Origin of the sequence: Streptomyces sp. NPDC021093, assembly GCF_044333135.1 — a bacterium.
Taxonomy (GTDB): Bacteria; Actinomycetota; Actinomycetes; order Streptomycetales; family Streptomycetaceae; genus Streptomyces.
On the sequence record NZ_JBIRQJ010000014.1, the window covers coordinates 140,642 to 197,395 of the forward strand.

Consider the following 56,754-nt stretch of genomic DNA (forward strand, 5'->3'; position numbering starts at 1 on the left):
ATCTCCGGCATCGCTCCGGCCGCGATGGCGAACTTCCGCACCGGGCCCGTCAGCAGATACGTCACCGCGGCCGTGACGCAGAGCGTCAACAGATATTCACGCACGGGCTGCCCCACAGTTGTCGCTGACCATCTCAGCCCCACACCCTAGCTTCGCGGCCGCGGGGTTGAAGACACACGGGTGCCCGTGGCTGGTTCCGCGACGCGGATTCATCCCGCGTAAGGGGGAAACCTCCGGGCCAGCTCCCGTACCTCCGTGGGCGCATTCCGCTCTCCCCTCAGCGCCAGCGCGAACACCGCGACGATGCGCGCCATCTCCGCCTCCCCCATGCCCTGGGTGGTCACCGCGGCCGTGCCCAGCCGCAGCCCGCGACCTTCTCCGCTGTGACATTCTGCGGCTCCGCCGCGGGGGAGGGCGCAGGTGTCCAGCACCACGCCCGCCGCCGCGAGCAGCGCCCGCGCCTCCCGTCCGTCCATCCCCAGCGGTGCCGGGTCGACGGTGATCAGATGGGTGTCCGTGCCGCCCGTCGTGACGGCGAAGCCCTCCGCGGCCAGCCCTTCCGCCAGTACGCGCGCGTTGGAAACCACCTGATGGGCGTACGTGGTGAAGGCCGGCCGCGCCGCCTCACCGAAGGCCACCGCCTTCGCCGCGATCGTGTGCATCTGAGCGCCGCCCTGGGTGAACGGGAACACCGCCCGGTCGATCCGCTCCGCCAGCTCCTCGCCGCACAGCAGCATCCCGCCGCGCGGCCCGCGCAGCACCTTGTGCGTGGTCGCGCAGACCACGTCGGCGTACGGAACGGGATTGGGCGCCGCTCCCCCGGCGACCAGACCGATCGGGTGCGCCGCGTCCGCCACCAGATAGGCGCCGACGTCGTCCGCGATCGCCCGGAAGGCCGCGTAGTCGGGGTGGCGCGGGTACGAGATCGAGCCGACGACGATCGCCCGGGGCCGGTGCGTTCGCGCCAGGGCGTGCACCTGGTCGTAGTCGATGAGCCCGCTCTCGGCGTCGACGCCGTACCCCACCACGTCGAACCAGCGCCCCGAGAAGTTCGCGGGCGAGCCGTGCGTGAGGTGCCCGCCGGACGGCAGCCCCATGGCCAGCAGGGTGTCCCCCGGCTGCAGCAGCGCCGCGTACGCCGCGAGCACCGCGGCCGACCCGGAGTGCGGCTGTACGTTCGCGTGCGCGGCGCCGAACAGGCCCTTCGCCCGGTCGATCGCGATCCGCTCGGCTCCGTCGACGAGCTCGCAGCCGCCGTGGTGCCGGGCGCCCGGATACCCCTCCGCGTACTTGTTCGCCAGCGACGAGCCGAGCGCGGCCAGGACGGCCGTCGAGGTGAAGTTCTCGGCGGCGATCAGCTGGAGCCCGTCCGCCTGCCGACGTGTCTCGTCCCGTACGAGCCCGGCGATCTCCGGGTCCTGCCGGGCGAGCGCGTCGAAGTCCGCGCCCGGGTGGACGGGGGCCGGCGCTGGTACGGGTGCGGGTGCAGTGATGGCGGGCATCTCTGGCTCCGGGCGGGGAGGGGACGTCGACGTGTCCCCCAATGTAGGCCCGCCCCGCCGACCCTGCCCGGCGTACGTACCGCTCAGTGCTTGGGCGGGACCCCGTCGGAGCCGGGGGTCAGTGCTTGGGCGGGGCCCCGTCAACGCCGTCACCACCGGGTCCCCTCCCGCACGCGCCCCTCGCACCGTTCGGCCCGAGGGGCCTCCCGGGCTTCGGGCCGCTGCGCCGGACTCCGTCCGCCGGCCCCACGTCGGCCGGGGGTCAGTGCTTGGGCGGGGCCCCCGTCAGAGCCGTCACCACCGGATCCAGTGCCGCGTTGATCTCCTCGCCGATCGAGCGGAAGAAGGTGATCGGAGCACCGTACGGGTCGTACACCTCGTCGGCCTCCTCACTGGGGGCCAGCAGCCAGCCGCGCAGCGCCGCAGCCGCACGGACCAGGGCGCGGGCGCGTTCGACCACGCCGTCCTCAAGAGGGTCAGGGAGGGTGAGCGGGTCTATGGCCCGTACGAGGCGGTTGAACTCCTTCAGGGTGAAGGTGCGCAGGCCCGCGGAGTGGCCCATGGAGATGACCTGGGCGCGGTGGTCGCGGGTCGCGGTGAGGACGAGGTCGGCGCGGATGACGTGCTCGTCGAGCAGTTCGCGGCCGGTGAAACCGGAGGCGTCGGCGCCGAAGTCGGCGAGGACGGCGGCGGCGTTGGCCTCCATGGGGGCGCCCTCGTGCCCCCAGGTGCCGGCGCTCTCCACGATCAGGCCGCCGAAGGAGGGATCGCCGAGGCGGTCCTCCAGGGCATGGCGGGTCAGCCGCTCGGTGATCGGCGAGCGGCAGACGTTGCCGGTGCTGACGTGGAGGATACGGAAGGTGGTCCCCGATATGCCTTCTGCTGTGCCACGCCCGTCAAGGGCGGTCAACTCGCCACCTCAAGATCGGGTACGACCTTGCGGAGCTCCTCCGCGCTGAGCACTCCGGCCCGCAGGAGCACCGGCACCTGGCCGGTGACGTCGACGATGGAGGACGGCAGGTTGCCGGGGGTGGGGCCGCCGTCCAGGTAGACCGAGACGGAGTCGCCCAGCATGTCGAGGGCCGCGTCGCAGTCCTCGGGGGCCGGGTGTCCGGTGAGGTTGCCGGAGGAGACGGCCATCGGGCCGACCTCGGTGAGCAGCTCGATGGCGACCGGGTGCAGCGGCATCCGGATGGCGACGGTGCCCCGGGTGTCGCCGAGGTCCCACTGGAGGGACGGCTGGTGCTTGGCGACCAGGGTGAGGCCGCCGGGCCAGAACGCGTCGACGAGCTCCCAGGCCTGCTCCGAGAAGTCGGTGACCAGGCCGTGCAGGGTGTTCGGGGAGCCGATGAGCACGGGGGTGGGCATGTTGCGGCCCCGGCCCTTGGCGTCGAGGAGGTCGGCGACCGCCTCGCTGCTGAACGCGTCCGCGCCGATCCCGTACACGGTGTCGGTGGGCAGCACGACCAGCTCGCCGCGGCGGACGGCCGAGGCGGCTTCGCGCAGACCGGTCTTGCGGTCGGTCGCGTCGTTGCAGTCGTATCGCCGTGCCATTTAACGGACCCCCTCGGGCAGGAACATCGGGCTGTACGAGATCAGGCTGCTCACGGCATCGCCTTGCGGGCGGTCGCGAAGCGCGGCCGGTTGTTGAGGTCCGGGTGGTCGGCGGCGTCCGCCCAGCCCCGCTCCTCTGTGAAGATCCACGGGACCTGGCCGCCCTGGGTGTCGGCGTGCTCGATGACGACGACGCCGCCGGGCCGCAGCAGCCGGTGCGCGGTGCGCTCGATGCCGCGGATCAGGTCGAGGCCGTCCTCACCGGAGAACAGCGCCATCTCGGGGTCGTGGTCGCGGGCCTCCGGAGCGACGTACTCCCACTCGGTGAGCGGGATGTACGGCGGGTTGGAGATCACCAGGTCGACCTGGCCGTCCAGCTCGGGGAGCGCGGTGAGCGCGTCCCCGTGGTGCAGGACGACGCGGGACCCGGCGACGTTCTTCCGGGTCCACTTCAGGGCGCCCTCGTCCAGCTCCACGGCGTGCACGCGCGAGCGCGGCACCTCCTGGGCCAGCGCGAGCGCGATGGCGCCCGAGCCGGTGCACAGGTCGGTGATCAGCGGTTCGACCACGTCCATGGCGCGCACGGCGTCTATGGCCCAGCTGACGACCGACTCGGTCTCCGGGCGGGGCACGAAGACGCCGGGCCCGACCTGGAGCTCCAGGTAGCGGAAGAAGGCGCGCCCGGTGATGTGCTGGAGCGGTTCGCGCGCCTCGCGGCGGGCGATGGCCTCCCAGTAGCGGGCGTCGAAGTCGCTGTCGGGGACCCGGTGCAGCTCTCCCCGCTTGACACCGTGCACGAACGAGGCGAGCTCCTCCGCGTCGAAGCGCGGTGAGGGCACGCCGGCGTCGGCCAGCCGCTGGGTGGCCTGCGCCACCTCGGCGAGCAGCAGATTCATCCGGATCCTCCGGCTTGCAGGGGTTGAGCTAGGGACTGTTACTGCGCGGCAGCGAGCTTCGCCGCGGAGTCCGCGTCGACGAGGGCCTGGATGACGGCGGCGAGGTCACCGTCGAGCACCTGGTCCAAGTTGTACGCCTTGAAGTTCACACGGTGGTCGGAGATCCGGTTTTCCGGGAAGTTGTACGTCCGGATCTTCTCGGAACGGTCGACCGTACGCACCTGGCTGCGACGCACGTCCGAGGCTTCGCGCTCGGCGGCCTCCTGGGCGGCGGCGAGCAGCCGGGAGCGCAGGATGCGCATGGCCTGCTCCTTGTTCTGGAGCTGGCTCTTCTCGTTCTGGCAGGAGGCGACGACACCGGTCGGCAGGTGCGTGATGCGCACCGCCGAGTCGGTGGTGTTGACGGACTGGCCGCCGGGGCCCGAGGACCGGTACACGTCGATACGGAGATCGTTGGCGTGGATCTCGACGTCGACCTCTTCGGCCTCGGGCGTGACGAGCACGCCGGCGGCGGAGGTGTGGATGCGGCCCTGCGACTCGGTGGAGGGCACGCGCTGCACGCGGTGCACGCCGCCCTCGTACTTGAGGCGGGCCCAGACGCCCTGGCCGGGCTCGGTCGCGCCGTTGCCGCCCTTGGTCTTCACGGCGACCTGGACGTCCTTGTAGCCGCCCAGCTCGGACTCGGTGGCGTCGATGATCTCGGTCTTCCAGCCGACGCGCTCCGCGTACCGCAGGTACATGCGCAGCAGGTCGCCGGCGAACAGGGCCGACTCGTCGCCGCCCGCGCCCGCCTTGACCTCAAGGATGACGTCCTTGTCGTCACTGGGGTCCCGGGGGACGAGGAGCAGCCGCAGCTTCTCGGTGATCTCCTCGCGCTGCTTCTCCAGGTCCTTGACCTCGGCCGCGAAGTCCGGGTCGTCCGCCATGAACTCGCGGGCGGTCTGGATGTCGTCACCGGTCTGCTTCCAGGACAGGTACGTCCGGATGATCGGGGTCAGCTCGGCATAGCGCTTGTTCAGCTTGCGCGCGTTCGCCTGGTCCGCGTGGACCGACGGGTCGGCCAGCTTCTTCTCAAGATCGGCGTGCTCGCCGATCAGGTCCTCGACCGCCTCGAACATCTCGGGCTCCTGGTTTCGCTAAGTTTAGGAAGGTGCGGTGCGTCACGACAAAGCGCCGGTCATCGCCGCCCCGGTACGGAGCGGTCGAGGACCGGCGCGATGACTCGCTACTTCGCGGCGGAGCCGGCAGCCTTGCCGAAGCGGGCCTCGAAGCGGGCCACACGGCCACCGGTGTCGAGGATCTTCTGCTTGCCCGTGTAGAACGGGTGGCACTCGGAGCAGACCTCGGCGCGGATGGCGCCGGCGGTCAGGGTGCTACGGGTGGTGAACGACGCGCCACAGGTGCAGCTGACCTGGGTCTCGACGTACTCGGGGTGAACATCGCGCTTCAAGGTGACTCCTAGAGTTTCGGGAGGGCGCCGGGTCGCATCCGCGGATTTGCGGGTACGTGAACCGGGGCCGACGGACCAGTCTGCCAGGGCTGGCCCGCGCTTCAAAATTCGAAGGTAATCGTCTCAACGGGGACGGGCCCCGAGGTATTCCGGACCGGGGCCGGCAGCGGGTTTCAGCCGCTCTTGACGATCTTGCCCGCGTCGCCCTTGTCGCCCGCCGAGCCCTCGGTGACGGACGCCGGAATGGGCTGCTCCGCCTTGAGCGCCTGCCAGAGCTGCTGGGACTGCTTCTCCAGCGGAAGGACCCGGTTCGGGTCCTGGGGGTCGTACTGGACGGGCAGCGTGACCATCTTCATGTCCTCGGCGCCGATCCCCTTGAGGCCGTTGGCGAAGGAGATGAGGCTGTTCACGGAGGCCAGGTCGCTGTCGGTGGTGATGGCCTTGGTGGCCGCGTCGGCGAGTCCGTACAGCTTCTTCGGGTTGGTGAAGACGCCGACGTCCTTGACCTGGCCGATGAGGGCCTTCATGAACGCCTGCTGGAGCTGGATGCGGCCGAGGTCGCTGCCGTCGCCGACGCTCTTTCGCGTCCGTACGAGGCCGAGGGACTGCTCGCCGTTCAACCGGTGGGTGCCGGGCGGGAGATCGAGGTGGCTCTTGGTGTCCTTGATCGCCTCGTTGGTGGTGACCGGGACGCCGCCGAGCTCGTCGATGAGCTTCTTGAAGCCGGTGAAGTCGACCTCGACGTAGTGGTCCATCCGGATGCCGGACATCTGCTCCACGGTCTTCACCGCGCAGGCGGGCCCGCCGACCTCGTACGCCGTGTTGAACATCTGGCGCCGGGCAGTGGGGATCGGCGTCCTGCCGTCCTTGTCCGAGACGCAGTCGGGGCGGGTGATCAGGGTGTCGCGCGGGATCGAGACGATGCTGGCCTTCTTGTGGCCGGGGTACACGTGCAGGATCATCGCGGTGTCGGAGCGGGCCCCGCCCTCGTCCGTGCCGTACTTCTCGTTGTCGCCGTGCCGGGAGTCGGAGCCGAGGACGAGGATGTCCTGCGAGCCGTTGTCGACCTCGTCGGGGCGGTTCGCGCCGAGGGCGCCGTTGATGTCGACGCCCTTGAGGTTGCCGTCGAGCTTGACGTACACGTAACCGAGACCGCCGCCGCCCACCAGGACCACTCCCGCGGCCACCCAGGCCAGCGTGGTGACGGTCCTGCGGCCCTTGGTGGGTCCCTTGCGGCGTTTGCCGGTGGCCCGTATTCGGCCGCTGCTCCTGCCCGTGTCGCTCATGCGCTCCTCAGTCCCTCGTGGATACCCGCGTACCCCCTGGCGTGGTGGATCAGGCACGGTTTGTCGTCACTTGTCAGACGGTGAATTACCCAGAAGGGTTGCACGGCCTCCTGTGCGGACCGCCGGGGACGGGGCTTGTCCGGCATGCTGCCGGACGCCTCTAAGAGCGCTTCTTATCTGCCCTGAGCTGCAGCTTTACGAGCACGAGCGACGCGCGGGACCATGATCACCGAATGTGATGGATGTGGCGCAGATCTCGAAAGGGTCACGGGATTCCGTCACGGGATTCCACAGCCCGTCCGGCGGACACTCAGCCCGTCCGGCGTTTGAGGACGCGCGGGCGCAGCCCGTGCAGGGGTCCGGGGCCTGCCCCGGCATGAACCGCCACCACGACCCGCCCCGCACGGGAACGACGCGAGCCCGGGGGCGGGTCACGATCTCTCGTGACCCGCCCCCGGGCTCGTACCGAAAACCGCTCAAACCCAGCGGAGCGCCTAGTCGTTGCCGCTTCCGTTGCCGGACGGCGTCGTCTTGGCGATCTGCATCAGGAACTCGGCGTTCGACTTCGTCTGCTTCATCTTGTCGAGCAGCAGCTCGATCGCCTGCTGCGAGTCGAGCGCGTGCAGCACCCGGCGCAGCTTCCAGACGATCGCCAGCTCCTCGGCGTTGAGCAGGATCTCCTCCTTGCGGGTGGAGGACGCGTCGACGTCCACCGCCGGGAAGATCCGCTTGTCCGAGAGCTTCCGGTCGAGCTTGAGCTCCATGTTGCCGGTGCCCTTGAACTCCTCGAAGATCACCTCGTCCATCCGCGAGCCGGTGTCGACCAGCGCGGTGGCCAGGATGGTCAGCGAGCCGCCGTCCTCGATGTTGCGCGCCGCACCGAAGAAGCGCTTCGGCGGGTAGAGGGCGGTCGAGTCGACACCACCGGAGAGGATGCGCCCGGAGGCCGGGGCCGCCAGGTTGTACGCACGGCCCAGGCGGGTGATCGAGTCGAGCAGCACGACGACGTCGTGGCCCAGCTCCACGAGGCGCTTGGCACGCTCGATGGCGAGCTCGGCGACCGTGGTGTGGTCCTCGGCGGGGCGGTCGAAGGTCGAGGAGATGACCTCGCCCTTCACCGACCGCTGCATGTCGGTGACCTCTTCCGGACGCTCGTCGACCAGGACGACCATCAGGTGGCACTCGGGGTTGTTGATCGTGATGGCGTTGGCGATCGCCTGCATGATCATGGTCTTGCCGGTCTTCGGCGGGGCCACGATCAGGCCTCGCTGGCCCTTGCCGATCGGTGCGACGAGGTCGATGATCCGGGTCGTCAGCACACCCGGGTCGGTCTCCAGGCGCATCCGGTCCTGCGGGTACAGCGGGGTGAGCTTCTGGAACTCGGGGCGGCCGCGGCCGCTCTCGGGCGCCATGCCGTTGACGGAGTCCAGGCGCACCAGGGCGTTGAACTTCTCGCGGCGCTCGCCGTCCTTGGGCTGGCGGACCGCACCGGTGGTGTGGTCGCCCTTGCGCAGGCCGTTCTTGCGGACCTGGGCCAGCGACACGTACACGTCGTTCGGGCCCGGCAGGTAGCCGGACGTACGGATGAACGCGTAGTTGTCCAGGATGTCCAGGATGCCCGCGACGGGGATCAGGACGTCGTCGTCGTTGACCTGCGGCGGGGCGTCGCTGCCGAACTCGTCGCGGCCACGACGGCCACGGCGGTCGCGGTAGCGGCCACGACGGCCGCGGCGGCCGCCCTCGAAGTCGTCGTCGTCCTGGGGCCCGTTGTCACGGTCGCGGTCGCGGCCCTGGTTGCCCTGGCTGTTGCCGCCCTGGCTGCCCTGGCCGCCCTGGTTGCCGCCGCCCTGGCGCTGCTGGCGGCCCTGGTCGTCGCCGCCCTTGCCACCGCGGTCGCGGTCCCGGTCGCGACGGCTCTGCCGGTCGCCGCGGTCCTGGCGCTCGCCACGGCCCTGACGGTCACCGCGCTGACCGCGGTCACGGCGGCCCTCGGCGTTCTCCGTGCCCTCTGCGGACCGCTCGGTCCTGGTGTCCGTCTTGGTGTCGGTCTGCACCTCGGCCTTGGCCTCGGTCTTGACGTCACCCTTGGGCTCGGACTTCTGGCGGTCCGTCACCTCGCCTGCGGAGGTGGCCTGTTCGGGGCTGCCGGCCGCGGCGGTGGCGCGGCGACGGCGGCGCTCACCGGTGGGCTGGTCGTCGCTGGCAGGCTGACCGGGAATGTCGATCTGCTGCTGCTTGACGGCCTTCTCGGCCTTCGCCTCGGCCGGAGCCGCGGCTTCCGGAGCAGCGGCTTCCGCCGTCCGGGCCTTGGAAGTGGCGCGGCGCTTCGGCTTGGTCTCGGCGTCGCCCGAGTCGGCGCTCTTGGCCGGGGCGGAGCCGCCGGCCTGCGTCTCCTTGATGACCTCGATCAGCTGGCCCTTGCGCATCCGCGCGGTGCCCTTGATCCCGAGGCCGGACGCGACCTGCTGCAGCTCGGCCAGGACCATGCCGTCCAGGCCGGTGCCGGAGCGGCGGCGCCGTGGGGCACTGCCGGTGGCAGCACCTGCGTCGGACGCAGTGCCGACAGTCTTGTCGGCAGTCACGCCCATCAGATCGGTGGTGTCGCTCACGAAGGGTCCTTCCCTGGAGCGGACGTCGGCCTGTCTGGCTCGGCGACCGGTTGTGCTGTGCCGGCGGCTCCCGTTGGAGAACCGTGCCGGGGCGGTGGTCCGCCGGATGTGGCGGAGAGATAAACGTGCGTGGGGTTCCGACCCGAAGTCCCCAGTTGCCCCCTCTGGGAAGAACGCGGGGTGTCGTGCCGGTTCCGGAGCGTGCTCAAAACTGCTCAGGCAGGCTGCTCAGGCAGTTTGGGGAGGCTCCCGGAAGAAGATGGTCCCGAAGGGGACACGATGCACCGCGCCGCAAGGGCGTCGGATGCAGACTTGAGATTAACACTACCGGCTCCAACAAACATTCCCCCTCTCGTCCACCGGCAATCACTCGTGGTCGGGCCGCGGCCTACCCGGCCGGGTCCTGCGGTGCGAGCGGCAGGACGCTCGCCCCCGCGGCGTCCAGGGCGAGCCTGCCGGCGGCCCACCCGTCGCCCGCCATCCGTACGACCTTGTCGGCCGTACCGTCCTCGGCCAGTGCGAGGACCGTGGGGCCCGCACCGGAGATGACTGCAGGGACGCCGTCCGCGCGCAGTCGGTTGACGAGTGCGACGCTCTCGGGCATCGCGGGGGTGCGGTAGTCCTGGTGCAGACGGTCCTCGGTGGCGGCCAGCAGGTGCTCGGGGCGCCTGGTCAGGGCCTCGACGAGCAGGGCGGCGCGACCCGCGTTCACGGCCGCGTCCACATGGGGGACCGTACGGGGAAGCAGGCCGCGGGCGGCCTCGGTGAGAACCGGAACAGAGGGGACGAAGACGACGGGGACGACCGTGTCCACGGGGTCCATCCGGATGGCGCGGGCGGCGCCCGAGTCCATCCAGGCGAGCGTGAAGCCGCCGAGGAGGCAGGCAGCGACGTTGTCCGGGTGGCCCTCGATCTCGGTGGCGAGTTCGAGCAGTGCCTCGTCGTCCAGCTTGGCGTCGCCGCCTATGGTCACCGCGCGGGCGGCCATGATGCCCGCGCAGATCGCGGCGGACGAGGAGCCGAGGCCGCGGCCGTGCGGGATGCGGTTGGCGCAGACGATCTCCAGGCCGCGCGGCTGTCCGCCGAGGACGTCGAAGGCGGTGCGCAGGGACCGTACGAGCAGGTGGCTCTCGTCGCGGGGCAGCGTGTCGGCGCCCTCGCCCGCGATGTCGATGTGCAGGCCGGAGTCGGCGACGCGGACCACCACGTCGTCGTACAGCCCCAGCGACAGGCCGAAGGCGTCGAAGCCCGGACCGAGGTTGGCGCTGGTGGCGGGGGTGCGCACGCGCACGGCGGCGGCTCGGAACGCGGGACCGGCCATCGCTCGACGATCTCCTTGTATGACTGAGGTGGGGGGTGGGAACTTCACAGGCTGCGGCACCCGGGGCCTGACGGCAACAGCACCGCGGCATATGCGGCGCGACGGGTTCGGTACAGCCTAGCGAAGGAAGGTTCTGTGAGGACATAGGGCGCACAGGAGGCGCACGTGTCGCTCGGGCGCGGGCATCGGGGGTCCGTGTGGTTGCCCGCCGGGGGCGCGGGGTCGTGTGCGAGTCCGTTGTGGCTGGTCGCGCAGTTCCCCGCACCCCTGGCGCATGCCCCTGAGGCGTGCTTCCGAGCGAAGCCCGGCCGGGCGAAGCGCCTATGCCAGGCCGAGCTTTTCGGCGGCCGTCGCGGCGTCCACCGGGACCGTCACCGGCTGGGGGGCGCCGGCCACTGCCCAGTCGGGGTCCTTGAGGCCGTTGCCGGTGACCGTGCAGACGATCCGCTGGCCCCTGTCGACCCGGCCCTCTTCGGCGGCCTTCAGCAGACCGGCGACCGACGCGGCCGACGCGGGCTCCACGAAGACGCCCTCCTGGGAGGCCAACAGGCGGTAGGCGGACAGGATCTGACGGTCGGTCACCTCGTCGATGCGGCCGCCCGACTCGTCGCGCGCGGCGAGTGCGAAGTCCCAGGACGCCGGGTTGCCGATCCGGATCGCGGTGGCGACCGTGGAGGGGTCCTTGACGATCTCGCCGCGGACGATCGGCGCGGAGCCCGAGGCCTGGTAGCCCCACATGCGCGGCGTACGGGTGGCCAGCTTGTCGGCCGCGTACTCCTTGTAGCCCTTCCAGTACGCGGTGATGTTGCCCGCGTTGCCGACCGGGAGGACGTGGAGGTCGGGGGCGTCACCGAGCGCGTCGACGATCTCGAAGGCGGCGGTCTTCTGACCCTCGATACGTACCGGATTGACCGAATTGACCAGCGCCACCGGGTAGTTGTCCGAGAGCGAGCGGGCCAGCGTGAGGCAGTCGTCGAAGTTTCCGTCGACCTGGAGGATCTTGGCGCCGTGCACGAGCGCCTGGCCCATCTTGCCGAGCGCGATCTTGCCCTGCGGGACGAGCACGGCGCAGACCATGCCCGCGCGCACCGCGTAGGCGGCGGCGGAGGCGGAGGTGTTGCCGGTGGAGGCGCAGATGACGGCCTTGGCGCCCTCCTCCTTGGCCCGCGTGATCGCCATGGTCATGCCGCGGTCCTTGAAGGAGCCCGTGGGGTTGGCGCCCTCGACCTTGAGGTAGACCTCGCAGCCCGTGCGCTCGGAGAGGACCTGTGCGCGGACGAGCGGCGTGCCGCCCTCGCCGAGCGAGACGACCGGCGTCGTGGCCGTCACCGGGAGCCGGTCCCGGTACTCCTCGATGATGCCGCGCCACTGGTGGGTGCCCTTGATGGTCATGGGTCCTTACTCCCCTTCAACACGCATGATGCTGGCGACACCTCTGACGGTGTCGAGCTTGCGCAGCGCTTCGACGGTCCCGGAGAGGGCGGCGTCGGGCGCGCGGTGGGTGACGACGACGAGGGATGCCTCGCCGTCCTTCCCCGACTGGCGGACGGTGTCGATCGACACGTCGTGTTCGGCGAAGACCGTCGCGACCTGGGCGAGCACGCCCGGCTTGTCGGCCACGTCGAGGCTGATGTGGTACCGCGTGACGACCTCGCCCATCGGGCTGACGGGCAGCCGCGTGTACGCGGACTCACCGGGCCCCGTGGACTCGTTCAGCTTGTTGCGGCAGACCGCCACGAGGTCGCCGAGGACGGCGGACGCGGTGGGCGCGCCGCCCGCGCCGGGCCCGTAGAACATCAGCTGACCGGCGGCCTCCGCTTCCACGAAGACCGCGTTGTACGCCTCGCGGACGGAGGCCAGCGGGTGGGTCAGCGGGATCATCGCGGGGTGCACGCGGGCGGTGACGGAATTGCCGTCGGCGGCGCGCTCGCAGATGGCCAGGAGCTTGACGGTGCAGCCCATCCGCTTTGCGGAAGCGATGTCCGCGGCGGTGACCTCGGTGAGTCCCTCGCGGTGCACGTCGCCGATCTTGACCCTCGTGTGGAAGGCGATTCCGGCGAGGATGGCGGCCTTGGCGGCGGCGTCGAAGCCCTCGACGTCGGCGGTCGGGTCGGCTTCGGCGTACCCGAGGGCGGTGGCCTCGTCGAGCGCCTCGGAGTAGCCGGCGCCGGACGAGTCCATCTTGTCGAGGATGAAGTTCGTCGTGCCGTTGACGATGCCGAGCACGCGGTTGACCTTGTCGCCTGCGAGGGACTCGCGCAGCGGCCGTACGAGCGGAATCGCGCCCGCGACGGCGGCCTCGTAGTAGAGGTCCCGGCCGTGCTTCTCGGCGGCGGCGTGCAGGGCCGCACCGTCCTCCGCCAGCAGCGCCTTGTTCGCGGAGACGACCGAGGCGCCGTGCTCGAAGGCGGTGGTGATGAGGGTGCGGGCGGGCTCGATGCCGCCGATGACCTCGATCACGACGTCGATGTCGCCCCGTTTGACCAGGGCGGTCGCATCGGTGGTGATGAGCGCGGGGTCGATGCCCGCGCGCACCTTGGAGGGCTGGCGGACGGCCACACCGACGAGCTCGACCGGTGCGCCGATGCGCGCCGTGAGGTCGTCGGCGTGCGTCGTCATGATGCGCGCCACCTCTGAGCCGACCACACCACAGCCCAGCAGCGCCACCTTCAGCGGACGCGTACGCATCATCCGACCTCACTCCTCATACTTCTTACGGTGTTGACCAGTCTCACCCACCGGACGGGGGTTTTTATCCTCTGTCCGGTGGGTGAGACGAGGATTCCACTAGCCGACATCGAGCCGCAGGAGATCTTCCTCGGTCTCGCGCCGGACGATCACCCGCGCCGCGCCGTCCGCGACGGCGACGACGGGCGGGCGCAGTGCGTGGTTGTAGTTGCTCGCCATGGAGCGGCAGTACGCGCCTGTGGCGGGCACGGCGAGCAGGTCGCCGGGGGCCGTGTCCGCGGGCAGGAAGGCGTCCCGCACCACGATGTCGCCGCTTTCGCAGTGCTTGCCGACGACTCGTACCAGCATGGGCGCGGCGTCGGAACGGCGCGAGACGAGGGCGACGCTGTACTCGGCGTCGTAGAGCGCGGTGCGGATGTTGTCCGACATCCCGCCGTCGACGCTGACGTACGTGCGCAGGCCCTCCAGCGGCTTGACCGTGCCCACCTCGTACAGCGTGAAGGCGGTCGGGCCGACGATGGCGCGCCCCGGCTCGACGGAGATGCGGGGCGTCCGCAGATTCGCCGATTCGCATTCGCGAGTGACGATCTCGGTGAGCGCCTTGGCGATGTCCTGCGGCTCGCGGGGGTCGTCCTCGGAGGTGTACGCGATGCCGAGGCCGCCGCCGAGGTCGATCTCGGGAAGCTCCACGCCGTGCTCGTCGCGCACCTCGGCCAGCAGCTGTACGACGCGCCGCGCTGACACCTCGAAGCCCGCCATGTCGAAGATCTGCGAGCCGATGTGGCTGTGAATGCCGATGAGCTCCAGGCCGTCCAGCTTGAGCGCACGGCGCACGGCCTCCGCCGCCTGCCCCCCGGCCAGCGCGATGCCGAACTTCTGGTCCTCGTGGGCGGTGGCGATGAACTCGTGCGTGTGTGCCTCGACGCCGACCGTCACGCGGATCTGCACCCGCTGGCGCTTGCCGAGACCCTGCGCGATGTGCGCGACGCGGACGATCTCCTGGAAGGAGTCGAGCACGATCCGGCCGACCCCGGCCTCGACGGCCCGGGTGATCTCGTCGACGGTCTTGTTGTTGCCGTGGAAGGCGATGCGCTCGGCGGGCATCCCGGCGTCGAGGGCGGTGGTCAGCTCGCCGCCCGAGCACACGTCCAGATTCAGTCCCTCCTCCTTCAGCCAGCGCACGATCGCGCGCGAGAGGAAGGCCTTGCCCGCGTAGAAGACGTCCGCGTCGCTGCCGAACGCGCCGGCCCAGGCCCGGCACCGGGCGCGGAAGTCCGCCTCGTCGAGGAAGTAGGCGGGGGTCCCGAACTCCTCGGCCAGGCGCGTGACTTCGAGCCCGCCGACGGTGACGACACCGGCCTCGTTGCGGGCGACGGTACGCGCCCAGACCTTCTCGTCGAGGGCGTTCAGGTCGTCGGCCGGGGCGGTGTAGTGCCCCTCGGGGAAGACATCGCCGTGGCGGGGGCCGGCGGGGTGGGCGGAACGGCTCATGCTTCTTCTCTCACTTCTTCACGCACGCACTTCGTCACGCACGTCACAGGTGGTCCGGTGCACTGATGCCGAGCTGGGACAGGCCGCCGGCCAGCACCGTCCCGGTGGCTTCGGCGACAGCCAGCCGGGAGCGGTGGGCGGCCGAGGGTTTCTCGTCGCCGAGCGGCAGGACGTTCGTCGTGTCGTGGAAGCGGAGGAAGGCGTCGGCGACGGCGACGAGGTGCCGGGCGAGCCGCTCGGGCGCGTCGAGCCGGACGGCGGCTTCCAGCTCGACGGGGTAGCCGCCGAGGAGGGCGAACAGTTCCGGGGCGTCGGTGGTCGTGCCGTGCCCGGTGGCCGTCCCGTGCTCGCTGCTGGTCGTCCCGCGTTCGTCGGTGGTCGTCCCGTGCCCGTTCTCGTACGTGGCGGAGAAGCCGAGGTCGGCGGCGTTGCGGTGGAGCGCGCGGGTCCGGGAGTGTGCGTAGCGCACCCGGAAGAGGGGGTTCCGCTCGTGCTGGGCGAGCAGCTCGGCGTCGGGCGCCGGCAGCAGGAGCGCCCAGACGGCGGCGTCGTGGCCGAGCCGGGCGAGGGCGTCGGGGGCGGGCGCGGGGACGGCGAGCGCGTCGCTCCGTACGACACCGCGGTCGAGCAGCTCCCGTACGACCTGCTCCCCCGTACTCGCGTCGAGCGTGAAGTTCAGGAACCCGGGTCCTGTGACCTCGACGGCGGCGAGCCCGGGGGTGCCGGCCAGCCGCTCCCGGAGAATCTCGGCGACCTCGCGCGGGGGCCTGTTCGCGGCGCGGGCGAGCCGCAGCGCCACATTGCTGGCGTAGTCCCCGGTTCCGCCGGGGCGGGTGCGCTCGACGGCGGCCCGCTCGGGCACCGGAGCGGGCAGCACTTCCTCCTCGACGGCACTGCGCACTGCGCGCACCACGGCACGGGAGAGTTCTGCGGGGGTCACGGGGCAAGCCTAGGCGAGGTGGGGGTACCTCCCGCGAACGGGTTTCAGCATCTGGGCGGACGGAGCGTCACGGCAGCCGGTGCGTCACGGGGCCGGGGCCGAGGGCCGGGGCCGTCGTGGGGCCCGGCGCGTCATGGGGCCGGGGGCATCCCGCACGCGGGGTGCCCGTGCCCGGCGGCATGCCTGCCGTCGGTGGACGGCGGCTCCTCCTGACCCGCCAGCCGCCGTACGAGCCGGACCAGTTCGGCGGGCTCGAAGGGCTTGGAGAGGAAGGCGTCCACCCCGGCGGCCAGACCGCTCTCGACTTCGTACTGCGTACAAGCGCTGACGATGGCCACCGGAAGGTGACAGGTGCGGGGGTCGTCGCGGAGGCGGGCGGCGGCGCTGAGCCCGTCGAGCCGGGGCATCACCACGTCCAGCGTGATCACGTCCGGGCAGACCCGGTGCACGATCTCCAGGCATTCGGCACCGTCGGATGCGGTCACGACCTCGAAGCCCTCCAGTTCGAGATTGACCTTGATCAGCTGCCGGATGACCTTGTTGTCGTCGACCACAAGGACCCGGCCGAACACGCCCGGCACTCTTCGAGAGTAGGCCGGACTCCCGCACCGCGTACGGGTTTTACCCACTTCCGCCCCGTGCGGGGGAAGCGCTTGCGGGAGGCTGACGTGCGGGGGCGCAGATATCTGTTCACAGGCACCGGCCACGAGCTGGTAAGGTTCACCACGTCGCCGACACACCGCGCGAACGCCCCCGTAGCTCAGGGGATAGAGCATCGGCCTCCGGAGCCGGGTGCGCAGGTTCGAATCCTGCCGGGGGCACTCAGTTGCTCGGTACATCGTGCCGGGTCAGAGTGCCGGAATCGCCGTCCCTTCGGGGGCGGCGATTTTGCGTTGTCGTCGTGGGTTCCGCCGGTCGCCCCGGGCGGACGCTTCGTCGAGGGTTCCCTCCCCTCCCCCGCCACTCTCCCCCTCCCCCGCCACTCTTCGCGTTCCGCGCCTCACGGAGACTTGCTCCACGAACCGACGTGAGGAAACCGAGATGGCCGAAGGATCGGACCCGCGCACGTACGCACACAGCGTCCCCCATGCCGATCCGGGAGCGCCGGACCACCGCGGCCCGGCCCGCTACCTGTGGTGGCTGGTCAGGATGCAGCGCAAGCGGGTCGCCGTCGGAGCCCTGTGGGGCAGCTCGTGGATGTGCGCTCTCATACTTCCGCCGTACCTCATGTCCCAGGCGATCGACCGCGGTCTCAAGGCGGGCGACCGGGGGCAGTTGGTCCTCTGGGTCTCGGTCGTCCTCGTGGTCGGTGCGGCCGTCGCCGTCCTCGGCATCCTGCGCCACCGCACCATGACCCTCATCCGGGTCGACGCGGCGTACCGCACGGTGCAGGTCGTCGTCCGGCACATCACGCACCTGGGCGCGGCGCTGCCCGGCAAGGTGTCGGCGGGCGAGCTGACCCATCTGCAGGCGGGCGACATCGGCCGGATCGCCCAGACCCTGACCATCACGGGGCCCGGGGTGGGCGCGGTCATCGCCTACACCGTGACCGCCGTGCTGCTGTTCCGCATATCCGCCCTGCTGGCGCTCGTGGTCCTGCTGGGCGTCCCGCTGCTCGCGGTGACCGTCGGCCCGGTGCTGGAGAAGCTGCACGGCGCCGAGGGGACCTACCGGGAGAAGCAGGGCGAACTCACCGCCCAGGCAGTGGACATGGTGACCGGGCTGAGCGTGCTGAACGGCATCGGCGGGAAGCCGATGTTCGCCCGTCGCTACCGGGAGCGGTCCCAGGCCCTCCTGGGCGACGGCTACCGCGTCGCCTCCCTGACCAGCTGGGTGCAGTCCCTCGGGGCCTGCCTGCCGGTGATCTTCCTGGCCCTGGTCACCTGGATCGCCGCGCGGATGGCCGCCGACGGCGCCATCACGGTCGGTGAACTGGTGGCGGTCTACGGGTACGTCGCCGCGCTCCTGGCGCCCGTGACGTTCTTCATCGAGGGCGCCGACGACCTTCCGCGCGGACTGGTCTCCGCGCGCAGGGTGACCGACATCCTGGCGATGACGCCCGACATCGAGGACGGCGGGACGCCGGTGCCGCGGCCGGAAGGCCCCGCCGACCTGCACGATCCTGCCTCCGGACTGGTGCTGCCCGCGGGCCGGACGACGGCTCTGGTGAGCGCCCGGTTCGACGAGGCGCGTGCGGTGGTCGAGCGGCTGGGCCGCTACACGGACTCCGACGTCACCTGGGGCGGCGTCCCGCTGGCGGGCATGGAGCTCGCCGAGGTGCGCCGGCACATCCTGCTCGCCGACAACGACACATACCTCTTCGGCGGTTCGGTCCGGTCCGCGGTCTCCGTACGGGACTCCCACTCCGACGAGGACATCGAGCGGGCGGTGCGGGCCGCGGTGGCCGAGGACATCGTCGAGGCGCTGCCGGACGGGCTCGAATCCCGGCTGGACAACCGGGGTCTCAACGTGTCCGGCGGCCAGCGGCAGCGGCTGCGGCTCGTGCGGGCACTGCTCGCCGACCCCGAGGTCCTGCTGCTCGTCGAGCCGACCTCGGCCCTGGACGCCCACACCGAGGCCACCGTCGCGTCGCGGGTCAACGCCGCCCGCGAGGGGCGCACCACCCTCGTCGTCAGTACGTCCCCGCTGCTGCTCGGTCATGCGGACCAGGTGTCGTACCTGGTGAACGGCCGGGTCGTCGCGACGGGCACGCACGGTGAACTGCTCGCGCTGCAGCGCGACTACCGGGCCCTGGTCTTCCGCGGCGCCGACGGATACGAACCGGGCGACGGATACGAACCGGCCGACGCGGCCCGACCGGACGGCCGGACGGCCGGCGCCCAGGAAGGAATCAGCCGATGAGCGGCTCGCAGGAGATACCGAGGCTCCCGGTCGCCGACGGCCGGGCCGTGCGCCGGGCCAGCTGGGGGCTGCTCAAGGCCGACGGCCCTGCCATGGTCAAGATCGTCGTCCTGACCTGTCTGGCCTCGCTGGCGGGGATCGCGGGCCCGTGGCTGCTCGGCAGGATCGTCGGCGCGGTCGAGCAGGGCGACCTCACGGCCTCCCGGGTCGACCGGCTGGCGATGGCCGCACTCGCCTTCGCCCTGGCCCAGTTGGTGCTGACCCGGTACGCCCGCGCCCACTCCCACCGGTTCGGCGAGCGCGCGCTCGCCCGGCTGCGCGAGGAGGTCGTCGAGCGGACCCTCGCCCTGCCCGCCAGGCTGGTCGAACAGGTAGGTACCGGCGATCTGGTGACCCGCTCGTCCGTGGACGTCGCCACCGTGGCCTCGACGCTGCGCAACGCGGCGCCGGACGTGTTCATCGCCCTGGTGCAGGTGCTGTTCATCCTCGTCGCGGTCTTCGTGCTGCATCCGCTGCTGGGGCTGTGCGCGCTGGTGGGCCTGCCGTTCGTCTGGTGGGCCGCCCGCTGGTACCTCGCCAGGGCCAGGGACGCCTATCTCGCCGAGGGCGCGGCCGCGTCCGACGTCGCCGAGGCGCTCAACGCCACGGCGCAGGGTGCCCGCACCGTCGAGGCGTTCGGCCTGCGCGGCAGGCGGGTGCGGCACACGGACGAGACCATCGACGCGACGTACCGCGCGCGACGGCGCACCCTGTTCCTGCGCACCGTGCTGTTCCCCGTCACCGGGTTCGCGCACTCGCTGCCCGTGGCGCTGGTCCTCCTGGCGGGCGGGTTCGCCTACCTCGACGGCGCGGTCGGTCTGGGCGTGGTGGTGGCGGGCAGCCTCTACATGTGGCAGCTGGTCGACCCGCTCGACCGCGTGCTCACCTGGATGGAGCAACTCCAGCTCAGCGGGGCGTCGTTCGCCCGGATCAAGGGCGTCGGCACGGTCACCGACGAGACCGTGCCGGACGCCCGGCAGCCCGCCGACGACCGCATCGAGGTCTCCGGGGTGCGGTACGCGTACTCCGGCACGCACGACGTGCTGGACGACGTCGATCTGACGGTGCGGCCCGGCGAGCGGCTGGCGGTGGTCGGCGCCTCGGGTGCGGGCAAGTCCACCCTCGGCAAGCTGATGTCCGGGGTGGGAGTGCCGCGCACGGGGTCGATCGAGGTGGGCGGCGTCCCGGTGGCGGCGCTGGCCGCCGCGGGTGCGCTGGGCAACCGCATCATCCTGATCACCCAGGAGCACCACGTGTTCCTCGGGACCCTCCGGGAGAACCTCGCGATGGCGGCGCCGGACGCCACCGACGGTGCCATGCTCGCCGCGCTCGCCATGGTGGAGGCCGACTGGGCCCAGGAGCTCAAGGACGGACTCGACACCCGGCTCGGCGCCGGCGGGGTTCAGCTCGATGCCGCCCAGGCGCAGCAACTCACCCTCGCCCGGGTGCAGTTGGCCGATCCTCATACGTTGATCCTGGACGAGGCGACGGCGCTGCTCGACCCCACGACGGCGCGGCACGCCGAACGGGCGATGGCCGCCGTGCGCGCCGACCGTACGGTGATCGCCATCGCGCACCGGCTGCAGACCGCGCACGACGCCGACCGGGTCGCCGTCATGGCGGACGGCCGCATCGTCGAGCTCGGCACCCACGACGAACTGGTCGCCGCCCAGGGCCCGTACGCGGCACTCTGGCGGTCCTGGAACGGCCAGGACCGCTAGCCCGGCGCGACCCCTGGAACGGCCGGGACCGAAAGCCCGGCGCGGTCGGGGAGCCAGGGCCGGCCGCCGGTGCGGGAAGGGGGCGAGGGAGGGGACCATGGGTGTGTGAGCGAACACGGGGAATCCCCCACGCCGTTGCCGGACGGGCGTGACTGTGCGGCCGGGGAGACCCTGCCTGACCTCTTCTCGGCCCAAGTGGCCAGGACCCCCGGTGCGTTGGCACTCGTCGCCGACGGGGTCGAGCTGACGTACGCCGAGCTGGACGCCTGTGCGCACCGGCTGGCCCTGGCGCTCGTCGCCAGGGGGGCGGGACCCGAGACGGTCGTCGCGGTGTCGGCGCCGCGTTCGGCCGAACTCGTCATCGCCCTCCACGCGGTGCACAAGGCCGGTGCGGCGTACCTGCCGATCGACCCGGACCATCCGGCGGAACGCATCAGGTTCGTGCTCGACGACGCGAAGCCGCTGCTGACGCTGACGCTCGACGACATCAGGCGCGCCCCGGATCCGGCCGGAACGGCCCCCGCCGGGTCGGCCCCCGCCGGGTCGGCCCTTCCGCGCGCGGCCCCGGACAACACCGCGTACGTCATCTACACCTCGGGCTCGACCGGGCGGCCGAAGGGCGTCGTGGTGTCCCACCGCGCCATCGTCAACCGGCTGCGCTGGATGCAGGCGGAGTATCCGCTGGCCGCCGACGACCGGGTGCTGCAGAAGACACCGGCCGGATTCGACGTGTCGGTGTGGGAGTTCTTCTGGCCGCTGTCCGCGGGGGCGTGCCTCGTCGTGGCGAAGCCCGACGGGCACCTGGATCCGGCGTACCTCGCCGAGACCGTCAGGACCCGGCGGATCACCACCGTGCACTTCGTGCCGTCGATGCTGCGGCTGTTCCTCGCCGAGCCCGCCGCGGCCTCCTGCACCGGCCTGCGCCGGGTCTTCGCCAGCGGCGAGGCCCTCGGCGGTGAGCTGCGGGAACGGTTCTTCGAAGTGCTCGACACCGAGCTGCACAACCTCTACGGCCCCACCGAGGCCGCGGTCGACGTGTCCTACTGGCGGTGCCGTCCTGACGACCGGCCGGGCCCCGTGCCGATCGGCGGGCCGGTCCTGAACACCCGGCTGTACGTCCTGGACGCCGACCTCCGGCCGGTCCCGCCCGGCGAGACCGGTGAACTCTGCGTCGCGGGCGTCCAGTTGGCCCGTGGCTACCTCAACAGGCCCGGTCCCACCGCCGCGAGCTTCGTACCGGACCCGTACGGTCCGCCCGGCAGCCGCATGTACCGCACCGGGGACCTCGCACGGCTGCGGCAGGATTCCGTCATCGAGTACGTGGGCCGGGCCGACCACCAGGTCAAGGTCAACGGCGTACGCATGGAACTCGGCGAGATCGGGGCCGCACTGCTGCGGCACCCCTCGGTCGCCGACGCCGTGGTGCTGGCCGGGACCGACGGAGCGGGCGGGACCCGGCTGACCGGCTACCTCGTCCCGGACGCCGCCGACGCGGCCGCGCTGCTCAGGCTGCGCCGACTGGAGGAGAGCGGCGAGGTCACCGCCGACGAGCTGCACACGCTGCCGAACGGCATGGTGGTCGCGTCGGCCAACCGTACCGAGACGGACTTCCTCTACCAGGAGATCTTCGAGGGCCAGGAGTACCTGCGCAACGGCATCGTGCTGCCGGAGGGGGCCCGTGTCTTCGACGTCGGCGCGCACATCGGTCTGTCCACGCTCGCGATCGCCCGGTCCTGCCCCGGCAGCACCGTCTACGCGTTCGAGCCGATGCCGCCGGTGTTCCGGCTGCTCGACCTCAACACCCGGATCCACGGCGTCGACGCCCGGCTGTTCCCGTGCGGGGTGGCCGGGGAGACCGGCACCGCGACCTTCACGTACTACCCGAAGCTCTCCCTCATGTCGGGCCGCTTCGGCGACACCGGTGAGGAACGGAGCGTGGTGGAGGCGTTCGTACGCAACGGGGCCGAGGCGGCCGCGCTCGCGGCTGCGGGCTCCGGGTCCGGGTCCGGCTCCGGGTCCAGCTCCGGCTCCGAGTACGAGTCAGACCTGGACGATCTGCTCGCCGAACGGCTGCGCCACACCGACATCACCTGCGAGCTGCGCACGCTCTCCGACGTGATCCGCGAGACCGGGGTCGACCGCATCGACCTCCTGAAGATCGACGCGGAGAAGAGCGAGGTCGAGGTCCTGCGCGGGCTCGCGGACGAACACTGGCCCATGATCGGCCAGTTGGTCGTCGAGGCCCATGACACGAACGGTCGGGTCGAGTGGATCCGGGACCGTCTCGCGGGCCGGGGATTCTCCGTCGTGGTCGAGGGCCGGACCGTGCTCGCGGACACCGGCCTGGTCACGGTCTACGCCACCCGCGGCGATCCGGCACAGGTACGGGCGGCCTCCGGCGCGGGCTCCGACACGGTCTCCGGCGCGGGCTCCGACGCGGTCTCCGGCGCGGCGCCGCTGCCCGGCGGCTCCCGCTGGTCGGACCCGGACCTGTTCGTGGCGGACGTCCGCCGGGAAGCGCTGCGGCAGCTCCCGGAGAACATGGTGCCGTCGTCGTTCGTCGTGCTCGACGCGTTCCCGCTGACGGCCAGCGGCAAGCTCGACCGCAAGGCCCTGCCGGCCCCCAGGCAGCGGACGGCGCCCACCCGCGAGGCGCCCCGCAGCGCCCGCGAGGAGACCCTCTGCGCGCTGTTCGCCGAGGTGCTCGGCGTGCCCGAGGTGGGGGTTCACGACGACTTCTTCCTGCGGGGCGGGCACTCGCTGCTCGCGATCCGGCTGATCGGCCGGATCCGCTCGGTGTGCGGTGCCGAGCTGAACATCCGCAGCCTGCTGGAGGCGCCGACCGTCGCCGCGTTCGCCGCGCTGCTGGCCCGCGACGCGGGACCGGCGGCCGACCCGCTGGACGTGCTGCTGCCGCTGCGGGCGACCGGCTCGCGCCCGCCGCTGTTCTGTGTGCATCCCGCGGCGGGGGCGGGCTGGGTCTACTCCGAGATGCTGCGGCACGTCGGTGCGGACCACCCCGTGTACGTACTCCAGGACCGCGGTCTCACCGGTGCCGAACCGGTCACCAGCGTCGAGGACATGGCGGCGCACTACGTCCGGCGGATCCGCGACGTCCAGCCGGCCGGCCCCTACCACCTGCTCGGCTGGTCCTTCGGCGGGCTCGTCGCGCACGCGATCGCCACCCGGCTCCAGGGCGCCGGGGAGCGGGTCGACCTGCTGGCGCTGCTCGACGCGTATCCGCTGCACGACTACCCGGCGTCCGGGGATCTGCGGCCGGGCGCGTCCGACGGGTTCGCGGAGCTGCTCGACTCGCTGGGGTGCCCGTGGGAGGGCGAGCCGGGGGAACCGCTGGGGGAAGCCGGGTTCAGGAGGGCCGTCCGGGCGGCCGACAGCCCGCTGGCCGCCCTGGACGAGAGCCAGGCGATCGCCATGGCCCGGGTGTTCCGGACCAATGTCGCCCTCGCCCACGCGTTCAAGCCCGCGGTCTTCGACGGTGACGTGCTGCTCTTCACGGCCTCGCTCGGCAGGACCGGCCGGTCGCCGGACCACGCGGACTGGGCGCCCTACCTGACGGGACGACTGGAAGTGCACCCCGTGGAGTGCGCCCACGGAGAGATGTCGGGCCGACGGCCGACCGCCGAGATCGGCCCGGTGGTCGCGGCGGGCCTGACCGGGCGACGCTGACCTCCCTCTGCGGCACGCCGAGCTTCAGGCCGGGCTGTCGGCTCCCGGTCGACCTCCCCCGGCCGGTCGACCTCCCCCGGCCGGTCTGCCTCCCACGGCCGGTCGCACTACGGCTGTCGGACCCGCTGCAGGGCGTCCAGCCGGTGCCCGATGTCGCTGATGAGCTCGGCCTCCCGCTCGGCCAGGTAGAAGTGCCCGCCCGGCATCACCCGCATGTCGAAGCCCTTGGGGGCGATCTGTTCCCAGGCCCGTACGGACTCGACGTCGACCGCCGGGTCGCTGTCGCCGACGTAGGCGGCGACCGGGCAGTGCAGTGTGACGCCCGGCCGGGCCGGATAGCGGGCGACGACCCCGAAGTCGGCGCGGATCGCCGGGAGGACGAGCTCGCGCAGGCCGGGGTCTTCGAGCAGCGCACTGTCCGTGCCGCCGAGCTGGAGCACCTCGGCGATCAGCGCGTCGTCGTCGTTCAGGTCGATGGTGCGGGGGGTGAGCAGGTGCGGCGCCTTGCGGCCGGAGACCATGAGCAGCGCCGGCGGGGTGTTCCCCCGGTCCTGGAGGCGGAGCGCGATCTCGTAGCCGAGAGAGGCCCCCATGCTGTGGCCGAAGATCACCAGCGGGGTGTCGAGGAAGGGGAGCAGCTCCTCGGTGAGGGCGTCGGCCAGCTGCCCCATCTCGGTCAACGGCTCTTCGAGGATGCGCTCCTGGCGCCCCGGGTAGCGGGCGGACATCACCTCGACGCCTTCGCCGAAGGCGTGCCCCCAGCGGTGGAAGAAGGTGGCGGAGCCGCCCGCGTGGGGCAGGCAGAGCATCCGGAGTCCGGGCGGGGTCGGGTGGACGTATCGGCGCAGCCAGGGGCTGCCGTGGTCAAGTGCCATGGTGGATGGCCTCCTTGCTGGTACTCGCTCGGGGTGCGGCGCTTCGGCGGGCGGCAGGCCGCGCATCACGTCGTCGTCCTGCTGACGTCCGGTGCGCCGGAAAGTATGTGTACGGGCTGACCCGGCACGGCGGCACGGGCTCCCCATTCACGCGGATATCCCAGGGACACCTCGTAATGCGGAACTCCGTCCTGGCGGATCAGTCGCGGAATGTGCAGATGCCCGTAGACCACGGCGGCGGCCCGGAATCGCCGGGGCCAGTCCTCGGTGGCCTCGGTGCCGCACCACAGAGCGAATTCCGGATAGCGCAATACCCGAGTGGGTTCACGTATCAGCGGAAAGTGATTGATGAGAACCGTGGGCAAATGCTCCGGAATGGCGGCGAGGCGGGCCTCGGTCTCCACCAGCCTGGCCCGGCACCAGGCCTCGCGGCTCGGATAGGGGTCGGGGTGCAGCAGGTATTCGTCCGTGCAGATGACGCCGGCCTCGACGGCCAGCTCCAGCGCCTCGTCCTTCGCGGCGACCCCCGGCTGCCGGAAGGTGTAGTCGTACAGCAGGAACAGGGGGGCGATCACGACCGGACCGTCGGCGCCGTGCCAGACCGGGTACGGGTCCTCGGGCGTCACGACCCCCAAGTCCCGGCACATGTCCACGAGATGCCGGTAGCGCGCTTCGCCCTTCAGGGAGACAGGGTCGCCGGGGCGGGTCCACAGTTCGTGGTTCCCGGGAACCCACACCACCTTCGCGAAGCGGTCGCTGAGCCGGCGCAGTGCCCATTCGACGTCCGCGAAGTCGTCGCCGATGTCGCCTGCCAGCAGGAGCCAGTCGCCGTCCGTGCCGGGACGCAGGCGTTCGACCATTTTCCGGTTGTCGGCATAGCGGACATGCAAATCGCTAATGGCCAGAAGATTTTCCATCCGGAACTATCCTGATCCCCCCGCACCCGCCACTCGCCGTTCAGCAGCACAGCGGAGCGCACCTCGGGCGCGCGGGTGTACGTATCGCCAATAGCGGTCAATTAACATTGATTCGGAATATCTCCGGCCAATCCATGCCCCATCGCATTTCCATGCAAACAAAAAGATCCTTGCCCGCAGTGTGAGATGAGTCAATGTTACGAACGTCACGTCCCCGCGGGTGCACATCGGTCAGGCGGAGGTCCGCTTCCTGGCGGGCGCCTTCTTGGCCGGGACCTTCTTCGTGGCGGCCGCCGTCTTCTTGCCGGTGGCCGTCTTCTTCGCCTTCGTGGCGGTGGCCGTCTTCGCCGCTGCGGCCGTCTTCTTGGCGGGTGCCGCCTTCTTCCGGGACCCGAGTTCGGTGACCTCGGCGGGGGCCTTGCCGGAGTCGGCGGACTCGCCGCGGGAGCTCTTGGCGGCCCGGACGCTGTTCTCCAGCGCTGCCATCAGGTCGATGACCTGGGCGTCGCCGCCGGTGTTCGCCGTCGCCGCAGGTGAAACGGCCCCGCCGCTCTCGGACTTGGCGGCGATCAGCTCCTCGACGGCCTCGCGGTAGTCGTCGTGGAGGGTGTCGAGGTCGACCTCGCCGAGAGTGTCCATCAGGGCGTCCGCCAGGTCGAGTTCGGCGTCGCGGACCGTGACCTTGCCCTCCGGGGCGATGCCTTCGGGTCGGCGGATCTCGTCCGGCCAGAGCAGGCCGTGCATGGCGATCACGTCGTCGACCACCCGGAGCATGCCGAGGCGTTCACGACCGCGCAGGGCGAATTTCGCGATGGCGACCTTGCGGCTGCGGGAGAGCGCTTCGCGCAGCAGGGTGTACGGCTTGGCGGCCGGGACGCCGTTGGCGGAGAGGTAGTACGCCTGGTCCATCTGGAGGGGGTCGATGGAGGCGACCGGGACGAACGCGACGATCTCGATGGTGCGTGCGGTGGGCAGCGGGAGCGCCGCCAGGTCGTCGTCCGTGATGGGGATGATCGAGCCGTCGGCGTCCTCGTACCCCTTGCCGATCTCGGCGGACTGGACCTCCTGCTCGTCCAGCTCGCACACCTTGCGGTAGCGGATCCGGCCGCCGTCGGCGGTGTGGATCTGACGGAACGAGACGGCGTGGCTCTCGGTCGCGTTGAAGAGCTTGATCGGGATGCTGACCAGTCCGAAGGAGATGGCGCCGTTCCAGATTGATCTCATGCCCGTGATCCCTTTCGGTGGGATTCTTATGCTATGTCGCCCATGACGGAGGTGGAGGGTCGACGGCTGGCCCTCAGCAATCTGGAGAAGGTGCTCTACCCGGCCACTGGGACGACCAAGGGCGAGGTGCTGCACTACGTCGCCACGACGGCCGGGGCCCTGCTGCCGCACGTGCACGACCGGCCGATGTCCTTCCTGCGCTTTCCGGACGGGGTGGCGGGCGAGAAGTTCTTCGCGAAGAATCCGCCGCCGGGGAAGCCCTCCTGGGTGAAGACGGTGGCGGTGCCGCGGTCCGAGGGGGTGACGGCGCGGCAGGTGGTCGTGGCGGATCTGTCGACGTTGGTCTGGGCGGCCAACCTGGTGGTGGAGTTCCACGTTCCGCAGTGGCGGGCGGAGAGTCCCGGGGTGGCCGACCGGATGGTCCTCGACCTGGACCCCGGGGAGCCCGCGACGGTGGCGGAGTGCTGCGAGGTGGCGCTGTGGCTGCGGGAGCGGCTGGCGGCGGACGGGCTCGGGGCGTGGGTGAAGACGTCGGGGTCCAAGGGGCTGCATGTCCTGGTGCCGGTGGAGCCGACGCCTTCGGAGCAGGTCAGCGCCTATGCGAAGGCGCTCGCGAAGGAGGCGGAGGCGGAGCTTCCGGAGCTGGTGGTGCACCGGATGACGCGGGCGCTGCGGAAGGGGCGGGTGTTCGTGGACTTCAGTCAGAACTCGGCCTCGAAGACCACGGCCGCGCCGTACACCCTCCGGGCGAGGAGCGAGCCGACCGTCTCGACACCGGTGACCTGGGAGGAGATCGAGGCGGGGAGGGCCGATGCCGGTTCGCTGGTCTTCCGGGCGGCGGACATCGGCGCGCGGCTGGAGCGGTACGGGGACCTGCTGGGGCCGCTGCTCAACCCGAACCGGGCGCGGGCGCTGCCGGGGGTGTAGGGCGGGGCCCCGAGGGGGTCGGCGGAGCGGGCGGGCGGCTCGCCGTTACGCCCGTAGCCAGGTGTGGCGGTCGCGGGCGGAGGCGTACAGGGACTCGATGTCGGCCGGTTTGAGTACGCCGCCGAGGCGGGCCAGCGTCGAGCCCGTCTCGCCCTCGCGCAGGAGCCGTACGTCGCCCGGGGGCGGGCCGCCTTCGACGCGGGTCGCCCCGACGACGGCGAGCACCGGGCGTACGGCCGCGGCGAGGGCGAGCGCGGCCCGTTCGGCGTCGTGGGCGGCGCGGCGCAGGCAGGGGGCGGCGGCGGGGACGTCGAGGCGGAAGCGGCGGCCGCGGGCGGCGACGGTGTGCACGGTGAGGATGCCGGCGGGGCCGACCAGGAGGTGGTCGAGATGGGCCTGGCCCGGCAGCGGTACGCAGTGCAGGACCCGCCAGCCGACGCGCTCCAGGGCGTCCAGCTCCTCGCCGATGTGCTGGAGCGCGGCGAGCGTCTCGCGGCGCGGGTCGGAGCGGAAGCGGCGGGCGGGCGGGGCTTCGTCCAGGGCGGTGTGCAGGTGCTCGCCCGGACGGTTGGGGGCCAGGTCGTCGTCCGGGTGGAGGGCGAGGCGCACCAGTTCGGCGGGGGTGGGGACGGGCGGCGGTCCGACGGTGAGGGGGCCGGTGACGTACGGGGCGAGGGCGGTCAGGACCTCCTCGCGGCGCCCTTCCGCCAGCAGGCTGACGCGGCCGGTGTCCCGGTCGTACCAGGCGATGTTCCGGCCGGTGGCGAGACTCACGTACAGTCGCGTGCCGCCGTGGCCAAAGGACGGTGTGACTCGCAGTGGCTTCATCGTCCATCACCCCCTGCCATGGGAACAGGCGAGGGGCCTCCGGGGCAACAACTGGGCACATACGGGTGGGAGTTGATCGGGAGTCGACCGCGGGACGGGGGTCCGGCGGCCGGCGGCGACCGGGTCGGGGGAAGTGCCGGGAACCCGTCGGGGGCGCCGGACGTTGCACCAGTACGGCCGGGGCTGTACCGGTCGCGGGGCGGGCGTGGGGCCCGTACCCGGGGATTCGGGGGCGCGCCATGATCATTTTCGGCACCAAGGGGTATGTGTACCAGCTGGCGATGCTGATGCTGCTGTGCGGGCAGTGCGGCAATCCGGCGGCGCACACGCTGCGCAAGCGGATCACGAAGTTCACCCTGTTCTTCGTCCCGCTGTTCCCTGTCTCGTCGAAGTACGTCACGCAGTGCACGTTCTGCGGGGCCGAGCGGCGGGTGGAGCGGGCGGAGGCGGAGCGGCTCCAGTCGCAGGGCGGGAACCCGGCGTACGGCCAGGGGCAGGGGCAAGGACCGGGTCAGGGGCAGGGGCCCGGTGGGATACCGCAGCAGCAGAATCCGTATCGGCAGGGGTTCTGATCCGTGGCGATTCCCGTGATGCCTCCTGGGGCGATTCCCGTGGTCGCGCTTGCCGTCGGGCGGCTGTTACACGACCGATGAACCTCCGCAATAGCGGACATTTAGGCTTCATCGCATGAGTACGACGACCAAGCCCAGCAAGCAGCAGCCCCGCACGGCCAGGCTCGTGGCCGCGTCCGTTCTCACCCTCGCCGTCGGCGGCGGACTCGTCGCCTGCGGAGGCGGCTCCTCCACCGCCCTGGCGCCGGACGTGAACGTCAAGAACGCCGCGGTGCAGCCCGCGGACCAGGGGCGGCCCCAGGACAGGACCGGCGCACCGGACCCCCTCAAGGCGTCCAGGCCGACCGGGCTGGTCATCCCCTCGGCGGGCGTGCGGACCCACAGCATGCTCGACCTCGGCCTGGACAAGAACCAGGAGCTGGAGGTCCCGTCGGTCGCCGACGCCGAGAAGCCCGGCTGGTACACCGGCGCGGTCACCCCCGGCGAGAAGGGCGCCTCGATCCTGGTCGCGCACTACGACACGGCCAAGGGTCCGGCCCTGCTGCGCAACGTCGCCAAGATGAAGGTCGGCGACGCGATCGAGGTGAGCAGGGCGGACGGCAGCACCGCCAAGTTCAGGATCCGGGAAGTTCAGCAGGTGGACAAAAAGGACTTCCCTACGAATAAGGTCTATGGGAAGACCGAGCGTCCGGAGCTGCGCCTCATCACTTGCGGGGGCCCGATCCGGGACGGCCACCGTTCTGACAACATCATCTTCTTCGCCGACCTCGTGAAGTAGGGGCCGGCAGGGAGGGGAGTTCTTGTTCCTCCGCCGACCCGATCGACTCGATCGGCCCGATGGAAGCGATCGGCCCGACGGACACGCTCGGCCCGATGGGCGCGTAGCACCGGTCCGAGGACCGGTGCTGCCCCCCGGCCGGATGCGTACGCTGCCGGCCCGGACGGCCGGCGCCGCCGCACTGGTGGCCGCGGTGTCCGTGCTGTCCGGCGCGGTTTCGGGCTGCGGCAAGGCGGGCGAGCTGAAGAGCGCGGGGCCCGCGCACGCGGCCGTCGGGCCGGTGCGGCTGTGGCCGACGCTGCCGCCCGCGAAGGCTCCGGCCGAGGACTTCGGGATGGCCGAGACGGAGACCGCCAAGGGCATCAGGGTGCGGGACGGCAATGTGCGCAAGGTGGATCCGGTCGCGGTGGTACGGGCCGAGGTGGCCGCGCACCCCGACACGTACAGCGGACCCAGCGGGCTCTACGCGGAGACGGTGGCCAAGCTCGCCACCTGCGGCGAGCGGCCCAAGCAGTGCCCGGTGCTGCCGCCGTACTACCGCGATCTGACGGGCGACGGCCGGGACGAGCTGATCCTCGGCATCAGAATGCCGGAGGGCCAGCTGGCGATCCGCGCCTACCTCGCCGAGAAGGGCGGGCTGACCCGGATCATGGGCACGTCGGACGCGGTGATCAGCGTGGCGTTCGCGGGCCGGGACCTGGTGCTGCGGGTGCCGTCCGGGATCACGGGCTACGAGTACCGGACCGCCTGGACCTGGGACGCGCGCCAGCACGCGATGCTGGCCACGCAGGACCAGATCGTGCACACACCCCGGGGCCCGCACCCGAAGCCTTCGGGCACGGGACCGGGCACAGGACCCGGTACCGGTACGGGCACGGGGCCCGGCACGGGCGCGGGTACAGGCCCCGGCGACGGCGCGGGCACGGGACCCGGTACCGGCACAGGTACGGGCGCGGGCACGGGACCCGGCACAGGTACGGGTACGGGTACGGGGCGTGGCACAGGCACGGGCCGCGACACGGACACAGGCGCGGGCGCATACGCAGACGCGGACCCGAGCGCGTTCACGTACACGGACGCGGACGCTGACGCGCGAACGAGCGCGTACACGTACACGGCCGCCAGCACGAGCACGCACACGCACACGTACGCCAGCACGCACGCAGGCACCGGCATCCACCCCCACACCGGCACCGGCACCGGCACCCACACCGGCACCCACGAAGCCGCACCCCCCGACCGGGCCCCCGCCCCAGCCCCCGCCCCCCTCCCCTCCCCCATCCGGCGCGCCCCATGAAGCGCGTCCGTCTGCCGTTTCCTGCCTGGACCGCCTCGCTCACCTGGAAGGCGCTCGCCTTCCTCACCGTGATGTGCTGCGCCCTCGCCTTCGTCCTCGGCGCCCTGGTGCACGTGTCGGTGACCCACCAGACGGTCGAGCAGGCCCGTGAGAAGGCCCTGGACAAGCTGGACCGGGCCGTCCAGGCGTACGAGGCGGGCGACCCGCTGCCGCCCGGCGCCGGGCTCGACCTCCCCGGACTGCCCGGCTCCCTGGTGACCCTCGCCCGCGACGGCCAGCAGGGCACCGTCGTGGAGAACGACCTGGACGGCCACCCCCGGATGTGGGCCGCCCGCGCCGCCGACGGCCGCGCCCTGGGCGTCGCGATGGACTACGGCCCGAGCGTGGAGACCATCACCGGCCTGGACCGGGCCATCCTCTACTCCTCCGCCCTCGCCATCGGCGCCACCCTGCTGGTCGGCGCCTTCGCCGTCACCCGCGTCACCCGCCGCCTGCACCAGACCGCCCGGGTCGCCCGCCGGATCGACGCGGGCGACCTCGACGCCCGGGTGAACGACCCCCGCAACCGGGACCCCGGCCGCCATCAGGACGAGGTGTCCACCGTCTCCGGCGCCCTCGACACCATGGCCTCCACCCTCCAGGGCAAGCTGCTCAGCGAGCAGCGGTTCACCGCCGACGTCGCCCACGAGCTTCGCACCCCGCTGGCCGGGCTGACCGCAGCCGCCGGGCTGCTGCCGCCTGGCCGGCCGTCCGAGATGGTGCAGGAGCGGGTGGACGCGATGCGGCGGCTGACCGAGGACCTCCTGGAGATCTCCCGGCTGGACTCGGGCAGCGAGCAGGTCGAGCTGGACATCCACCAGCTGGGCCCGCTGGCCGAGCGCGCCGGGCGCGGGGCGGGCGCTCCCACCGAGGTACGGGTCGTCAGGAGCGTCGGCGTGGAGACCGACCGGCGCCGTCTCGAACGGGTGCTGGGCAATCTCGTCGCCAACGCGCACAAGCACGGCCGGGCCCCGGTGGTGCTGACGGTCGAAGGACCGGTCATCACGGTGCGTGACCACGGCTCCGGTTTTCCCGCCTACCTGGTGGAGCACGGGCCGCAGCGGTTCCGCACCGAGGCGGGCGCGGGCAAGGGCGGGCACGGTCTCGGTCTGACCATCGCGGCGGGCCAGGCGGAGGTGATCGGGGCCCGGTTGACGTTCACCAACGCACCGGACGGCGGGGCGGTCGCCACGCTCGTACTGCCGGAATCCCCCGAGCCCGGCAACTCCCCACAAGGCAACACAAAGTGACACTTTGCGATCATTAAGTGTCGATTTTAGGGTGAAGCAAGCGAGTTGAGGGCCGCATCCCGCAACGGGGCGCGGCCACTCCTCCCTAGGAGGCAACATGCCCACCCCCAAGAAGCTGGCCCTGTACGTCGCCGCGGGTGCGCTGACCGCGGCCCTCGCAAGCACCCCCGCCCTGGCCGAGCAGCGACCCGCCACCGACCAGCAGCCGGTCGCCGAACAGCAGCCCGCCGCCGAGCAGCAGCCGGTCGCCGAGCACCCCCGGCACACCGAAGGCCGCGTCACGGCGAGGGGCGGCCTGAAGCTCCGCGACAAGCCCACCCGCAGCAGCCGCATCATCCGTGTCGAGCCCTACGGCGCCACGGTCCACATCTTCTGCAAGACCACAGGCGATCACGTCGAGGGCAACAACCACTGGTACCTGCTCACGGACGGCACGTGGGCCTGGGGATCCGCCCAGTACATCGTGCCGAGGGACGGGCACAGCCCCCGCTGGTGCTGAGCGCTCCGCTGGATGTGCCGCGAGGTGCCGTTGCTCATCCGCGGCGCCGTCGTGGCTGGTCGCGCCCACGCGGCGGAGCCGCATAACCGAATACAGCCCCGCGCCCCTAAGGGGCGCTGCCGAACCAGGCGTGACGTTCCTGCCCCCTGGTGACATATGCCGACATTCAGCACAATCGCTTGCTACGTTGCCGGTCATGACGGACACGAAGACGGGCAGGCTCAGGGACGCGCCCCCACCCGATCTCCGGCTCCCCAAGCGTCGCGGCGTAGAGCTCTCGCTCCTCGTCGGCGCCGTCCTCATCGCCGTGCTCGGCTACTGCGCCGCCGGCCTCGGCAAGACCGGCGGCGCACCGCCCGACGCCCTGAGCTACGGCGCGGGCCTCGGCGTCCTCGCACTCCTCGCCCACTTCGCGGTCCGCTTCCGCGCACCGTACGCCGATCCGCTCCTCCTCCCGATCGCCGTGCTCCTCAACGGCATCGGCCTGGTCCTGATCTACCGGCTGGACCTCGAAACCCCGCAGGACCAGGCCGCGTTCACCCAGCTGACCTGGTCCACGCTCGGCGTCGGCCTCTTCATCGCCGTGGTCGTACTCCTCCGCGACCACCGGGTCCTGGCGCGGTACGCGTACCTCTCGTGCGCCGCCGCGCTCGTCCTGATGGCCGTCCCGATCTTCTTCCCGGCGATCAACGGGGCCAAGATCTGGATCCGGATCGGCGGACTCTCCTTCCAGCCGGGCGAGTTCGCGAAGATCCTGCTCGCCGTCTTCTTCGCCGCGTACCTGGCCGCCAACCGCAACGCCCTCGCGTACACCGGCCGTACCCTCTTCTTCAAGCGTCTCCAGCTCCCGACCGGCCGGGTGCTGGGCCCGATCGTCACGATCTGGCTGCTGAGCGTCGGCGTCCTGGTCCTGGAGCGGGACCTGGGTACGTCCCTGCTCTTCTTCGGCCTCTTCGTGATCATGCTGTACGTGGCGACCGGGCGGACCGGCTGGATCGCGGTGGGACTGCTGCTGGCCGCGGTCGGGGCGTACGCCGTCGGCTCGATCGAACCGCATGTGCACAGCCGGGTCGCCGACTGGCTGAATCCCTTCGCCTCCATCGAGGCGGGCCAGGGTCCCGGCCAACTCGCCCAGTCCCTCTTCGCGTTCGCGGCGGGCGGCATGCTCGGGACCGGGCTCGGCCTCGGCCATTCCATCCTCATCGGGTTCGCCGCGAAGTCCGACTTCATCCTGGCGACGGCGGGCGAGGAGCTCGGCCTGACCGGGCTCACCGCGCTCTTCCTGCTGTACGCGCTGCTGGTCGCCCGCGGCTACCGGGCGGGTCTGTCGCTGCGCGACCCGTTCGGCCGGCTGCTCGCCATCGGCCTCGCGTCGATCGTCGCGCTCCAGGTGTTCGTGATCGCGGGCGGTGTGATGGGGCTGATCCCGCTGACCGGCATGGCGATGCCGTTCCTGGCGCAGGGCGGCTCGTCCGTCGTCACCAACTGGATCATCGTGGCGCTGCTGATCCGGGTCAGCGACTCGGCCCGCAGCCCCCAGCCGTCGGCCGCCGAAACCGGTCAGATCGCGGCGGTGACGGCCGACGATCCGGCCGAACTCGAAGACGTACGAGAAAGGCTGGAGGAAGGGAAGCTGAAGGAAGGGACGCTGAAGAAACTGGAGAAGGGGGCGCTGGAGAAGGGCACCTTGGAGAAAGGGACGCCGGAGAAGAGGACGCCGGAGAACGGGACGCTGGAGAACGGGACGCTGGAGAACGGGACGCTGGAGGAGAAGAAGCCGTGATCCGCTACATCCGCCGGGCCGCCGCCTGCTGTCTGCTCCTGCTGGTCGCCCTCCTGCTGAACGCCGCCCGCGTCCAGGTCTTCCAGGCCGACTCCCTCGACGACAACCCGGCCAACCGCCGCAAGAACATCGCCCGTTACGACCAGGCGCGCGGGAACATCCTCGTCGACGGGAAGCCGGTCACCGGTTCCAAGGACACCGGCGAGCAGCTCCGCTGGGAACGCACGTACACCCAGGGCCCGTTGTACGCCCCGGTCACCGGCTACGCCTCGCAGACGTACGGCACCGCCTTCGTCGAGGCCGCCGAGGACGACGTCCTCTCCGGCACCGATCCGATGCTCGCCCCGTTCCCCTTCTGGGGGGAGATCACCCGCAAGCAGCAGCCCGGCGGGCAGGTGGCCACCACGATCCGGGCGGCGGCCCAGCAGGCGGCGTACCGGGGTCTCGGCGGGCGGCGCGGCGCGGTCGCGGCGATCGAGCCGGCGACCGGGCGGATCCTCGCGCTGGTCAGCAGCCCTTCGTACGATCCGGGGCTGCTGTCGGGGACGGGGTCGGCGGTCGCCGACACCTGGTCGGGGCTCAATTCCGCGACCTCCCAGCCGATGCTGAACCGGGCGATCCGGCAGACGTACCCGCCCGGCTCCACCTTCAAGATCGTGACGGCCGCGGCGGCGCTGGACGCGGGGGCGGTGACGGACATCGACGCACCTACGGACACTCCCGACCCGTACGTCCTGCCGGGCACCAGCACCACGCTCCCCAACGAGGCGAGCGGCTGCGAGGACGCGTCGCTGGCGGAGGCGATCCGGGTGTCCTGCAACACGGTGATGGCAGGTCTCGGGGTGAAGGTCGGGCTGGCCGGGATGCTGGACACGGCGGGGCGCTTCGGCTTCAACGACAAGGGGATCCGGATCCCGTCACCGGTGTCGGCGAGCAACTTCGACAGGAGCATGAGCGACGACCAGCTGGCACTGTCGTCGATCGGCCAGTTCGACACGAGGGCGACGCCGCTCCAGATGGCGATGGTCGCATCGGCGGTGGCGAACGGCGGCGATCTCAACAGGCCCCACCTGGTGGAGAGTACGGCGACGGGGACGGGCAGCGTCGTCTCGCAGACGGCCACCCGCTCCTACCAGCAGGCGATGAATCCGGCGACGGCGATGCAGCTCCAGAAGATGATGGTCGACGTCGTCGAGAACGGCACCGGCGGCAACGCGGCGATCCCCGGAGTGACGGTCGGCGGCAAGACGGGCACGGCGCAGCACGGGGTGGGCAACTCCGGCATCCCGTACGCCTGGTTCATCTCCTGGGCGCAGAAGCCGGACGCCGGGCAGGCGGGGGTGGCGGTCGCGGTGGTGGTGGAGGACTCGCAGGCGCGCCGGGGGGACATCACGGGCGGCGGGCTCGCGGCGCCGATCGCGAGGTCGGTGATGGAAGCGGTGTTGAGAGACTGATCCACAGGCGGCTTCCGGGTGAGGAAGTCGCCGGGTGAGGGAAGTTCCGGGGTGAGGGAGGTTCCAGGTGGATGTGCGGCAGCTGGATGTGCGGCAGGCGCTGACCCGGATCGCGGAGCTCGATCCGCGGCTGTGCGCGTTCCTGGAGGTGTGGGAGGGCGCGGCTCCGGTGCCCGGCGACCGTGAACTCCCGCTACACGGCGTGCCGTTCGCGGTCAAAGGACCCTCGGGGATACGTTCCTACGCCGCGCGGCGGCTGATCGCGGCGGGCGCGGTCCCGGTCGGGTCCACGTCGGTGCCCGGTCCCGGAACGTACTGGCAGACCTGGGGCCTGGGCGCACGCGGCCGCACCCTCAATCCGTACCGCGCCGACCGCACTCCCGGCGGGTCGTCCGCGGGCTCGGCGGTGGCCGTCGCCGCCGGGATGGTGCCGCTGGCCACCGGGAGCGACGGGGCGGGGTCGATACGGATCCCGGCGGCCTGGTGCGGGGTGTTCGGCCTGCGGACGACCCGGGGCCTGCTCCCGTCGCCGGACCGTACGGCGCTGGCGACGGCGGGGGTGCTCGGCCGGTCGGCGGCGGAGCTGGAGACGTATCTGGGCTGCGTGGTGGACGGGTACGCATCCCTGTCGGAACCGGCGGACCTGCCGACGAGCGCGGTGTGGTCCGCCGACCTGGGCTTCGCGGCGGGCCCCGACCTGGACCCGGAGGTGGTGGCGGTGGCACGGCACGCGGCGGAACGCATCCTGACGCTGGAGGACCCCCCGGAGGGCTTCGCCCTGCTGGACCCGAAGGAGGAGTGGTTCGCGATCCGGGGCGGCGCACGGCCGGGGGCGGTGGCGGCGGAGAACACGGCCCGACTCGACCAACTCTTCTCCCGCACACGGCTGTTGGCCACACCGACCACCCCCTACCCGCCGCACGGGCACGAGGGTCCCGGCGGCCGCTTCTCGACGGCGCTGACGTGGGCGTTCAACGTGAGCGGACATCCGGCGGTGAGCATTCCGGCGGGTTTCACACCGGACGGATGCCCGGTGGGGCTGCAACTCGTCTCGGACTTCGGAGGGGAGGCACTGCTGGCACGGGCGGCGGCCGCCGTACCGCCGTGGCCACTGCCTCTTGCGAGTTCGCACGGGTGAAGCGGGGCGACGGAGTGGCGGCGCCCCGGAGGTCAGCGGCGCCGGTCGACGGCCGTCAGATCGATGTCGACGGGGAACGGGACGGACAGCTTGAGCCGGTCGTGGAAGATTCCGGCTGCTCCGTAGGCGTGGGTGGCCGGGTCGAGTTCGTAGACGTAGACGACGGGGAGACCGTGGTTCTCCTCGACGCGCCAGAAGTGGGGGATGCCGGCCTGCGCATATTTGCGGGGCTTGGTCTCGCGGTCGCGGTCGGTGGATTCCTCGGAGACGATCTCGACGGCCAGCAGGAGGTGTTCCGGGGCGTACCAGGTCTGCGACGGCCCGGTGAAACCCTCTTCCCGCACCAGCATGAGATCGGGCTCAGGCCGGTCGCGCTTGGCGAGCTTGGTGGTCATTTCGCGTACGACGCGCCACTCCTCCGGAACCTGGCTCCACAGGGCGTACTCCAGCACGCGCAGAGTAACCATGTGGAAGTAGGTCTGCGGACTCATGAAGACGAGGCTCCCGTCGATCAGCTCCGTGTGCGGAGGAAGATTCGGAAGCCGGTCCAGATCGTCAGCCGTCCACCCGCCGACAGGCGGACGGGCCCACTCGTAACTCTCGTCCAGCCCGTACTCGCGTGCGGCGCTCATGATTGCTCCCATGGGGCGGAGTCTGTCTGACGCAGAAAGCCTACCCAGAGTGATTGCCGATCCGCCCCTCGTACGATTGAGCACCCCCTGGGTATTGACGCACCCCCTCTCACCCCAGCCCCTCCCTCCTCTCCAGCCACTCCCCCGGCATCCCGTCCACGCCGACCCTCGCTCCCACGATCCCGCCCGTGATCGCGCACGTCGTGTCGACGTCGCCGAAGCCCTCCGCCGTGGCCCAGAGGGCGTCCTCCAGGTCGGCCGGGTGGCGGGCCGCCGTCCACACCGCGAAGGGGACCGTGTCGTCGGCGCGGATGCGGCGGCCGCTGCCGAGGAGGTCGGCGGCGTTCCGGGGCGGGGTGGTGAAGGGGAGCTCGGCGGCCGTCAGCAGGCCGTCCCTCACCGCTCCCGACGGGGTGCGGTCCGCGACCACCGGGAGTGAGAGTTCGCCCCGTACCGAGAGCGCTGCCGCGACCGCCACCGCGACGGCTCCCGCGACGCCCTGGGGGTGGGAGTGCGTGACCGCTGCCGCCAACTCGGCCTGTTCTGCGGCCAGTTCGAGATCGTACGAGAACCAGGCGCCGAGCGGCGCCACCCGCATCGCCGCACCGTTGCCGAGGCTGCCGCCGCCTTCGAAGAGGGCGGGGGCGAGGGTGCGCCAGTCGGCGGGGCGGGCGAGGAGTTCGGGGAGGAGCACATGCATGCCGTGGCCGTAGCCGCGGCCCTGGTCGGCGTCGAAGGCGAGCGCGAAGCGGGCGGCGAGGCGGTCCTGGTCGACGCGGCCGTGTTCGGTGAGGACCCGGTGCAGGGCGAGGGCCATCGCGGTGTCGTCGGTCCAGGGCCAGAGCGGTCCCGCAGGGACACGGCGGGCGCGTACGTCCGCGTAAGCGTGGTCGGGGACGAGGCCTTCGCGGAGGCGGAAGCGGGGGAACCAGCGCTCCCCGAAGGCGTCTCCGAGAGCGAGGGCTTCGAGACTGCGCCGGGCGGCGCGGCGGTTGGCGGCGGGCGCGGACGGGACGCGGTCGGTGTCTGCCATGGACACCATCGTGCCCGGAGCAGGAAAGGGCGTACATCCATTATGGGCCGGGGAGCGGGCGGATTCCGTCGTCCTTGCGAACGATCTTGAACGCCCTTTCCCCGACCTACCGTTGACGTCATGAGCAGCACACCCCTTCACCTCCACGTCCACGACCACGGCGGCGAAGGTCCCGCCCTCCTCCTCCTGCACGGCGCGGGCCGCTCGCGTGCCGACTGGGACGACGTCGTCCCGTACCTCCTCCCCCACCACCGCGTCCTCGCCGCCGACCTGCCGGGACACGGCCGCTCACCGGCACCGGCCGGCTCCGGGTGGTCCTTCGAGGCGACGGCACGCGCGCTGGACGCGACACTCGCCGCCCACGACGCGGTCCCGGTCGGGCACTCGCTCGGCGGCATGGTCGCCGTGCACCTCGCCGCCACCCGCCCCCACGCCGTGCGGGCCGCCGTCGACCTGGACGGGTTCTGGCGGGGGACGTTGGAGCGTTACGAGTCCTCCGCCCGGCTCGACGAGACCGTCCGGGCGGCGGCGGGCAGTGTCATGCCGCCCGAGTTCATCTCCCAACAGGGTGTGTACGCGGGCCAGTTCGGGATCCCGTCCGAGCGGGCCGAGCGCACCACGCGCGCCGCCGCACGCGAACTCCCAGACGGCCGGTGGCAGTTGCTGCCCGAGCGGGACACCGCGCTCGCGATGTACGACGCGATGGACGCGCTCGACCTCTTCACGCTCTTCCGCAAGGTCGAGTGCCCGTTGCTGCTCGTACGCGGGGAACGCGCACAGCCGCCGAGTCCGCCCGGCATGGAATGGCTCGACGCCTTCTGGAGCGAGTTCGGGAAGGGGCTGACCACCGACCTCGCCGCACTGCGCGCGGACCGGCCGGACACCGTCACCGTCGAGGGCATCGACGCCACGCACGCGCTGCTCCTTGAACAGCCGGAGGCGGTCGCGGCCCTGATCACGGAGTTCGTCGGCAAAGCCGCGGCCCGGTGACGGATGGGCCCGCCCCGTGGAACGCCGCAGCGACCACAGGGCGGGCCGACCCGCGCAAGTACCGTAGATCCGGTAAATGCGGGCGAGGGTGAGCCGTCAGGCCGACGGTGACCCGTCAGGCCGGGGGCGGCGGCACGTCCCAGCGCTGCCAGGCCACCTCCGCGCAGTTGCGCACGTTGATGCCCGCGTGCTCGCTCGGGTCACCGTTGTTCTGGATGCTGAGGCACTGCCCGTTGACCTGGGTGATGAGGTGGGAGTTGGCGACGTCCCAGCGCTGGTTGGCCTGGCCGTGACAGTCGCCCACGGCCTGGGCCGGGGCGTCGGGCTCCCCGTTGCGCACATCGAGGCAGTGCAGCTCGGCGCGGTTGCGCAGCGTCCCGCCCTGCCAGAACCAGAGCTGATTGCCCGTGCCCCGGCAGGTCTGCACCTCCACGTTGTCCCCGTTGGTGGCCAGGCACTTGCCGTGCAGACCGCTGTGGATCTCGAAGTCGCCCGCCGCCGCCGCGGGCGTGGCCGTCATCCCCGACACCGCGACCGCAAGCCCCAACGCCCAGACTGCCGAGGTAAGTCGACGCCTCATCACTGACTCCCACTCTCTCCTGCACCTCAGATGCCGCGGGACCGCGCGCCGAATACCGCCGCTCGGCGCCCATCACCGCGGATCGATTACGCACTGATCATTGCCCATACACAGAGAGTGAACAATCCCAAGATCGGGGGGTTTACCGAGGGGAATCCCCCGATGCGTCCACCGCTCCTCCCGCCGCGATCGCGTCCCGGACCTCGTCCACCCGCGCCTGCTCCTCCGCCGCGAAGCGCTCCCGGTCGAGCTGTTCGGCGATCTCCTCGTCCTGCGTCATCAGCAGGTCCAGGTTGGAATCCCCCAGTTCGAACACGCCCATGTCGACGTACGCCTTCTGGAGGCGCTCGCCCCACAGCCCGATGTCCTTCACGCACGGAACGATCCGGCTGAAGAGCAGCTTGCGGAACAGGTGCAGGAACTCGCTCTGCTCGGTGAGCTCGTGCGCGTCCTGCTGGGGGATGCCGAAGTTTTCGAGGACCTCGACGCCGCGCAGGCGGTCGCGCATCAGATAGCAGCCCTCGATGACGAACTCCTCGCGCTCCTTCAGCTCGGCGTCGGAGAGCTGCTTGTAGTAGTCGCGCAGCGCCATCCGCCCGAAGGCGACATGACGGGCCTCGTCCTGCATGACGTACGCGAGGATCTGCTTGGGGAGCGGCTTGTTGGTGGTGTCCCGGATCATCCCGAAGGCCGCCAGGGCGAGGCCCTCGATGAGCACCTGCATGCCGAGGTACGGCATGTCCCAGCGCGAGTCCCGGAGGGTGTCGCCGAGCAGCCCCTGGAGGCTGTCGTTGACGGGGTAGAGCATGCCGAGCTTCTCGTGCAGGAAGCGGGAGTAGATCTCGGCGTGCCGGGCCTCGTCCATGGTCTGGGTCGCGGAGTAGAACTTCGCGTCCAGGTCGGGGACGGACTCGACGATGCGGGCGGCGCACACCATCGCCCCCTGCTCGCCGTGCAGGAACTGGCTGAACTGCCAGGCGGTGTAGTGCCGCCGCAGATCGCCCTTGTCCCGCTCCGTCATGCGGTCCCAGTAGCGCGTGCCGTAGAGGCTCATGGACTCGTCGGGGGTGCCGAGGGGATCCTGCGGATCGACCTCGTGGGACCAGTCGATGCGGGTGGCGCCGTCCCACTGCTTGTCCTTGCCCTTCTGGTAGAGGGCGAGGAGACGCTCGCGGCCTGAGCCCCCCTCTTGGCCGACAAACATGGCCTCCCAGCTGAAGCGGGCGGCACCGGTGGCCGGAACCTGCCAGATCTGCTCGGACGGACTTTTCGTGTAGAGCTCGTGCGTCGACATCCGCGACCCCTTCACATACCCAACAGCCTTGTTCAGCCAGACAGTTGGCAGGCTCACACGCGGGTAGACGCACGGTCAACAAGCCGGACACAGGCCCGTCAACAAGTCCCGCACAAGGGATTGACGCCCTTACTGACAAGGAGTCTCATAAGAAGTGACCCCCGGTAACCCCAATCACGAGGTGCTCCGACGATGACGACCGCGCCGAGCAGGACAGCAGCGCCGACCGAGACCGACTTCACCGCCCTCCGTGATGCCCTCGGAATGCTCAAGGACCGCGAGCAGGTCGCCGAGCGCCTCCTGGAGTCGTCGGCGAAGCACTCCTTCGACCCGGACAAGGAACTCGACTGGGACGCCCCGGCCGACGAGGGCAAGTGGTACTGGCCGCCGGAGCTGGTGTCCCTCTACGACACCCCGCTGTGGCAGAAGATGTCCGAGGACCAGCGGATGGACCTGGCGCGGCACGAGGCCGCCGCCATCGCCTCGCTCGGCATCTGGTTCGAGATCATCCTGATGCAGCTGCTGGTCCGGCACATCTACGACAAGTCCGTGACCAGCAACCACGTCCGGTACGCGCTCACCGAGATCGCCGACGAGTGCCGGCACTCGATGATGTTCGCCAGGATGATCGAGAAGGGCGGCGCGCCCAACTACCCCGTACCGCGCGTCTATCACAACCTCGCGCGCGTCCTGAAGACCGTCTCGACGACCCCCGGCTCCTTCGCGGCCACGCTCCTCGGCGAGGAGATCCTCGACTGGATGCAGCGGCTGACCTTCCCGGACGAGCGCATCCAGACGCTGGTACGGGGCGTGACCCGCATCCACGTCATCGAAGAGGCCCGCCATGTCCGGTACGCGCGCGAGGAGTTGCGCCGCCAGATGGTGACGGCACCGCGCTGGGAGCAGGAGTTCACCCGGCTGAGCTGCGGGGAGGCGGCCCGGGTCTTCTCCACCTGCTTCATCAACCCGAAGGTGTACGAGAACGTGGGCCTGGACCGGCGCGAGGCGATCGCCCAGGTGAAGGCGAGCGGCCACCGCACGGAGGTCATGCAGAACGGCGCCCGGCGGCTGACCGACTTCCTCGACGACATCGGCGTGCTGCGGGGCGCCGGACGCAGGCTGTGGGTCAGCTCGGGGCTGCTGGCGCGCTGAGGGGGCGCCGGCGGAGAGAGCCCCGGCTGAGAGCGGCCGGGCCCCGTCGCCCGGATGCGCGAGGCGCCGGCTGAGCGGGCTCGGTTCAGCTCAGCTCAGCGCGCTGAGCCGGCGCCAGTCCTCCCACGACAGGTTCCACTGCCCGAAGCCGTTGGCCGGGGCGACCACGCCCTTGGTTTCCTTGCCGGTGATCTCGAAGGGGTCGCCCGGCCGCACCTGGCCGTAGAACCACGCCGCGTCGGCGCTGCTCATTCCTATGCAGCCCGAGCTCTGGTTCGCGTTGCCGAAGTAGCGGGCGTTCCAGGGGGCGGCGTGTGCGTACATGCCCGACCAGGTGAGCCGCATCGAGTAGTCGACCATCTTGTCGTAGGCGTTGCCGAGGCCGACCGTCTCGGAGTTCATGTTGATGGTGCCCTCCTTGGCCATGAGGACAGCGGTCCCGTGCCAGGAACGCCGGTCGCCGCCGGGCGTGCCGCCGGAGACCGGGATGCGGCGGACGGGCTTGCCGTCGCGCAGGAGCGTGAGGTGGTGGCTGTCCAGGTCCACCTTGACGATCTGCTGCGCGCCGATGGTGAAGGTGGTGGTGTAGTCACGCACGAACCAGCCGCCGGGGCCGGAATCGGTGCCGTTCAGGTCGGCGTTCACCGTGACCTTCGTACCGGACTTCCAGTAGGTCCTGGGGCGCCAGTCCACCCGGTCCTTGCCCGACCAGTCGCGCATCCAGCCCCAGGAGCCCTCGGTGGGGTTCGAGGTGGTGACCTTGAGGTGCTTCTCGACCTCGGCCCGGTTCTTGACGGGGCGGTCGAAGACGAGCGAGACCGGCTGGGCCACGCCGACCGCGGTGCCGGTGCCCGGGCGCCAGTCGACCTTGTTGACCTCGGCGGCGGGGACGGTGGTGAAGGAGGTTCGGGTCGTGGCGGCGGTGCCGCCGGGGGTTCGGGTCTCCGCCGTGACCGCGTACGCCGTGCCGGGTGCGGCCTTGCGTCCGGAGGTCCAGGTGCGGCCGTCGGCGGCGACCTGCCCGGCGAGTGCGCGGCCCTTGGCGTCGGTGACGGTCACCGAGGTGAGGCGTCCGCCCGTCGCGGTGACCTTCACCGGCTCCCCGGCCGCGGCCTTTCGGCCCGTGGGGGTGACCTTCACGGTGACGGGGCGGTCGTCGTTCTTCGCCGCCGTGCCCGCGGCTGCCGTGCCCGCGTCCGCCGTGGCCGGAGCGGGGTCGGCCGAGCAGGCGGCCACGAGCGGGGCGAGCAGGGCCGCGGCGACGGCGACGGCGGTACGTATCGGGGGGTGGGCGCGGACGCGTGTGCGGTGCAACGGGACCTCCGTGGCGGGAAGAGGACTGGACCGGCAAGGAAGGAACCGGCGGCCGGTGCTGCGACTGTAGAACCGGAGAAGCCCAGGTCAGAGGCGTCGGAGCCATGTGACGGCGACTGGTGAGGAACGGTCATGGTCCGGTCACATTCGTCGCGCGGGACGGTCATGGGCGGCTGTGAGCATCTCGTCCGACCCCGCGACAGTCCGGGGAGAAGGAGAGGCCCCGACCGTGTCAGCGCTGCTCGTACCGACCCAACCTCCCTACGAGGAGAACGCCCGGTCCCTCAGGCTGAGTTGTGTCTCCGCCGAGACCTACCTCGCCTTCCTCGCCTCGCGCGACGGCGCGGCGCTCGGCGCCTCGTTCCTGCAGTGCCCTTCCTGGGGCGACGTCAAGGAGGGCTGGCGCACCCAACTGCTCGGCTGGGGGCCCGATCCGCAGGCCGGCCGGCTGACGGGAGTGGCGCTGGTGCTGCTGCGGCAGTTCCCCGGCACCCGCAAGTACTTCGCCTACCTGCCCGAAGGGCCCGTCGTCGACTGGGCCGACCCGGACGTCGACGGCTGGCTCGGTCCGCTGCTTGAACACCTGCGCGGCGCGGGCGCCTTCGCCGTACGCATCGGCCCCTCGCCTGCCTACCGGCGCTGGGACGCGGCCCTGCTGAAGTCGCTCAGCCACCCGGGAAGCCAACAGGGCGGCCAACAGGGCAGGCGCCTCGGCGACGTCCTCGCCAGCGAGGTCGACCCGCTGGGCAGCGCGGTGGCCGACCGGCTCCGCGCCCGCGGGTGGCGGCGCTGCGGCTCCGACGGTCCGAGGGGAGACGGTTCGGGGGGTGCCGGTTCGGGGGGCGACGGGGACGCCCAGCCGCGCCACGTCTTCCACGTACCGCTCGCCGGGCGCAGCACCGAGGACCTGTGGTCCGGGCTCAACCAGGAGTGGCGGCGCAATGTCCGGCGGGCCAGGAAGGAGGGCGTGGAGGTCGTGGTGGGCAGCGCCGCCGACCTGCCCGAGTTCTACCGGCTGCTGCGCATCACCGAGGAGCGCGACGGCTTCCGGCTCGGCCGCTCGCTCGCGTACTACGCACGTCAGTACGCGGCGCTCAACGCCGAGGAGCCCGGCCGGATGAAGCTCTATCTGGCCCGCCACCGCGGCGAGGTCCTCGCCGCCCACACCATGATCACGGTGGGCCGGAGGGCCTGGTACCAGACCGGTGCCTCCGCCGACCACCGCCGGGAGGTACGGCCCTCCAACGCCCTCCAGTGGCACATGCTGCTGGACGCTCACGCCCGGGGCGCTGACGTGTACGACATGCGGGGGGTACCCTCCACCCTTGACCCCGGCGAACGTGCGTACGGACTGCTGCGGTGGAAGCTCGGCACCGGTGGTCGGGTCGTCGAGACGTTGGGGGAATGGGAGAGACCCTTGGGCGGCACCGCAAACCAGACGCTTTACCGCGCCTTCCAGGCGTACCTGAACCGCCGGTGAGGCCGTCGGCGAAAGAGACGCGTCCATCTGAAACCGTTCCCCCCGAAACCACTGCCCCCGGAACCACTGCCCCCGAAGCCGTTCCCGGCGACGCCCCCAAGGCCGTCTCCGCGGCACGCAGCAGTGCCGTCATGGCCGCGGGCTCCCTGGTGTCCCGGGCCACCGGCTTCGTGCGGTCCGCCGTGGTCGCCGCGGCGATCGGCACGATCGGGCCCGTCGCCGACGGCTACGCGGTCGGCAACGCGCTGCCCACCATCGTCTACATGCTGCTCCTCGGCGGCGCGCTGAACGCCGTCTTCGTGCCCGAGCTGGTCAGGGCCGCCAAGGAGCACGAGGACGGCGGCGCCGCCTACACCGACCGGCTCATCACGCTCTGCGTCGTCGCCCTGCTCGCGATCACCGCGACCGCGGTGTGGGCGGCGCCCGCGATCATCGGCGTCTACACCGACTACAGCGGCCCGCAGGCGTCGATGACGATCGCCTTCGCCCGCTACTGCCTGCCGCAGATCTTCTTCCTCGGCCTCTTCACCCTGCTCGGGCAGGTGCTCAACGCGCGCGGCCGGTTCGGCGCCATGATGTGGGCCCCGGTCCTGAACAACGTCGTCGTCATCGGCGTGTTCGGCCTGTTCCTGGCCCTCTCCCTGGGCGGTGGGGACACGCTCACCGCGTCCCGGACCGCGCTGCTCGGCTGGGGCACCACCGCCGGGATCGCCGTCCAGGCGCTCGCGCTCGTCCCGGCGCTGCGCGCGGCCCGCTTCCGCTGGCGGCCGCGCTTCGACTGGCGGGGCAGCGGGCTGACCCGCCCGCTGCGGGCGGCCGGCTGGCTGGTGCTCCTCGTCCTGGCCAACCAGGCCGCCTACTGGGTCACGACCCGGCTGGCCACCACCGCGGGCCTCGAAGGGGGGCCGGGCTACGGCGCGTACAACAACGCCTACGTCCTGTGGGTCGTCCCGCACGGCATCGTCACGGTCTCCCTGCTGACCGCGCTGCTGCCCCGGATGAGCGCGGCGGCGGCCGACGCGGACACCGCGGCCCTGCGGCGGGACGTCTCGTCCGCGCTGCGCTCCTCGTCGGCCGCGATCGTCCCGGCCGCCTGCGTGCTGTTCGCCCTCGCCCACCCGGTGATGGCGCTCGTCTTCGGCCACGGCAGGACGAGCGCGAGCGACACGGCCGCGATGGCCGGGATCCTGATGGCGTTCGCGCCGGGACTCCTCGCCATGTCCGGTCAGTACGTGCTCTCGCGCACCTTCTACGCGCTCGGCGACACCCGTACGCCCTTCCTGCTCAACCTGGTGATCGTCGCCCTCAACGCGGGCCTGTCCGTGGCCGCCGCCCAGCTGCTGCCGGCCCGCTGGGCGGTGACCGGGATGGCGGCGGCGTACTCACTGGCGCTGTACGGGGGCTGGGTCGTGACGGGCCGGGTGCTGAGCCGTCGGCTGGGCGCGGCCAGGCCGTGGCGGTCGTCCGCCGTCGTGGCGCACGCGCGGCTGCTGCTCGCCGCCGTTCCCGCCGCCGCGCTCGGCCACTTCGCGGCGTCCGGGGCCGCACCGGCGGGCGTCCTGGCCTCTGCGGCGGCCGGAGCGGCCGTCATCGTGCTCACCTTCGTGCTGCTCGCCCGGCCGCTGCGGCTGACCGAACTCGACGCGCTGCTCTCGGGCCTGCGCCGGCGAGCGTCCCGGCGCTGAATCACCCACAGGCGCTGGATCACCGACCAGCGCTGAATCACCATCGACCCGGCGCCGAATCACCACCGAGGAGACTGCTGATGCCCCGCGTACTGCTCATCGAGGACGATCCCGCCGTGCGGGAAGGCGTCGAACTCGGTCTGCGCCGCCGCGGCCACGAGGTGCGGTCGGCCGCCACCGGCGAGGCAGGACTCGCCGCGCTGAGCGCCTTCCGCCCCGATCTGCTGCTGCTGGACCTGATGCTGCCCGGGATGAACGGCGTACAGGTCTGCCGGCGCGTCCGCGAGGACAGCCAGCTGCCCATCATCATGCTCACCGCACGCGGCGACGACTTCGACATGATCGTGGGCCTGGAGGCCGGCGCCGACGACTACATCGTCAAGCCCGCCCGCCCCGACGTGATCGAGGCGCGCATCCGTGCCGTGCTGCGCCGCATCGAGGTCACCGGCACGGACCGGCCGGCCGTCGAGGTCCACGGCGACCTCACCGTCGACCGGGCCGGGCTCACCGTCACCAAGGCCGGCCGGCGCCTGGCGCTGGCCCCCTCCGAGCTGAAGCTCCTGCTCCACCTCTGCGCGGCCCCGGACCGGGTCTTCAGCCGTCAGCAGCTGCTGGAGCACGTCTGGGAGCACAGCTACCACGCCGATGCGCGCCTGGTCGACGCGTGCGTCCGCCGCCTGCGCAACAAGATCGAGGACGACTGCGGCACTCCCCGGTACGTCCAGACCCTGCGCGGCTTCGGCTACCGCTTCGGACCGCTGTGACAGGGACACACCTCGGCGGGGACGGGGACAGTTCCGGGGACGGATCCGGGGGCGCCGACACGGGCGGCTCCGGGGGCGGATCCGGGGGCGCCGACGCGGGCGGGCGGCGGCCGGTGCGGCGGGCGTGGGCGTTCGGTCTGCGCACCCGCCTGGTACTGGCGTTCCTGCTGGTCGCTGCGGTCAGCGCGGGTACCACGGCGGCGCTGACCTACCGGGAGGCCCGCAGCGCCCTGCTCAAGACCGCCCAGGACACGGCCGTCTCGTCGTTCCGCGACCACGTCCAGCAGACCGGCTTCGGTCTGCCCGTACAGGCCGAGGGCATGGAGGAGGTCCTGCGCGACATCGCCCGCAAGGGCAAGCCGCGCCCGTGGGTCGTCTTCGCCGAGTACGGCTCGGTCCGTGCCTCGTCCGGCACCAGCCCCGTCTCCACCGTCATCACCCCGCAGCTGCGGCAGGCCGCGCGGGCCAACCCCCGGGGCAGCTTCGAACGGGTCGTCAAGGACGGTGTCCCGTATCTGACCATCGCCATGCCCACGGTCTTCAAGACCGGCCCGCAGGGGGTGCTGCCCACCGGGCTGGTCCTGTACGCCGTGATGCGGATGAGCGACGAGCAGATCAACGTCGACGCGCTCCTGACCGCCGCCCGCGACGGGGCCCTGCCCGGACTGGCCGTCGCCCTGCTGCCGGGCCTGCTCGCCGCCCGCAGCGTGCTGCGTCCGGTACGGGAACTGCGCCAGGCCGCCCGGAGCATGGGCAGCGGCAGGCTCGACACCCGTATCCGGGTACGGGGCAACGACGAGCTGGCCGACCTCGCCCACACCTTCAACGAGTCCGCCGGCAGCCTTGAGCACTCCGTACGGGAACTGCGCCGGGCCGAGGCGCGCGCCCGCCGCTTCGCGTCCGACGTCTCGCACGAACTGCGCACCCCGCTCGCCGGCATGCTCGCGGTCACCGAGGTCCTCGACGAGGACGCGGACCGGCTGGACAGCGACACCGCCCGTGCGGTGCGGCTGATCAGCTCGGAGACCGGGAAGCTCGCCGTCCTCGTCGAGGACCTGATCGAGATCTCCCGCTTCGACGCGCACGCGGCCGCACTGAACACCGACGAACTCGACGCGGCCGAGGCCATCCGCAAGACGCTGGCCAACCGGCACTGGACGGACGGCCGGGTCCGCGCCGAACTGCCCGACGGGATCCGGGTGCGGCTCGACCCGCGCCGCTTCGACATCGTCGTCGCCAACCTCGTCGGCAACGCGTTGCGGCACGGCGGTGCGCCGGTCACCGTACGGCTGCACAGCGGGACCGACTCGGGCGGAGTGCCCGTGCTGGTCACCGAGGTCGCCGACAGCGGGCCCGGCATCCGGCCCGAGGTGCTTCCGCACATCTTCGACCGCTTCTACAAGGCCGACGCGGCGCGCACCCGCTCGGCGGGCAGCGGACTGGGACTGGCGATCACCCTGGAGAACGTCAAACTGCACGGAGGGACGGTCCGCGCGGGGAACCGGCCCGAGGGAGGTGCCGTCTTCACCGTCGAGATACCGCTGCACACGGAAGCGGAAGAAGCGGACGAAGCGGCAACGGAAGAGAGGGCCGGCGCGTGAGGCAGGGGCGCACACGCCGCCGGGCACACGCCGCCGCACCCGTGGCGGCCCTGCTGCTCGCCGGATGCGGCATCCAGGAGACCGACGTCATCGAGGCGGGCGGTCCGGCCCATGTGCAGACCTTCGTCAATACCGGCGACGACGCGTTGCTGTTCTTCCGGCTGCCGCACGGAGAGCTGGCCCCCGTGCCCCGGCCCTTCAAACCCACGGGTGCGTTCGGCGAGGAGTACCGGCAGCCCGGCGGAACGGCCCGGCGCGCGTCGACGGAATGGGCGGTCTCCGCACTGCTCGGCGGCCCGGGGAAGGCCGACAGGGCGGCCGGGCTCGGCACTTCCCTGCCCAGGGTCGCGAAGGGCGGCGTCCGGGTCCGGCTCACCGGGGACGAATCCGGGGACAAGTCCGGAGCCGGGTCGGGGGACGGGTCCGGGTCGGGGGACGGGGACAAGTCCGGGTCCGGGTCAGCGGACAAGGAGAAGGAAGTCGTCATGACCCTCCCCCTCGCCCTCGGCCGACTGGACGCGACGGCGGTGCGCCAGTTGATCTGCACCGCCGCCTACAGCAGGGACCGCGACGGCCGGGCCACGGTACGGATGACGGGCCAGGACGGCGTGTCGGCGTCCGGCACCTGCGGCCTGGACCCCGGCACCGGCTAGGCGCCGGGGAGAGCGGCTCCCCGCTGACGGGGAGCCGTTCCGTGTACGGGTCAGCCGCCCTGACCGGCGCTGCCCATCGGGCCGATCTTCACCTGGGAGCCGGAGCCGTCCGTGACGGGGAGCGTGGCGGAGCCGGGCCAGGCCAGGGTGACCGACTTCGTCTCGTCCGGCGGGGTCACCACCAGACCCGTGATGCGGACGCCGGAGCCGCCCGACTTGTTGGCCGGGTAGTGGATGCCGAAGTACGTCGACTTCCCGCTCTTGAGGATGCCCGGAACGACCGGCTCCCCGCTGCGCGTCGCCGACAGCGACCCCGCGTTCGTCTTCAGGTCGACACCCGCGTACCCGGAGATCGCGCAGTCCTTGCCGCCCTTGTTCTTCAGCTCCACCGCGACGGTGTTGTCCGAGTCGCCGCCGACCGTGGCGTCCGCCGCGGTGATCACCAGGCCGTCCGTACGGCACTTCTCGACCTTGCTGCCCTCGCCGGAGCCGGAACCGGAACCGGAACCCGGGGCCGTGCCCTGTCCGCCGGAGCTCTTCCCGGCGGAACCCTTCCCGTCCGAGCCCTCCCCCGCCGAGTCCTTCCCCGCGGAACCCTTCCCGCCGTCCTGGTCCGAGCCGCCCGAGCCCGAACCACCGGTCGAGGAAGCCTCGGAGGGCGCCGCGGAAGGAGCGCTCTGCCCCGCGCCGTCATCACCGTTGCAGGCCGTGAGCGAGAGCCCCGCGACAACTGCCAGGGCGGCGAGGGTGAGCTTGTGAACGCGCATCGTTTCTTCCTCAGAATCGGTGGGGGCGAGCAGTGCCGGCCGCTCGGTACGGGTCGGTACGAGCGAGCGTTTCTGATCACCAGGACCCTCCCCGCCCGGTGAATCGTTCCTCCCAACCGCCCCCTAATACATCCCTGTTACACGCACAGCCCGCCACCACGCGCCCCGTCACCACACCCCACCACCGTGCGCTCCCGCCCACGCCCGCCCCTCCCGCACCCGCCCGGCGGTTCCCGCCGCCGTTCCGCGTCCGTGCGCGGCCGCCGCCCCGCTGGGACAGACCCGTAACACAGCGGATCTTGACCACAACCGGTGGCATGTCCTCCGCAACCCCTCGCCCGCGCCCGGGAGAAGCCGCCCGGGAGAAGCCGCCAGGACCCGCCGCCCTGGACGTCCGGCCGATTACGCTGCCACGCATGACCACCGCCGCGTCCTCCCCCGCGTACCGCCGCCTCAGCGTGGAACAGCGCCGAGTCCAACTCATCGGCGCGGCACTGTCGTTGTTCGCTCACCGGGCACCCGAGGACGTGTCGATCGACGACGTGGCGGAGGCTGCCGGGGTGTCCCGGCCGCTGGTCTACCGCTACTTCAGGGGCGGGAAGGTCGAGTTGTACGAGGCGGCGCTCGGGTCCGCCGCCGACGAGCTGAAGCTGTGCTTCGCCGAGCCGCAGACCGGGCCCCTCACCCAGCGGCTGGCCAGCGCCCTCGACCGCTACCTCGGCTTCGTGGACACGCACGACACCGGGTTCAGCGCGCTGCTGCAGGGCGGGAGCGTGGTGGAGACGTCCCGGACCACCGCCACCGTCGACGGCGTACGGCGGGCCGCGGCCGAGCAGATCCTGCTGCACCTCGGAGTGACGGACACGGCCGGGCCCCGGTTGCGGATGATGGTCCGGACGTGGATCTCGGCCGTCGAGGCCGCCTCCCTCATCTGGCTCGACGAGGGCAAGCAGCCGCCGCTGCCCGAGCTGCGGGACTGGATGGTCGACCACTTCATGGCACTGCTCACCGCCACCTCGGCGACGGATCCGCAGACGGCGGACGTGACCCGGCGGGCGCTGGCACTGGAAACGGCTGACGGGGCGGCGGGCGTGCTGGCGCGACGGGTGATCCCCGTGCTCGCGGAGGCGGCTCACCTGCTGTGAACCGGGGTGTCCCAGGTGTTTCGCGGTGGCCCCAGCATGGGGCAGGAGCCGGGCCGGCTACGAGTGGAAGCACGACAGCGGCGCCTCTCCCACCTCCTCCCACCCGGTGATGGCGGTGCTGTTCGACACCGCGAAGAAGATCGGCGATCTGCTCTACTCGTTCGCCGAGGACGCGGTCTACATCAACCACGAGGTCCATGAGATCTACATGGACGCGGTACGGGACGCCGTCCCCAAGATCGAGGTCGACCTCAAGGACGGCATCGGCATGGACGACGTCAAGGGCCTCTTCAAGGGCTTGGCGAAAGGCATCGCGAAGGGCGCGTCCCAGCTCGGCCAAGGCATCGTCCTGAACATGGACACCGCCGCACTCAACGCGGTCGTCGAGACGTACAACGGCAAGGTCAACGCTCTGGTTCCCCAACTCGACGCCTTGCTGGCCCCGCTGGACGAGGCCTATCTCAGCGCGCCCACCTTCCGGGCCGAAGAGGCCCGCGCCCAGGCGTTCGGTGCCCGCTCGCTCAACGAGTTCAAGGACGAGCACCGATGGACGAACCCCGAAGACGCCAAGAACGGTGTCTACAAGATGGACCTGGCGGGCTCCGAATGGCTCGACAACGTTCGAATCCGTACAGAAGGCCCAGGAACTCACCCAGTACAACATCAATAAGAATTCACAGGAAATTCAGGACTGGCTGAAAGGTCCGCCGCCCCCGACGAACAGCGACCGGCCGAAATCGTTCGACAGTACGGCGCCGAACGGTGAGACCAGTGGCCGGAGCGTCACCAAGCAACCCGATCCGAACGATCCCGGTACCGGCTTCAAGGACCACGGCCTGAACGCCAAGGCCGTACCCGTCACGGGGTTCGCCATACTCACTTCCATGCCCACCGGATGACGGACACAGCAGGAGCCGACATGACCTCGTCCCTGCAACAGGCCTGGGAATCGGCAGCCCTGCGCCTGTTCGACGACAAGTACTCACTCGTTGCCGCAGGCCCCAGAACGCACGACGACTGGCGGATCGACGCCTTGGCCGTCATGGGCCGGGAAACGACCGACCCGCGCGGCTGGGCCGTACTCGACTGGGACTTCGAGGGCGACAGCCGCCGGATCGAGGTCGGCGCCTCGTTCCCCTTCGTGCTGCCCACCAGTGCACGCTTGGCCGAGACGCTGTACGAGATCACCGGAGCGTCGGCCGCGGAGTTGCTGGTGGCCATGACCGACGACTGGTTCAAGGCCGAGGACATTCCAGGGTTCGCGGAGCGGAAGGGGGAATTGCTGGCAGATGCCGAAACCCTCCTTTCCCGTTTTGAACCGGCGGGCACGTATTACACGACCGCAAGAAATGCAGAGGCCACGAGCAAACCGGACTTCTTCACCGAAGTCACCGGGGGCGTCAATCTCACCATGCTCCTGATGGACCTCGGCCTCGTCGCCGTGTCGGACTCCGAGATCGGTGTCTTCTGGTCCTTCAACGACTACTGATCCGAAGGGATCGGCGATTCAAGGTCGTTCATTTCCGTCCGATGGAGACCCGCACCATGCGCACTCGCAGTTCCAGCTATCCCGACCGGGAAACGGCCCAGTGGGCCACCCAGCAGGTGGTGACCCGCAACGAGCAGGCCATCCACCGGTGGCTGGCCCAGGGCAGCAGGCAGCGGCTGACCGTCGAAGCCGCCTGGCCCTCGCGGCCCGAGCCGGTCGGCCGTGTGCTGCTCCAGGCCATGATGCTCGCCGGGCGCGAGCCCGTGGACGTGCGGGCCGCCCGGGTGGTGCTGCGGCGCGAGCCGACGAGCCCGCACGGCTTCGTCGTCCTCTCAACCGTCCCGTTCTACCTGTAGAGGCCGGCTCCAGATGCCCATGAATCCGCTCGAATTCGACCGCCGTTACGGCGAGTTGGACCAGGTGGTCAGCGCCTACGCCGGCCAGGACGCCGACGACGCGCCGGACCGGCCGAGCGAGGCCCTGACGGCATACCTGCGCCACACCTGGCACATCCGTCCCTGGGCCCTGTCCGTCGCCGAACAGCAACTGCGCGAGTACGCCCGAAATCCCCCCGGCCGGCTTCGGCTGCGCCTCGGCGAGTTCTACCCGGTGCCCGACGTGGGGCTGCCCGAGTCCCGCATCCAGGACTGGCTCTTCCTGCTCGCCGACCACATCAAGCACAGTGCCGAATCCGGTGAGGTCCCGCCGCCCTCCGCGCCCCGAACCCACTGGGAGTGGCAGGCCCGCTTCCCGGAACTGGCCCAGTTCCTCGGCGGCTGGTTCTCCCAGGACATGCCCGACGAGTTCGACGACCACGACGCGGCGGTGCGGGACTACGACACCACCACCGACCGCGGCCTGGTCGCCCGCCTCGTCGGCGAACTCCACGAACTGCTCGCCCTCGACCTCGACGAGGCCGACTACGCGCTCGCGGTGGCAGAGCTGGGCATGGAGGTCGATCCTCCGCAGCCGTACTCGCCCAGCGGCTGGCTGGCCCTGGTCGCGACCTCGCTGGGCGGCTTCCGGCCGGACCACGGACCGCCGCCCGGAGACGCATCCTGAAGGGTGCTGTGACACCTGTGACACTGGTGGAGTGAGAAGCGAGAAGACTCCCTTTGTCGGCGGGCCGCTGGACGGTCGGGCCCTGGACGTGCTGACCGGGCCGACCGGGAATCCGCCCAAGTGGTACGAGGTGCCGGTGCCGGACGCCGGGGGCGGACCGCCGGCCGTGTACGCGTACGAGCGCCGGCCGGCCGGGTACAGCAAGCGGCTCGGGCTGCAGCGCGGCTGGAAGTACGTGTACGTGCCGGAGGGGCGGGAGCCGTGGAGTCCGAAGTGGCCGTGGTCGAAGTCCACGCGCCACGCCGCGGGCGGACAATCTTCGACCGGTACGGGTGACTGAGCTGCGCCGCCCCGCCCATCCGCCGGGCTGACCGGCCGTCATGGGCGCACCATCGGGCTGAGCCGGGCGTTCCGCCCGGCGTGGCAGGTGGTACGTGGTACCGGAGGTGATGGTGTGACAGGACGGCTCAGGACCGCCGTGGTGATCGCGGCGGCGGCAGCGGTGGTGGTGACGAGCACGGCGGGGGGCGCGTACGCCGCACCGGGCGATCCGTTCGACGATCCGTCCGGCACCGCGGTCGTCGAGCCGGGCGGGCCGGGCGAAACTGCCGACCCCGTCGACGCGAGTACCGGTACCGCGGCCGGCGCCGGTGTCGCAAAGCTCCTCGCCGACCTCCAGAAGCTCTACCAGCAGACCGAGGAGGCCACCGAGGCCTTCAACGCCACCGAGGAGAAGCTGAAGGCCCAGCGGGCCGAAGTGGCAAGGCTGACCCGGGAGTTGGGGAAGGCCCGGGTCACCCTCGCGGAGAGCAGGAGGGCCGCCGGGCAGCTCGCCCGGGAGCAGTACAAGGGCAGCGGCGACTACGCGTACTCCTCCTTCGTACGGCTGCTGACGTCGAGCGATCCCGAGCACGCGCTGATGCAGGGCCACACCCTGCGCCGGGCCGCGGCGGCCCGCGCCGTGAAGGTGGCGCGGCTGGAGAGCGGCGAGAGGAAGGCGGACGAGCTGGCGACCGGGGCGCGGGCCGCGCTGGACACCCAGCAGACCCTCGCCGCGAAACAGCAGAAGGACCGGGACACCGTGCGGGCCCGGCTGAAGGAGGTCGAGGCGGCGCTGGCCTCGCTGACGGCCGACCAGTTGGCGGAGCTGGCGGCGCTGGAGAGCCGTTCGGTGGAGCGGGCGCAGCAGAAGCTGGTCGGGTCGGGGGCCTTCGGGCCCGGTGGCGTACGGGCCTCGCGCGCGCCCTCGCGGGAGGGCGACCGGGCGCTGACGTACGCGACCCGGCAGCTCGGCAAGCCGTACGTGTGGGGCGCGGAGGGGCCGGGGTCCTTCGACTGTTCCGGGCTGACGCAGCAGGCGTGGGCGGCGGCCGGGCGGAGCATTCCGCGGACGAGTCAGGAGCAGTGGCGGGAGCTGCCGCGCGTGCCGCTGTCGGCGCTGCGCCCCGGTGACCTGGTGATCTACTTCCCGAAGGCGACCCATGTG

51 protein-coding genes, 1 tRNA gene and 1 pseudogene (2 of these 53 only partly in view) are annotated in these 56,754 nt (G+C 71.4%); 28 read left to right on the plus strand and 25 right to left on the minus strand.

The annotated features are described in order from the left end of the window. From ACH4SP_RS35845 to ACH4SP_RS35915, 15 genes are all read right to left on the minus strand, one after another. On the minus strand, positions 1-104 hold the 5' portion of the coding sequence (locus tag ACH4SP_RS35845; RefSeq protein ID WP_398421436.1) for an MraY family glycosyltransferase. 1,216 nt of this gene lie to the left of the window's left edge; 104 of the gene's 1,320 nt are visible here — the first part of the coding sequence; the start codon lies at positions 102-104; its stop codon lies off the left edge, out of view. A gap of 105 nt (positions 105-209) precedes the next feature. Then, positions 210-1,502, minus strand: a complete 1,293-nt coding sequence (gene glyA, locus ACH4SP_RS35850; protein ID WP_398421438.1) for a serine hydroxymethyltransferase — start codon at positions 1,500-1,502, stop codon at positions 210-212. 262 nt (positions 1,503-1,764) lie between these two features. Further along, a complete protein-coding gene (locus ACH4SP_RS35855) occupies positions 1,765-2,412 on the minus strand; it encodes a protein-tyrosine-phosphatase (protein ID WP_398421440.1) in 648 nt (215 codons plus the stop codon). Beyond that, positions 2,409-3,056, minus strand: a complete 648-nt coding sequence (locus tag ACH4SP_RS35860) for an L-threonylcarbamoyladenylate synthase (RefSeq protein ID WP_398421442.1) — start codon at positions 3,054-3,056, stop codon at positions 2,409-2,411. The genes ACH4SP_RS35855 and ACH4SP_RS35860 overlap by 4 nt, the downstream gene beginning before the upstream one ends. Positions 3,057-3,106: 50 nt before the next feature. Further along, positions 3,107-3,952, minus strand: a complete 846-nt coding sequence (prmC, locus tag ACH4SP_RS35865; RefSeq protein ID WP_398421444.1) for a peptide chain release factor N(5)-glutamine methyltransferase — start codon at positions 3,950-3,952, stop codon at positions 3,107-3,109. 38 nt (positions 3,953-3,990) lie between these two features. Further along, positions 3,991-5,070 (minus strand): peptide chain release factor 1, encoded by a 1,080-nt coding sequence (gene prfA, locus ACH4SP_RS35870; protein ID WP_398421446.1) that lies wholly within the window; start codon positions 5,068-5,070, stop codon positions 3,991-3,993. Between the two features lie 107 nt (positions 5,071-5,177). Beyond that, a complete protein-coding gene (gene rpmE / locus ACH4SP_RS35875; protein ID WP_398421448.1) occupies positions 5,178-5,402 on the minus strand; it encodes a 50S ribosomal protein L31 in 225 nt (74 codons plus the stop codon). A gap of 173 nt (positions 5,403-5,575) precedes the next feature. Continuing rightward, positions 5,576-6,688 carry an LCP family protein gene (locus ACH4SP_RS35880; protein ID WP_398421450.1) on the minus strand — a complete coding sequence of 371 codons (1,113 nt, stop codon included), beginning with the start codon at positions 6,686-6,688 and terminating at the stop codon, positions 5,576-5,578. Between the two features lie 494 nt (positions 6,689-7,182). After that, positions 7,183-9,297 carry a transcription termination factor Rho gene (rho, locus tag ACH4SP_RS35885; RefSeq protein ID WP_398421452.1) on the minus strand — a complete coding sequence of 705 codons (2,115 nt, stop codon included), beginning with the start codon at positions 9,295-9,297 and terminating at the stop codon, positions 7,183-7,185. Positions 9,298-9,685: 388 nt separating this feature from the next. Continuing rightward, positions 9,686-10,618, minus strand: a complete 933-nt coding sequence (gene thrB / locus ACH4SP_RS35890) for a homoserine kinase (RefSeq protein ID WP_398421454.1) — start codon at positions 10,616-10,618, stop codon at positions 9,686-9,688. Positions 10,619-10,939: 321 nt separating this feature from the next. Then, entirely contained in the window at positions 10,940-12,010 is a 1,071-nt protein-coding gene (thrC, locus tag ACH4SP_RS35895) for a threonine synthase (protein ID WP_398421455.1), read from the minus strand. 6 nt (positions 12,011-12,016) lie between these two features. After that, positions 12,017-13,306 carry a homoserine dehydrogenase gene (locus ACH4SP_RS35900; RefSeq protein ID WP_398421705.1) on the minus strand — a complete coding sequence of 430 codons (1,290 nt, stop codon included), beginning with the start codon at positions 13,304-13,306 and terminating at the stop codon, positions 12,017-12,019. A gap of 99 nt (positions 13,307-13,405) precedes the next feature. After that, entirely contained in the window at positions 13,406-14,797 is a 1,392-nt protein-coding gene (lysA, locus tag ACH4SP_RS35905) for a diaminopimelate decarboxylase (protein WP_398421457.1), read from the minus strand. Between the two features lie 43 nt (positions 14,798-14,840). After that, the gene (gene nrtL / locus ACH4SP_RS35910) at positions 14,841-15,737 is read right to left on the minus strand and encodes an ArgS-related anticodon-binding protein NrtL (protein WP_398421459.1); all 897 of its coding nucleotides are present in this window, start codon (positions 15,735-15,737) and stop codon (positions 14,841-14,843) included. 131 nt (positions 15,738-15,868) lie between these two features. Next, entirely contained in the window at positions 15,869-16,366 is a 498-nt protein-coding gene (locus ACH4SP_RS35915) for a response regulator (RefSeq protein WP_398421461.1), read from the minus strand. A 120-nt stretch (positions 16,367-16,486) separates the two neighbouring features. Between ACH4SP_RS35915 and ACH4SP_RS35920 the strand changes: the two genes are divergently transcribed. The 4 genes and pseudogenes from ACH4SP_RS35920 to ACH4SP_RS35935 all read left to right on the plus strand — a co-directional run. Beyond that, a tRNA-Arg gene (locus ACH4SP_RS35920) sits at positions 16,487-16,558 on the plus strand. A gap of 220 nt (positions 16,559-16,778) precedes the next feature. Beyond that, entirely contained in the window at positions 16,779-18,599 is a 1,821-nt protein-coding gene (locus ACH4SP_RS35925) for an ABC transporter ATP-binding protein (RefSeq protein ID WP_398421463.1), read from the plus strand. Further along, the gene (locus ACH4SP_RS35930; protein WP_398421465.1) at positions 18,596-20,359 is read left to right on the plus strand and encodes an ABC transporter ATP-binding protein; all 1,764 of its coding nucleotides are present in this window, start codon (positions 18,596-18,598) and stop codon (positions 20,357-20,359) included. Before ACH4SP_RS35925 ends, ACH4SP_RS35930 begins: the two co-directional genes overlap by 4 nt. Before the next feature lie 168 nt (positions 20,360-20,527). Continuing rightward, a pseudogene (locus tag ACH4SP_RS35935) lies at positions 20,528-24,046 on the plus strand (amino acid adenylation domain-containing protein); the annotation flags it as partial. Positions 24,047-24,153: 107 nt separating this feature from the next. On the opposite strand, the gene ACH4SP_RS35940 reads toward ACH4SP_RS35935, so the two are convergent. From ACH4SP_RS35940 to ACH4SP_RS35950, 3 genes are all read right to left on the minus strand, one after another. After that, positions 24,154-24,921, minus strand: coding sequence for a thioesterase II family protein (locus ACH4SP_RS35940; protein ID WP_398421467.1), 768 nt, complete (start codon positions 24,919-24,921; stop codon positions 24,154-24,156). A gap of 65 nt (positions 24,922-24,986) precedes the next feature. Next, entirely contained in the window at positions 24,987-25,838 is an 852-nt protein-coding gene (locus ACH4SP_RS35945) for a metallophosphoesterase family protein (RefSeq protein WP_398421468.1), read from the minus strand. A gap of 231 nt (positions 25,839-26,069) precedes the next feature. Continuing rightward, complete coding sequence (locus tag ACH4SP_RS35950) at positions 26,070-27,062, minus strand: Ku protein (protein ID WP_398421470.1); 993 nt, start codon at positions 27,060-27,062, stop codon at positions 26,070-26,072. Between the two features lie 33 nt (positions 27,063-27,095). Between ACH4SP_RS35950 and ligD the strand changes: the two genes are divergently transcribed. After that, the gene (gene ligD, locus ACH4SP_RS35955; protein ID WP_398421472.1) at positions 27,096-27,989 is read left to right on the plus strand and encodes a non-homologous end-joining DNA ligase; all 894 of its coding nucleotides are present in this window, start codon (positions 27,096-27,098) and stop codon (positions 27,987-27,989) included. Between the two features lie 45 nt (positions 27,990-28,034). Here ligD and ACH4SP_RS35960 read toward each other — a convergent pair whose 3' ends face one another. Then, positions 28,035-28,817 carry a nuclease-related domain-containing protein gene (locus ACH4SP_RS35960; protein ID WP_398421474.1) on the minus strand — a complete coding sequence of 261 codons (783 nt, stop codon included), beginning with the start codon at positions 28,815-28,817 and terminating at the stop codon, positions 28,035-28,037. Between the two features lie 239 nt (positions 28,818-29,056). Here ACH4SP_RS35960 and ACH4SP_RS35965 point away from each other — a divergent pair, with 239 nt between their 5' ends. From ACH4SP_RS35965 to ACH4SP_RS36000, 8 genes are all read left to right on the plus strand, one after another. Continuing rightward, positions 29,057-29,389: a zinc-ribbon domain-containing protein gene (locus tag ACH4SP_RS35965; RefSeq protein ID WP_398421476.1), complete on the plus strand. Its 333-nt coding sequence runs from the start codon at positions 29,057-29,059 to the stop codon at positions 29,387-29,389. A gap of 115 nt (positions 29,390-29,504) precedes the next feature. After that, positions 29,505-30,167, plus strand: coding sequence for a class F sortase (locus ACH4SP_RS35970; RefSeq protein WP_398421478.1), 663 nt, complete (start codon positions 29,505-29,507; stop codon positions 30,165-30,167). A 142-nt stretch (positions 30,168-30,309) separates the two neighbouring features. Continuing rightward, entirely contained in the window at positions 30,310-31,464 is a 1,155-nt protein-coding gene (locus tag ACH4SP_RS35975; RefSeq protein ID WP_398421480.1) for a hypothetical protein, read from the plus strand. Next, positions 31,461-32,753: an ATP-binding protein gene (locus ACH4SP_RS35980; protein ID WP_398421482.1), complete on the plus strand. Its 1,293-nt coding sequence runs from the start codon at positions 31,461-31,463 to the stop codon at positions 32,751-32,753. Before ACH4SP_RS35975 ends, ACH4SP_RS35980 begins: the two co-directional genes overlap by 4 nt. 97 nt (positions 32,754-32,850) lie before the next feature. After that, entirely contained in the window at positions 32,851-33,252 is a 402-nt protein-coding gene (locus ACH4SP_RS35985) for an SH3 domain-containing protein (protein ID WP_398421483.1), read from the plus strand. 196 nt (positions 33,253-33,448) lie between these two features. Beyond that, positions 33,449-35,035, plus strand: a complete 1,587-nt coding sequence (locus ACH4SP_RS35990; RefSeq protein ID WP_398421485.1) for an FtsW/RodA/SpoVE family cell cycle protein — start codon at positions 33,449-33,451, stop codon at positions 35,033-35,035. Next, positions 35,032-36,489, plus strand: coding sequence for a penicillin-binding transpeptidase domain-containing protein (locus ACH4SP_RS35995; protein WP_398421487.1), 1,458 nt, complete (start codon positions 35,032-35,034; stop codon positions 36,487-36,489). Before ACH4SP_RS35990 ends, ACH4SP_RS35995 begins: the two co-directional genes overlap by 4 nt. Before the next feature lie 67 nt (positions 36,490-36,556). Beyond that, complete coding sequence (locus ACH4SP_RS36000) at positions 36,557-37,627, plus strand: amidase family protein (RefSeq protein ID WP_398421489.1); 1,071 nt, start codon at positions 36,557-36,559, stop codon at positions 37,625-37,627. Between the two features lie 32 nt (positions 37,628-37,659). Here the strand turns inward: ACH4SP_RS36000 and ACH4SP_RS36005 are convergent, their stop codons facing one another. Together ACH4SP_RS36005 and ACH4SP_RS36010 are read right to left on the minus strand one after the other, a co-directional pair. Then, a complete protein-coding gene (locus tag ACH4SP_RS36005) occupies positions 37,660-38,259 on the minus strand; it encodes a Uma2 family endonuclease (protein ID WP_398421491.1) in 600 nt (199 codons plus the stop codon). Between the two features lie 109 nt (positions 38,260-38,368). After that, positions 38,369-39,292: an ADP-ribosylglycohydrolase family protein gene (locus ACH4SP_RS36010; protein WP_398421493.1), complete on the minus strand. Its 924-nt coding sequence runs from the start codon at positions 39,290-39,292 to the stop codon at positions 38,369-38,371. A 120-nt stretch (positions 39,293-39,412) separates the two neighbouring features. Between ACH4SP_RS36010 and ACH4SP_RS36015 the strand changes: the two genes are divergently transcribed. Beyond that, on the plus strand, positions 39,413-40,282 hold the full coding sequence (locus tag ACH4SP_RS36015) for an alpha/beta fold hydrolase (protein ID WP_398421495.1): 870 nt from the start codon (positions 39,413-39,415) through the stop codon (positions 40,280-40,282). 115 nt (positions 40,283-40,397) lie between these two features. Here ACH4SP_RS36015 and ACH4SP_RS36020 read toward each other — a convergent pair whose 3' ends face one another. Continuing rightward, on the minus strand, positions 40,398-40,862 hold the full coding sequence (locus ACH4SP_RS36020) for an RICIN domain-containing protein (protein ID WP_398421497.1): 465 nt from the start codon (positions 40,860-40,862) through the stop codon (positions 40,398-40,400). 142 nt (positions 40,863-41,004) lie between these two features. Continuing rightward, a complete protein-coding gene (locus ACH4SP_RS36025) occupies positions 41,005-42,156 on the minus strand; it encodes a ferritin-like domain-containing protein (protein WP_398421499.1) in 1,152 nt (383 codons plus the stop codon). Between the two features lie 192 nt (positions 42,157-42,348). Here ACH4SP_RS36025 and ACH4SP_RS36030 point away from each other — a divergent pair, with 192 nt between their 5' ends. After that, positions 42,349-43,308, plus strand: a complete 960-nt coding sequence (locus tag ACH4SP_RS36030) for a diiron oxygenase (protein WP_398421501.1) — start codon at positions 42,349-42,351, stop codon at positions 43,306-43,308. Positions 43,309-43,398: 90 nt separating this feature from the next. Here the strand turns inward: ACH4SP_RS36030 and ACH4SP_RS36035 are convergent, their stop codons facing one another. Beyond that, the gene (locus tag ACH4SP_RS36035; protein WP_398421503.1) at positions 43,399-44,622 is read right to left on the minus strand and encodes an Ig-like domain-containing protein; all 1,224 of its coding nucleotides are present in this window, start codon (positions 44,620-44,622) and stop codon (positions 43,399-43,401) included. Positions 44,623-44,851: 229 nt separating this feature from the next. On the opposite strand from ACH4SP_RS36035, the gene ACH4SP_RS36040 reads away from it, so the two are divergent. The 5 genes from ACH4SP_RS36040 to ACH4SP_RS36060 all read left to right on the plus strand — a co-directional run bounded on the left by ACH4SP_RS36040 (position 44,852) and on the right by ACH4SP_RS36060 (position 50,805). Beyond that, on the plus strand, positions 44,852-46,102 hold the full coding sequence (locus tag ACH4SP_RS36040) for a lipid II:glycine glycyltransferase FemX (protein WP_398421505.1): 1,251 nt from the start codon (positions 44,852-44,854) through the stop codon (positions 46,100-46,102). Between the two features lie 131 nt (positions 46,103-46,233). Beyond that, entirely contained in the window at positions 46,234-47,787 is a 1,554-nt protein-coding gene (gene murJ, locus ACH4SP_RS36045; RefSeq protein WP_398421507.1) for a murein biosynthesis integral membrane protein MurJ, read from the plus strand. A gap of 80 nt (positions 47,788-47,867) precedes the next feature. Continuing rightward, entirely contained in the window at positions 47,868-48,551 is a 684-nt protein-coding gene (locus ACH4SP_RS36050) for a response regulator (RefSeq protein WP_398421509.1), read from the plus strand. 113 nt (positions 48,552-48,664) lie between these two features. Beyond that, positions 48,665-50,152 carry an ATP-binding protein gene (locus ACH4SP_RS36055; protein ID WP_398421707.1) on the plus strand — a complete coding sequence of 496 codons (1,488 nt, stop codon included), beginning with the start codon at positions 48,665-48,667 and terminating at the stop codon, positions 50,150-50,152. Further along, positions 50,149-50,805 (plus strand): hypothetical protein, encoded by a 657-nt coding sequence (locus ACH4SP_RS36060; RefSeq protein WP_398421511.1) that lies wholly within the window; start codon positions 50,149-50,151, stop codon positions 50,803-50,805. Before ACH4SP_RS36055 ends, ACH4SP_RS36060 begins: the two co-directional genes overlap by 4 nt. A gap of 50 nt (positions 50,806-50,855) precedes the next feature. On the opposite strand, the gene ACH4SP_RS36065 is transcribed toward ACH4SP_RS36060, so the two are convergent. Further along, positions 50,856-51,572: a DUF4232 domain-containing protein gene (locus ACH4SP_RS36065; RefSeq protein ID WP_398421513.1), complete on the minus strand. Its 717-nt coding sequence runs from the start codon at positions 51,570-51,572 to the stop codon at positions 50,856-50,858. Between the two features lie 416 nt (positions 51,573-51,988). On the opposite strand from ACH4SP_RS36065, the gene ACH4SP_RS36070 reads away from it, so the two are divergent. The 8 genes from ACH4SP_RS36070 to ACH4SP_RS36105 all read left to right on the plus strand — a co-directional run. Beyond that, entirely contained in the window at positions 51,989-52,717 is a 729-nt protein-coding gene (locus tag ACH4SP_RS36070) for a TetR/AcrR family transcriptional regulator (RefSeq protein WP_398421515.1), read from the plus strand. A 25-nt stretch (positions 52,718-52,742) separates the two neighbouring features. After that, positions 52,743-53,387: a hypothetical protein gene (locus ACH4SP_RS36075; protein ID WP_398421517.1), complete on the plus strand. Its 645-nt coding sequence runs from the start codon at positions 52,743-52,745 to the stop codon at positions 53,385-53,387. After that, positions 53,293-53,616 (plus strand): RNase A-like domain-containing protein, encoded by a 324-nt coding sequence (locus ACH4SP_RS36080; RefSeq protein WP_398421519.1) that lies wholly within the window; start codon positions 53,293-53,295, stop codon positions 53,614-53,616. The genes ACH4SP_RS36075 and ACH4SP_RS36080 overlap by 95 nt, the downstream gene beginning before the upstream one ends. Before the next feature lie 20 nt (positions 53,617-53,636). Beyond that, the gene (locus tag ACH4SP_RS36085; protein ID WP_398421520.1) at positions 53,637-54,206 is read left to right on the plus strand and encodes a hypothetical protein; all 570 of its coding nucleotides are present in this window, start codon (positions 53,637-53,639) and stop codon (positions 54,204-54,206) included. Between the two features lie 56 nt (positions 54,207-54,262). Continuing rightward, the gene (locus ACH4SP_RS36090; RefSeq protein ID WP_398421522.1) at positions 54,263-54,562 is read left to right on the plus strand and encodes an RNase A-like domain-containing protein; all 300 of its coding nucleotides are present in this window, start codon (positions 54,263-54,265) and stop codon (positions 54,560-54,562) included. A gap of 13 nt (positions 54,563-54,575) precedes the next feature. Beyond that, the gene (locus tag ACH4SP_RS36095) at positions 54,576-55,268 is read left to right on the plus strand and encodes a contact-dependent growth inhibition system immunity protein (RefSeq protein ID WP_398421524.1); all 693 of its coding nucleotides are present in this window, start codon (positions 54,576-54,578) and stop codon (positions 55,266-55,268) included. A gap of 31 nt (positions 55,269-55,299) precedes the next feature. Further along, positions 55,300-55,608 (plus strand): hypothetical protein, encoded by a 309-nt coding sequence (locus ACH4SP_RS36100; protein ID WP_398421526.1) that lies wholly within the window; start codon positions 55,300-55,302, stop codon positions 55,606-55,608. 114 nt (positions 55,609-55,722) lie between these two features. Then, a protein-coding gene (locus ACH4SP_RS36105; RefSeq protein ID WP_398421528.1) for an NlpC/P60 family protein crosses the window boundary here: on the plus strand, positions 55,723-56,754 show its 5' portion. The gene runs 225 nt beyond the window's last position; 1,032 of the gene's 1,257 nt are visible here — the first part of the coding sequence; its start codon is at positions 55,723-55,725; its stop codon lies beyond the right edge, outside the window.

Coding starts and splice junctions, on each gene's coding strand:
- ACH4SP_RS35860 (WP_398421442.1), bottom strand. CDS start 3,056: ATGGCACGGCGATACGACTGCAACGACGCGACCGACCGCAAGACCGGT.
- thrC (WP_398421455.1), bottom strand. CDS start 12,010: ATGACCATCAAGGGCACCCACCAGTGGCGCGGCATCATCGAGGAGTAC.
- ACH4SP_RS35940 (WP_398421467.1), bottom strand. CDS start 24,921: ATGGCACTTGACCACGGCAGCCCCTGGCTGCGCCGATACGTCCACCCG.
- ACH4SP_RS36020 (WP_398421497.1), bottom strand. CDS start 40,862: ATGAGGCGTCGACTTACCTCGGCAGTCTGGGCGTTGGGGCTTGCGGTC.
- glyA (WP_398421438.1), bottom strand. CDS start 1,502: ATGCCCGCCATCACTGCACCCGCACCCGTACCAGCGCCGGCCCCCGTC.
- ACH4SP_RS36070 (WP_398421515.1), top strand. CDS start 51,989: ATGACCACCGCCGCGTCCTCCCCCGCGTACCGCCGCCTCAGCGTGGAA.
- ACH4SP_RS36025 (WP_398421499.1), bottom strand. CDS start 42,156: ATGTCGACGCACGAGCTCTACACGAAAAGTCCGTCCGAGCAGATCTGG.
- ACH4SP_RS35945 (WP_398421468.1), bottom strand. CDS start 25,838: ATGGAAAATCTTCTGGCCATTAGCGATTTGCATGTCCGCTATGCCGAC.
- prmC (WP_398421444.1), bottom strand. CDS start 3,952: ATGAATCTGCTGCTCGCCGAGGTGGCGCAGGCCACCCAGCGGCTGGCC.
- ACH4SP_RS36015 (WP_398421495.1), top strand. CDS start 39,413: ATGAGCAGCACACCCCTTCACCTCCACGTCCACGACCACGGCGGCGAA.
- ACH4SP_RS36095 (WP_398421524.1), top strand. CDS start 54,576: ATGCCCATGAATCCGCTCGAATTCGACCGCCGTTACGGCGAGTTGGAC.
- ACH4SP_RS36030 (WP_398421501.1), top strand. CDS start 42,349: ATGACGACCGCGCCGAGCAGGACAGCAGCGCCGACCGAGACCGACTTC.
- ACH4SP_RS35975 (WP_398421480.1), top strand. CDS start 30,310: ATGCGTACGCTGCCGGCCCGGACGGCCGGCGCCGCCGCACTGGTGGCC.
- ligD (WP_398421472.1), top strand. CDS start 27,096: ATGTCGCCCATGACGGAGGTGGAGGGTCGACGGCTGGCCCTCAGCAAT.
- ACH4SP_RS35990 (WP_398421485.1), top strand. CDS start 33,449: ATGACGGACACGAAGACGGGCAGGCTCAGGGACGCGCCCCCACCCGAT.
- ACH4SP_RS36090 (WP_398421522.1), top strand. CDS start 54,263: ATGCGCACTCGCAGTTCCAGCTATCCCGACCGGGAAACGGCCCAGTGG.
- thrB (WP_398421454.1), bottom strand. CDS start 10,618: ATGGCCGGTCCCGCGTTCCGAGCCGCCGCCGTGCGCGTGCGCACCCCC.
- murJ (WP_398421507.1), top strand. CDS start 46,234: ATGGCCGCGGGCTCCCTGGTGTCCCGGGCCACCGGCTTCGTGCGGTCC.
- ACH4SP_RS36005 (WP_398421491.1), bottom strand. CDS start 38,259: ATGAGCGCCGCACGCGAGTACGGGCTGGACGAGAGTTACGAGTGGGCC.
- ACH4SP_RS36065 (WP_398421513.1), bottom strand. CDS start 51,572: ATGCGCGTTCACAAGCTCACCCTCGCCGCCCTGGCAGTTGTCGCGGGG.
- prfA (WP_398421446.1), bottom strand. CDS start 5,070: ATGTTCGAGGCGGTCGAGGACCTGATCGGCGAGCACGCCGATCTTGAG.
- ACH4SP_RS35960 (WP_398421474.1), bottom strand. CDS start 28,817: ATGAAGCCACTGCGAGTCACACCGTCCTTTGGCCACGGCGGCACGCGA.
- ACH4SP_RS36085 (WP_398421520.1), top strand. CDS start 53,637: ATGACCTCGTCCCTGCAACAGGCCTGGGAATCGGCAGCCCTGCGCCTG.
- ACH4SP_RS36050 (WP_398421509.1), top strand. CDS start 47,868: ATGCCCCGCGTACTGCTCATCGAGGACGATCCCGCCGTGCGGGAAGGC.
- ACH4SP_RS35880 (WP_398421450.1), bottom strand. CDS start 6,688: ATGAGCGACACGGGCAGGAGCAGCGGCCGAATACGGGCCACCGGCAAA.
- ACH4SP_RS35980 (WP_398421482.1), top strand. CDS start 31,461: ATGAAGCGCGTCCGTCTGCCGTTTCCTGCCTGGACCGCCTCGCTCACC.
- ACH4SP_RS35970 (WP_398421478.1), top strand. CDS start 29,505: ATGAGTACGACGACCAAGCCCAGCAAGCAGCAGCCCCGCACGGCCAGG.
- ACH4SP_RS35965 (WP_398421476.1), top strand. CDS start 29,057: ATGATCATTTTCGGCACCAAGGGGTATGTGTACCAGCTGGCGATGCTG.
- lysA (WP_398421457.1), bottom strand. CDS start 14,797: ATGAGCCGTTCCGCCCACCCCGCCGGCCCCCGCCACGGCGATGTCTTC.
- ACH4SP_RS35925 (WP_398421463.1), top strand. CDS start 16,779: ATGGCCGAAGGATCGGACCCGCGCACGTACGCACACAGCGTCCCCCAT.
- ACH4SP_RS35950 (WP_398421470.1), bottom strand. CDS start 27,062: ATGAGATCAATCTGGAACGGCGCCATCTCCTTCGGACTGGTCAGCATC.
- ACH4SP_RS36010 (WP_398421493.1), bottom strand. CDS start 39,292: ATGGCAGACACCGACCGCGTCCCGTCCGCGCCCGCCGCCAACCGCCGC.
- ACH4SP_RS35900 (WP_398421705.1), bottom strand. CDS start 13,306: ATGCGTACGCGTCCGCTGAAGGTGGCGCTGCTGGGCTGTGGTGTGGTC.
- ACH4SP_RS35930 (WP_398421465.1), top strand. CDS start 18,596: ATGAGCGGCTCGCAGGAGATACCGAGGCTCCCGGTCGCCGACGGCCGG.
- ACH4SP_RS35985 (WP_398421483.1), top strand. CDS start 32,851: ATGCCCACCCCCAAGAAGCTGGCCCTGTACGTCGCCGCGGGTGCGCTG.